The sequence below is a fragment of the Sphingobacterium chuzhouense genome (assembly GCF_014692525.1).
Classification (GTDB): Bacteria; Bacteroidota; Bacteroidia; order Sphingobacteriales; family Sphingobacteriaceae; genus Sphingobacterium; species Sphingobacterium chuzhouense.
Map to the genome: position 1 here is coordinate 749,729 of NZ_JACNYL010000001.1, position 57,671 is coordinate 807,399.

Genomic DNA, 57,671 nt, shown 5'->3' on the forward strand with positions numbered 1-57,671 from the left:
CGTAAATGTCCGGGCTGTCCACCATTTTCCAGATATAAAGTTTCCTGTATTTCCGGCGATGCTACAAAACGGGCATAATCTACCGCAATATCGATATGTTTGCTCTGCGAAGAGACCGCTAAACCCGCTCCGCCCAATGTACTTGTCATCGGTTCATCATTTGGTTCCAAAGCTACCAAATCATGGAAATGCAACAGTCTGCGTGCATATCCCTGTCTGGAATAGTTGGAATAACCATACGCAAACGGACAATAAGCAATCTCGTCATGCTGGGTCATCTCTTCAAATACCTTAAACGGATTTTTGGTATAAAAACGTTCGTCGATATGGTCGGCAAGCGACTTGAAAAGTTTCAATACCGTTACTCCCGTTTCTTCACGCACAACTTGCTCTTCGTTCTGACAAGGAGCTTCGCCCGATGAACAGCAGAACATGTAAAAACTCATTAATACATCAATGGGTAACAAAGAAAATCCAACACGTCCTTTTTGCGCCAGTGCTAAAAGGTCATCAAAAGTACGGGGAAGTGAAATACCCAGTTCTTGCAAAATATCCGGGCGACTTGCTGCTACGGGCGTCGCCGCGTCAATAGGTAGTGCCCACTGTTTTCCTTCAAAGTTATAGCTCGCATACGATTCTCCTACACTGTTTTCCCGCTGATCCGCCAAAAATGTCTCCGGTAAAAAATCATCAAAAGGAATCACCATTTTTTGTGCGGCGGCGTGACCTGTCCACGGGTGGTCGATAACCATCAGGTCATATTCTTTCGCCAAATCCGTAACCGACTTGTCCGCAAACTCTTGCAATGTACGCTTCTTCCAAACGATTTCGATTTCCGGATGTAACTCTTCATAACGCTGCGCTGTCGCCACCATCGGCACAAATCCTCTCGTATGCCCCCATGTAATCCCTTTCAGTTGGATTTTCTCTTTCTTCATGTATTAAAATTATTGTTTTTTTCTTTTTAGAACAGCAAAGACTAATTATAACCTTCGTTCTGTCTCAATTGCGGGTTATTATCTAACTCGGTGATACTAAACGGTAATCGATAATTATGCTCCCTAAACACATAGGCGTCTCCCGACGGGGTTTTCAATGTCGGCAATAGCGTATGTGCTATTTTCCAACGTTTTAAATCGTTGTACCGATGTCCTTCCAATGCTAATTCAATGCGTCGTTCATGACGGATATAATCCCGCAATTTATCTTTCGAATCGTATTTGGAACGGTCGACATCTGGTAAACTCACCCCTGCTCTTCCGCGTATTAGATTGAGCTGATTGTACACCTCACCTGTTGGTCCATCTAATTCGTTAACGGCCTCGGCATACATCAACAAAATATCGGCATAACGAAGATGTATATAGTCTTGATCCGATTGCGTTGCCGTTCCGGTTGTAAATGGTATACGACGCAAATCTACCCATTTTTTTGTATGAAATCCCGTATACGAATTATAGATTTCACCCGTTTCACCTGTGATCGGATTCCGCCATATATCACCAGGTAACCTTACGGTTGCGTAGAGTCTGGGATCTCTATCTTGATATGGATTGCCGGCATTGTATAGGTCTGATTCCTCGGGACGTTTACCATCTCGCATTTCATAGTCATCTACAAGATTTTTATAAGGCTGTATCAAGGCAAACCAACCCAGTTCGATGTCTAGTCCACCTGCTCCCGGACGAAGACGATGTACGCTATTCGGCGCCAGATATTGGGTTGCAAACATAATCTCTCGGTTCACCGAAGCTTTTGCTTGTCCATCTGTTGTAAATAGATCTCCATAGTTATCTGCTAATGAAAATACGTTATCAGCTATAATATTCCCCAACAAGGCACGAGCCTCCGGCCATTTTTGTTGTGTCATATACACACGGGCTTTGATCCCTTGTGCACTACCTTTAACCGCGTGTCCTTTATAGGCCGTCGATGGCAAATGGCTAATAGCGAAATCCAAATCTTCATGGATAAAGGCGTACACTTCTTCCTCGGAGGACTTCGCAATACGTGCATCTTCCAATTTCGACAAGAAGTTGCGGTAGACCACTACGCCACCAAAAGTTTGTACGAGATCAAAATACGCCAATGCACGTAAAAATCGAACTTCGCCTTTATATACGCTAACCGTCTGTTCGTCAAGGTTTGCCTTATCCACGTTATCTAGAAAATAATTGGCACTGGATATTAATTTATAAGGTGTGCTATACAGGTTTGCCAACGCACCTCCTAAAACTGGAGAAATCCCGCCGATGGCCATCTGTGTCAAATTTGATTGATTGGTAATCCCAGGATCTGCAAAAGCATTATCGGTCAACGCATCCATATATACCCGTTCATATCCCAAAAAATTCTCCTGCAGACGGTAATATACACCTGCTAACGCTGTTTCCACATCTTTTTGGCTCGTCCAAAAAATCTCACCAGACACACTATTTGGTGGGTTTTTATCCAGAAAATCTTTATTACAGCTTACTCCTAATAATACAAAAGAAGCAACAGTTGCTAATGTTAATATTTTAAAACCTTTCATGGTAAAGTTCATTTGAGTGAATACTTCTTTAGGTGACTAAAACCGGATATTAGCCCCAATATTAAAAATCTTGGCCTGCGGATATTGCGCAAAGTTCCCATTCGTCTGCGAACGTTCCGGATCCGCACCCTTATAATCCGTGATTGTGAAAAGATTGTCTGCCGAGAAATAAATCTGTGCACCTTTCAATTTTGCCGACTGTACCCAGTTTAATGGAAAATCGTAGGAAAGCATGATGTTTTTCAATCGTAAATAAGAAGCATCACGTAAATAATAAGTAGATCCTTTATAAGCTGCTACGCCAGGGTAGCCTGCAACATAGATGCCCGGAAGTTCATTGCTTCTATTCTCCGGCGTCCAGGCATTCCGCCACTCTGTCGTAGGAGGCGTTCCTTGCATAAAGGGATCAATACCCCAATTTTCCACCCTATTCTTTAAACCTTCAACTCCCTGGAAAAACGCGCTTAAATTGAAGTTTTTATACCCCATATTGAGCCCAAAGGAGTACATATATTTTGGATAGGCACCATCCACAACAACCCGATCGTCTGCATTCACGATTCCATCCCCGTTAATATCTTTCATTTTCAGATCCCCGGGCTTCGATTCTGGTCGTGCATCATGTATGGGCACATTGACCCCCTGAACATCACCCTCTTGAAAAATCCCATCCCATACCCAAAGGTAATGCGCATCATATGGTTGCCCCACTTCTTTTATACGCGTTCCATACTCCGGTACGCGAATATGTAATAATTCGTTGCGAGCTGTGGAAATCATACCATTTACGCTATAAGAAACCTCACCGATACGGTTGTGATGCGCTAAAACGAGCTCAATACCCTTATTACGCATTTTTCCATCATTGGTTGTCGGTTTTCCTAACCCTAAGCTTGCCGGAACGGGTTGTTCTGCCAAGATATTGTAAGCTGTTTTATTAAACCAATCAAAGTTGACTTCCAAAAGTCGATTTTTCAACGCAAAATCAAATCCTACGTTAAATATACTCGTTGATTCCCAACGCAAACTTTGGTCGCGGAAAACATTGACTACTGCTCCAGAACTCAGTTCCTCATTATCAAACGAATAATAGATGTCCTGGATATCCAGGTTATTCTGATATAAATACGTACCGATATCCTGATTACCCAAAATACCATACGATGTCCGTAATTTCAATTCAGATACCCACGGCAACGCTGATTGGACAAAGTCCTCTTTAGACGCTAACCATGCTCCCGAGAAAGAGGGGAACACGCCCCAACGATATTCGGGCGACACTTTGGACGTTCCGTCGTAACGCAGGTTGGATTCCAAGAAATATTTCTCTTTATAATTATAGCCTACACGACCAAAAAACGATTGCAAAGCCCATTCCGAAGGGTTTATCAAACCCGGTAGACGAGGGAAGTTAAAATATAGTGTCTCACCTGTAGGCAGATAACCTCTAAGATCTGTTAAATCCGGATACACGGTATTTGTCCGACGTCCACGCAGGCTTTGGATACTATAGGATACCTGTTCATAACCTGCTAAGGCTGAGAAATTATGATCATTTCCAAACTGGGTATTATAATTCAAAACAGAATAAATCGTTGGGGTTAACGCTTTACTATATTGATCGGTCACCCCTAAAACATCAGGCCCAAACGTTGAACGTATATAGTCACCGGTCTCCTCGTCGCGTTCCTGCGATAAGTAGGCATCATAAGGTACCTGATGCATTTTGTAAAACTGATCCTCATAATTCAAGGCAAATTTCGTCGTCCATACCAAATCTTTAAACGGTTTCACGTCAATAAAGGCTTGTGCATTAACATTGTAATCCTTCGTAAACTGGTTTCCCATAGCATAATACTCCTGTGGATTACGGTTTCGCCCTTCTTGTTGATACGCTCTAGAAACCACTCTTCCGCTTCCATCCGGTAAAAACGGACCATACAACGGCCCCGATGCATAAATCGCCAATGCCATATTTTCACCTGTAAACGGTGGTTCCTGCCTATCACGATAGGTCGCGTTGACAACCGTTCCCACCTTCACATAATCGGAGAGTTCATTTGTATAGTTCAACAATGCATTATAACGTTTAAAGTCATAGCCCTTAATCATCGCTTTCTGATCCAAATAACCCAAAGAAAGGTTAAATGTATTTTTCTCGCCGCCGCCACTGATCGACAGGTTATGGTTGTGTGTCGTCGCGGGATTAATATAGTAATCAACCGCATCAAAATTTGGGTATTGTTCACGGTCGGTTGCATTTCGATAGGCATCAATCCATTCCGGTTCATATCTAAACGTAATTCCGGATCGAAATGCAGCTTCGTTATACATTTCCATATACTCAACTGAATTCGTTATAAAATCTGGCAAAGCTGTGGGAGTATGCCGACCGACATTCACACGGTAGCTGACCTCTGTAGCGCCTCTCTTTCCGCTTTTCGTGGTAACCAAAATAACGCCATTCGCTGCTCTGGATCCATATATCGCCGCGGAAGACGCGTCTTTTAAGACAGTCACATTCTCAATATCATCTGGCGACAGGGTGGTCAATGAACCCGCAACGCCATCAATTAATACTAGTGGTGCAGAGCTTCCTCCAAAAGTGCCCCGTCCCCGAATTAACAAGTTTGGGTTATCTCTACCCGGCTCGCCCGAAGGTTGGGTTACCTGCAATCCCGGAATCCTACCCTGCAACATGTTAGCAGCGTTCGGTACCGGCCGTTCGTTAAGCGTCTTACCGTCTACCGTAGCCAGAGATCCCGAAACATTAGATCTACGCTGCACGCCATATCCCACCACGACGACTTCATCCAACGCCGTACCGTCCGCTTCCAATACGACAGTTAATTCTGTATCTGCCGTCACTGATACCGTCTTAGAGACATGACCGATAGCCGAGAAAACGACATTCCCCGGTTTACCTAATTGAATCGTAAATCGTCCATTTTGATCCGCGGAGGTTTCCGATTCTCCATAACGAATAGTTGCTCCCCCGATCGCTCCTCCCGAAGACGATAGTACCTGCCCACTGACTCTAATAAAGTCTTGTGCATGTTCCATCGGTACTGGTGTCTTACTGATCGCTGGAAAAGCAAAGAATAAAGCTGTTGAGCAGGTTGCGCACAAGAGCCATCTTTTTGTTGATCTTCCCATAATTAAAACTGTTTATAATTTTTTACTTCCCCTTGCTTCTCGATACTAAACGTATCGGAAAATTTGATTTATAATATTCAAATATAAATATAATATTCGTATGTAAAAATAAATCACGTCTTTCTATTCGGAAAAAATCATATTTTCGGCTTCTCTTTTTTATGCCACTTACATACCCGAAAAAAATACGTCTTAACTCTGGATTATATGTTTAAAATCAAGCTTAACTGTGAAGTTGTTTATAACTATTATTTTGGTTAGGGAGAAGCTTGTTATACTTTTTTTTATCTTTAACACCATCAGTGGTCAATCATATAGTATATGTCTGCAAATAAGTACAAAGCACCGGCTCTTGAAAAAGGGTTAGCCATCATCGAATACCTCGCACTCCAACCTACTGCGCAATCGCAATCGGAAATTGCTGTTGGCTTGGACAAAAGTCCGAACGAGATTTATCGTATGCTTGCTTCGTTAGAAAGCCGGGGATACATACAGCGCGACATCATTTCTTCGAAATATTCTCTCACACTTAAACTTTATTATCTATCCCACCGGCATTCTTTAGTAGAAAAACTGCGTTCTGCAGCATTGCAACCAATGAGGCAGACCTCTGCTGCTATAGAGCAACCTTGTCATCTTTCGGTATTGTTCAATGACAAGGTATTGGTAGTTGCCTACAGCAAAAGCCCCCGTCCAATAGCCGTGATGATTGAGGAGGGGAATTTATACAATATTTTGACTACAGCTTCAGGAAAGACATTGCTTAGCTCATTGGATGACAACAGCAGAGAACAGCTATTGAATCAAGATCTCAGCTATCAAAAATTATCCAAAGCCCAAAAAAGAGATTTCCAAAAAGAACTCATATATATCAATAAGCAGGGCTACACCGAAATGCCCAGTTCGTATGCACAAGGAATTGTTGATTTTTCTGTACCCATAGGCCACACCTCATCAGGTATTAACGCTTGTCTTACTGTCTCTAAGCTACTCACGCTAGAAGATGAAAACGAACCTTCACACGATTATATTATCCAAACACTGCTCACCTGTAAAAAGGAAGTCGAGAGCAATCTCGGACTGGCGTCTCTGTCTTAACGGATAACACCATTCATTTGTTCATACTCAAGAGAAGCGAGGATAAACGTTCCTATGGCTTTTCCTTCATTTTCAACAACCGTGACATCCTTGCCGGCAAGATAATAGTTGATTGTTCCTGTACGGGATGGATCTTTGGCGGGACCTAATCCAGCAGAAGCACAAATTTGTGCAATATCAATTTTTGAACCATCCTGCTGTTCCCGTATAAATGTTTCCAATATACCTTGATAGGCTTTTTCCGCAACAGGGAGATAAGTCGCTTTGTCCAATAACCCTAGACGAATACCTTTGAGATAGGCATAAGTAAAAATACAAGAGGCTGATGACTCCAAATAATTTGCTGCATGTCCTACGTTATAAACCTCTCCGGCAACACTGTCTCCTTTACCATCAGCAGTCGTACTGGCATCGTATTGCAGCAGCTGATACCAGAGCCCCGATCCATCATCCTGCCAACGCTTTAGTCCGGCAGCTACCTGATTAGTTATATCTACTATTTCCGGATAAGAGGAATGATCTTTCGGCATAAATTCGAGCACATCGACTAGGGCTGCAAAGTACCAGCCCATGCCACGCGCCCAAAATTCCTGACTACATCCTAGAAACGGATCTTGCTGATTCGCCCAGAAAGAATTGGAGTCTGCCGGAGTGGCTGACCATGCATGGTAGTTCAGTTGCTTTTCTGCATCATACGTTTTCTGATGGATGGTTTTAAATTGCAGGGCGATATCATCCCAGCTCGCGTTGTATTCCACAGAATCGGTTTTCCCGAATGTACTTTCCCACTGCGCGTAAACCGGCGACCCCATATACAGTCCATCAAGCCACATTTGGTTTGGGTAAATGGCTTTATGAAAGAAACCTCCTGCTCCCGGTAACCCTTCTGCAATTCTGGAATGGTTATATTTTAATGTGTTTCGGATCAAATTCACGGCATTACGATATCGATTTGCATCCTTTGTATTGCCTTTCCGCAATTCCTCTTCATACAACGTAAAGTAGATACGACCCGCCGGAAGATCATCAATATTGCTGGGACGAAGTGCGGATCCGCCTTTGCTATTGATAATCATCGTACCATCTTCATTTAGATTCAGATCGGCAAAAGCTTTTACAGATTGATAATACGCTGTTTTCTCCGGATACTGCTTCCAGGTTTCCAGTACAGCGCCGGCCACGAGTCCCGACACATAATCCCATCCTGTTGAATCCAGTTTAGACTGATGATGCCTGTTGCAGTAAAAATCACCCAAACCATGTGAATCGACCATTTTATGGGACCACAACGTGGTTTTATTATTTTGTCGTTGCCCACAAGCCGTTAAGAGGAAAGGCAGTAAAGCAAGTATTACATATTTTCTCATGTTACTATTTAATCAAATTATATACTAAAATACATTAGCTAAAAACAATATACAACCCCAGCATTACCACAAACAATATACCCCAAGCACATTTAACTTTTGTCGTCGGTTTCTCCATCTGAAAGCGGAAAGCCGTTTCATTTTCTTTTTCATAAGCGGACTTCGGAACCAATAGTGATATGATGACGCCCAATACCAATAAGGCTACAAAAATATAAAAGGATAACATAAGGTAATGCGGCCAAAACACATAGACATCTTTGGGAAAAACCCATAGATAACATACGCCTGTTCCGAGACTTAATACCGCTCCAAAAGTTAATAGCGTATTGACGGCTGCTCTGTTTGTTCGTTTCCATAAGACGGCCAAGAGGAAGATGACCGCAAGTGGCGGAGCGATAAATCCTAAAATAGACTGAAATACATCAAAGAGATTGAGCCCTTTTATTTGGTCGATAGCAACAGCCATCAGTACCGAAACGAAACAGCCCACAATAATTGTATAGCGTCCAACCTGTGTCACTTTTCGGCTGTCTGCATCGGGATTAATATGTTTCAAGTAAATATCCATCGTGTAGACGGTACTCAGCGAATTCAGTGAAGACCCGATGGTGCCCACCAATACGGCTATTAATACGACTATCACTAAACCATTTAGTCCTGTCGGAAAAAGATTCGTGACCATCGTCATGTAAGCTAATGCTGGATCATCCAGTCCCGGAAACAGGATATAACAGATAATACCGGTTAAAATAAAAAGTGGCAAAGAGAGTATTTTTAGCCAAGCGATAAAATTCACGCCCAATTGCCCTTGTTCCAGACTTTTTGCTCCCAGTACAGACTGCACCATGGCTTGGTCTGTACAGAAAAACGCGATGGCAGCAACCGGGTAACCCAACGCAATAGCATACCAAGGATAATCCGGATCGCTAGCGGGTTTAATCAGCGACCAATATCCATCCGGTGTATGATCTAATAAGGGTTGTATCCCACCGATTTCCGACAGACCTAAAAAGGTTAATAACGCGGAGACACCAATCAAGAGAATCATCTGAAAAATATTGATTTTCGCCACTGTCCGTAACCCGCCCGTATAGGCGAAAAGTCCGGCCAAGGCGACGAGCACAATAACGGATTGCCACATCGGGATACCTAAGATCTGCCGTACAAGAAAACCTCCAGCAAATAAACCCAGTGACAACCAAGATATGAGCATTTTAACAAGCGAGTACCAAGCTAAAATCGTTTGTGTGCCCGGACCATAACGCTTACCCATAAACTCGGGAAGCGTACGCACACCGGATGCGAGATATCGAGGTGCAAAGACGACGGCTAATAAGAAAAGAAACACGAATGCATACCAATCAAAGTTTACCGCCACGATTCCCGTGGTATAGCCTACGGTCGCAAATGCCAACAACATCGATGGGCCGACGTTCGTCGCCCACATATTAAAACCTATGCTGTACCAACGCAACGATTTTCCCGCCAAGAAGTGTGCCTCCCCTTCCGCTTTCTTTCGGGAAGAAAGAAGCCCTATAGCAATCAAGGCAACGAGGTACACGACCACGATCACATAATCGTATATCGTCAATTTGTCCAGTAGGTTGTTCATGTATTTTATTACAGGTTTATGCTATATGCTGTCAACAAATCTTTTGGACGTACCGGCTTACCTGTTGTCAGCGACTCATCCATCGCTTGCAATAGGGCAATCGTGCCAACACCTTCTTTCATATCGGGAAATGCCGGTGTATTTTTATGAATCGCTTTTGCGAAATGTTCTAGATAATTCTGGTACTCACCCGCATGGTGGCTTTTGCCTTCAAAGCGGAAATAGTGCTTCAATTTATGTTCCCAAGTCAACATGCGTTCTTCTCCTGTACGATCGGTGATGGCGTAACGCAAATCCATATAATCAGCCTGGCTGCAACCTTCCGTTCCGCGCAGGATACAACTCATTTCGCTATCGCGGGTAACAGGTTGCACGGGTCCGGTATAAGCACCACTTACACGTGCTACCCGGCCATCGGCAGCTTTGAATATGAAATGCATGGTATCGGCATTTTGCAAACCGCCCTTTCGACCGTTGGCACTCAACATTCCGTACCCCATCACCTCCTCGATATCAGGCAAATACCATCGGATAAAATCTACCGGGTGGCTTAGCCCGCCGTATAACCACTTAAACGATGATTGTAAAGACCAAGGCTTATCCAAGAACCATCGGTGATCGGCATGGTAGTATCCCTCAATCGTAATCAACTCTCCTATCAATCCCGCTTCAAAATCCGCACGTTGCTTTTTCATCGGTTCAAAAAAACGAGAGCTCTGCCCGACGAAAACGCGTTTCCCTGTTCGTTCCGCCAGTTGCAGCAGTTCGTTTGCATCCGCAAGATTATCGATAAAAGGTTTTGTACAGATCACATGCTTGTCGTGTTCCAACGCCTGTTTGATATGGGTTGCGTGCAAATGATCCGGTGTATAAATAGCAATCGCCTCTATGTCTGGATTTTCCAACAAATCTTCATAACGTTGTGTGTACGCGTGAAAATCAAATTCCTTTATACGTTTACGGCCAAGTTCTTCATTTAAATCACAAATCTGCACCAATTCTATGCGTTCGCTTTGCAAAGCGGCAGACATCGTACTTCTCCCTTCACCAAGACCAAGGATGCCTAATCTTAATTTTTCCATTTTTTTTATTTCTTATAAAAAACCCACGTTTCGTTTGCAGCCGTACCTTCAATTCCCTCTTGATAGGTACTCATGCGTTTATTCCATTCTTCTACTTTAGGATTATCTTTTGTTGTTAACGCATCAATCTCTGCAAAATCTTTTCCCTTCGGAAATGAAATATAAAGCAATAACTGTCTTTCATGTCGGTATAAAAGCACTTCTTGAAAACCCGCCTTACAAAAACCTACCGCCACTTCCGGCCATTCTTCAAACTGATTTTCATGGTATTGGAAGTATTCTTTTTGCTGATGTTCATCTTCCACCAATTGCGCCGTCAAAATCACAAAATCGACATCGTCCGTTTCCTCTTGTGTACTGCAATGTTGCTGGTCAAACATATAAAACAGGTCATTAAACATTTTGATGGACAGCTTAGGGTAATTCGCAATTATCGCACTCGTTAGTTTCTTTGCCAGCTCATCATCCGTCATTAACAGCAAATACTCTCCCCAGGCATATATTTGTGGCTGCGCTATCCCTTGTGTTTTCGCAAATGCAGCAAGTTCCTCTTTTGATAGTGCTTGCTGTGCGTTATGCACTTGAACAAAAACAGGTTTCGTAAACGGAACATATTCGTTAAACGTATAGCCCTCTTTAACTGGTTCTTTCCGTTTAAGCAGGTCACGAAACGATTCCTCCAAACCGGCATTAAACGCCGTTTTATCTGCTTCCGGGCCGTTATTTTCCCATACGACACCAGGGCCATTGGCATTTTTCAAAATCTTATTTTCAGGGAACCAATTGTTAGACACATCCATGTAAGCTGATCCTTCGTCGGTATATAAATAAAACCAATGGTCTGGGATATGGGCATAGGGTGAAACATATATGCTGTCTATCTCATTTTCCCTTATCTTGGTACCTGGCTGTGCGGAAAGCGTATAGATGCCTGCAACATCATACATAAATTTGCCGTAGCGCGTTATTCTGTTTCGCTCCACCGTATTGTTCTTCATGACATTGACTGTTGGTGTCCATCCCCAGCCCAAACTGATTCCCGAATAGGCAATATCACTGATATCATTATGGGAAATATCCACGCCCTGCACAAAACCTGCTCCTATGCCCACTGCTCCCCAATCTTCATTTGCCGTATGATGAATGAGATTATTACGTACTGCTACTCCACGGGTAACTTCTCGCTCATCTTTTGGGGCGTAAGGTAAATGCGCCTCTACTTGGTCATCCGAAAATTTGCCGATAAGTATGGCGTTTCCACCGATATCATAAAAGGTGTTTCCTTCCAGGCGGTCGCGAAAATTGCCGGCATAAAAGTCAAATCCGGTCGATGCCAAATGGCTAAACGTGCATCGTTGAAACTGCACATAACTTGTATTTTTGAGTACCACGGCACTGGTCGGCCGCCCTACCCACGCTTGGTTTTCCAGACCGGCTTTATCCGGTGTGCCCGGTTTGTCCAATTTGTACGCCTCGTGAAAATACATCCCTGCCTGCAACGCGACATGACCATGCGTATTCGGTCTAAACCAAGCGGCATGTTCAAAAGACAACCCTTCTACCTGTACATGGGAAACCGGATCTTCCAATGTGCCCGTTATTTCCAAAATTGTTTCCAGATAGGGAAATATAACTTCTGCATGTGTCATATCCTCTCCATCCCGTGCATAATAGTAGACCTTTCCGGCATCCTCATCCAAAAACCATTCACCGGGCTTATCCAGAAATTCTAAAGCGTTGACTAACCGAAAGGCTGAATTTCCCGATTCTTTCGAAAGCCAGGGCTTTGGCCAAGGATGTTCACTTTGTATCTTGCTCTCGGGTTGGTAAAAGGAGATTTCTATACTGTCTTTATCCACGATGGCATCTTTAACACGCAATTGTGCGACAGCCCACCACTGATGGATAAAAAATTCCATCCCTTCCGCAAAGTGAAATTTCTCAAATACATTCGGAATAACGGCCGTTTGTTTCTCAAAGTTCCAGTTTAAGATACGGGGCAGTTCCATATCCCCGTGACTTTCCGCGCGAATCGCCTTTTTATTGTTTACCCATAGTTGACGGAAGTTAACCCGTTTTCCACCTACTTTTGGGGCATCTGCAACATAAATATGTCGGGCAATAGCCGTTGGAATATCCCGGTGTTTTCCTAATTTCGACCAGCCGCGTATCGACCTTCCCCCGGAGAACACCGCTTTGCCTTCCAATGCTCGTATCCGGGTGGGACTTGCTGCTGTACCGCTATCTTCCGGACGAAGCCGAATGGTTTGTTCAGGAAAATAGGTCCCGTCTTTAATCCAAATATTGATTCCTTCAGAAATACGAGGATCGTTCAGTCGACGAAGCTCCCGCGCATGGTGTATCGCATCTTCCAAGGAGCTATAAGGGTTCTCCATCGAACCGTCTCGAAGCTTATTTCCGTCACTTTTTCCTACGTAGATGTCCGCAGCGCTTACCGAAACAGCCGCGAAGAGCATCCCTATCAACCAAACGATCTTATTACCTATCTTCATACTTTACCTTAATATCCATCATTTTGTCCAAATTCCTGCGGATTGGTGATGACGTCTAAAAATTGCTGTGGAATAGGCCTGTTCACGTGATACGGCCGCATTGTAGTAATATCCTTATTATACGCTTGTACATAGCTGTACAATTTACCCGTCCGCTTTAAATCAAACCATCTGATGTGTTCTCCACACAACTCTCTACCACGTTCTTCTAGCAAGAAATCAATATCCAGATCACTTTCTGTTATCAGCATGTCGCTTTCTTTGCCCGGTACGGCCGCTCTTTCACGTAACACATTCACCAAATCTTTTGCCAATGTTTTGTTCCCGCCACTCATTAATGTTTCTGCTTCTGCTGCGATAAGATACATTTCGGCTAAACGCATGACGATGACATCTTTAGAGCCTGCTTGCGAATTAGCTTCCGGTAAGTCCGGATCATCATGTTTCATCAATGCCGGGAAGTGCACATTAAACCGGGCATTCGTGGTAACACGGTCACCATTATACGTATCATCGATATCGACTAATGCATAAGGCAGATTCCTTTTTTCTCCGGTTACTTTTTTCTTGGTAAACAAAAGAGCTAAATCTCCACGGTTCAACGTTGTTTTCCCTGCCATACTTGCCGGTTTCTCAAAAGCAGCTAAATCATCCGCCGTCCAAGTGTAGCTATTGACATTCAAATAATACGCTTCTCTGAACCAATCGCTATACCGTCTGTCCGTTTCTTCGTCGTAAAGTTCCAGTAAATGCCTCGTTGGCATAAAACACATACTCCCCGATTTTGAATTACGGTCGGCTCCATACGGCAAATCCACGACCATACCCGCTTTTGCGGAATATTTTGCCTTGAACCAAATATGAAGACGGTTGGGATTGTTCGGTTGTGGATTTAGCGAATTGATGGTAGAATGGGTAATAAAGAACATAGCTTCTTTATTATTTTTATTATTTGCCGGACGAAACACCTCTTCTGGCGTGTCATATAAGCTCACCTGTAACTCCGCTTGGTTGTTGATCACATATTGTGCCGCCTCCGATGCCATTTTATAATATTTGTCTTTTTCGGATGCAGACGACTCGTAAGCCACTCTGGTTATTGCCAAACGGGCTTTCAGTCCATAGGCAGCTTTCTTGGTGGCACGCCCCTGATCGGTTGCCGGAATGGGTGTGACAGGCAAATTCGCTATGGCGATATCCAAATCACTCAGCATTAAATCATAAAACGCAGAAATTGGCGATCTATTCGCCGTCAGAACAGCTGTTTTGGTTTCTTCGGTACGTAAATCGATATCACCAAATTGTTCGACCAGATGCCAATAAGCATATGCTCTTAGAAACGACAACTCGCCGACACGGGCATTCTTTTCTTCTTCATTCGTAAATGATACATCGACAATGCGTTCTAAACCTGCGTTACAATAATTGACAATTTCGTATAATCTATTCCAGGTATTCCGCATTTGCCCCGTAGTAGCTACCAATTCCTCGTATTTAGTCATCTGCCTACCATAGCCTGAATTGGCAATGTTAATCCAAAGATCCGTTCCGCCTTCCGTCAACATCAAGATATCTTCGCGTCCGTAAAACTGTGAAGCAAAGTTCACATACGCCGAATTTACCAAGGCGTTGATTCCGTTTTCAGTTGAAAAAACAACATCGGCTGTAGCTCCTCCAGGATTATGTTCCTCTAAACTACATCCTGCTAAGGTGCTCGCCAACCCTATTCCTATAATATATTTATATAATGTTTTCATGATAAATTCCTCCTTATAAATCCAGATTGATACCAAACACAAACTGACGCAACAATGGACTCTTCGCCGAACCGCCCCGTTCTGCATCGTAATTTTGAACGAGTGGACTTCTAGCCCAAGAAAACAGGTTATTCCCGCTCAGATAAAGCCTTGCACCATTCAAACCCGCCCGCTCCGTAAAGGCTTTGGGCAAACGATAGCCTAGTGTAACCGTTTTCAATTTTATATAAGAGCCGTCTACCGTATTATACGTCTGGTATCCGAGGTAATTATAGAAATTGGTCAGACTTGGCCGAGGGAAATCATTCGATGGGTTTTCTTCTGTCCAATAATCCAGATAAGCCGGGTGATTTCCTTTTCCTTGCGGATCGTAAGATGCCGTAAAATCATACTCCATCATCTGACCCCACCTGGCAATTGCATATACATTGAGGTCGAAGTTTTTATAGGTGAAATTATTGTTAAAACCTAGCGTCCAACGAGGAGAAGTTGTTCCGATATACGTCACATCATTCTCGTCATCAATGATATTATCTCCATTGAGGTCGGCAAGTTTAATATCTCCAGGTACAAAAGGTTGCGTTTTGTCGGCGTCTTTAAAATACGTTGCCGCCTCTTCTGCCTCATCAAGCTGCCAGATACCAAGGCGTTTGAAGGTATAAAAAGATTTTAGCGGTCTGCCGATTAACAAACTTTCCGACTCGCGTGTCGTTGCCCCGATAATATCACGACCATCAATCAAATCCAGAATCTTTTCCTTGTTTGCACCGAAGGTGAAATCCGTGTTCCATTTGAACGCCTTATCGATGTTCCGGGTGTTCAACACCACTTCGACACCCCGGTTTTGGGAACTACCGATATTTTGATAAATCTGGAAAGGCGTATTGTTTCCGGAACCCATAGAAGTAGGTAAGGTTCTCGGTAATAAGATATCCGTTGTCTTCGTATTATATAAATCAACAACGAGGTTGATCCGGTTAGCAAATAACCGGAGGTCTGCTCCAAGATTCCAGGAAGCCGATCGTTCCCAACCTAAATCCCGATTTCCAATCAAGGTATTGTACGTATAATAAGTAAATCCCTGATCTTGAAAACCTGCATTAGAAAAGGCCGTCAGCCCTGATTGTGTGCCGTAGGGACTAATTCCCGAGTTACCTGTCTGTCCGTAACTCAAGCGAATTTTGAAATCGTCCACTTTAGGTACGGTAAACCAATTTTCATCACTGACACGCCACGCGGCTGCTACCGACGGAAACATCGCCCATTTATTACCAACGGAAAGCCGAGACGCTCCGTCCCAACGATTGGATACAGTCAACAAGTATTTACCTTGATACGAGTAATTAGCACGAAAAGCATACGACATCGTCTGGTTTTGTATATAGCTCGATCGGATTACATAAGACTCTTTTTCGTTGGCGCCAATGTTATGCCACAACTGTTCAGCAACTAGCTGACCAGTTCCTTCCATATAGGAAGAATTAAATTTTGACTGTGTCCACGAGGAAAGAGCCGTAAGTGTAACATTATGCTTCTCTACATCAAAGGTATAATTGATAATATTATCCCAAGTAAGAAATGATTTATTCGTATTCAAAATCGAGGCTTTAGAATCCGGGAACTCTCCAGCACGGTCGATAGAGCTCTCACTAGCAAAATCATTGTTTTTATTGTAGAATAGATTTACCCCTAAATTAGAACGAAACGAAAAGCCGTCGAAAGGTTTTATTTCTGCAAATCCATTGGTAATAAGGTTCGTATTTGCGATTCGATGTTGTGCCGTGTATTCATTCGCTTCGTCCGCAAGCGGGCTTACTTTTCCTTCACGCCCTACAGGCCATAACACCACGTTTCCTTCGTCGTCGTAGGGTAGACCCAGTGGCACATTGGTCGTTGCCCGCCAAAGCACATTATCCGCCCGATTGCTACCGTCGTAGTGTGTTACTTGGCTGGATGTTCCTACTTTTATAAAACTTCCGATATTCTGATCTACATTCAACCGCAGGTTAAATTTATCTAATGCGTCATTCTTAAATGAACCTAACTCCCGATAATATCCTCCAGATAATAAAGCAGTTGTATTGTCCGTTCCACCACTGATCGATAACTGATGATTCTGTACGATACCGTTTTTAAAAACTTCATCTTTCCAGTTGACCCACTGATTGTTTTGCAATGCAGTCCATTCCCCAGCGGTAAACAACGTCTGATCATCATCAGGATCATCCCACTGTCCGGCTGCTTTCGCCGCTTCCCGTCGTAGCTGGACATAGTTGTCGCCTGTCATCATTTCAGGGTATTGTGCCCATCCGTTAACCCCAACGTAGGTATTAAAGTTGATTCTCGGCGCCCCGGTTTTTCCTCGTTTCGTGGTTACGATAATAACCCCGTTTGCACCCTGAGAACCGTAAATAGCCGTTGACGAAGCATCTTTCAACACTTCAATAGATTCGATATCCTGTGGATGGATATCGCTGATATTACCGCCCTGCATACCATCGATAATAACCAAGGGATTGTTCGCGATAGCATTTCCATATTCATCTTCCGCTGTAGATAACGATCTTTTTCCGCGGATATTCATATTCACGCCCGAAGTCGCACTTCCCGAATTCCGGGTGATATCCAATCCCGGTACTTGCCCTTGGATAGCCTCTAACGGATTATGGGCGGGAGAACGGACGATATCTTCTGCTTTAACTGAGGTGACAGATCCAGTCAGATCACGCTTTCGTACCGTTCCATATCCAATAACCACCACCTCATCTAGTTGTTGGTCGTCCGGTGTTAGTGAAACGTTCACATTGTCATTAGCTTTCACTTCTAAGGCGTGATCCAAATAACCCACCGCAGTAAATAGTAAGCTGCCCGTAGAGGCAACCAAGCGGATAGAAAAGGCACCATCTTGATCGGTTAGTGTGCTTACCGTTGAATTTGTCAGCGATACAGTGACGCCTTCTAATGGCTGACCTGCCTCATCCAGCACCAGTCCCGTTACTTGATATTGGGGTTGGACAGCCGAAAAGGCTTGTTGAAAGGGCAGCAGCATGATGCTCAACAGCAACATAAGCGCTACGACGACCAGACTCTTGTCTAGTCGCCATTTTTCTGGTGTGAGACTTTGGGTTTTCATCTTGATTAGATTTTTCTTAAATGATTTTGGGTTAGCTCAAAAAACGGATTATTTTATCCGTATTTCTTTCTCCATTGTATTTGATTTGATGATTAATTTTGCTTCTTTTTCTTGATTAAGTTTTTGGGCTATCCCTACCGCCAGCCCCTTATAAGTATTACGTTTTGCACTACTCAAAGAATGAAGATCTGCCTGGTAACCGTTATCTGTACCTACTATGGCTATATTATCTTGGGGAACAAACGATAATTCGATATCGTTATCCGGTACGACCGTACCATGTTCATCGACCAGAGAAACCGTTATGTAATGCATATCTGTCAATCCATCAACGGCGTAGCGGTCGTGTTCTACATTAACTACGATATCCACCGGTTTACCGGCCGTTTTCTTTACCACTTCTTGTACGGCTGCGCCATCCTTTATTTTTACCGCTTTCAATTCACCTGCCTCAAATGGCACTGTCCAGACAGCATGCAACCGCTCATCGGTTTTTGATTGTCGCCCGAGACTACGCCCGTTCAAGAACAACTCCACTTCGTCGGCGTTGTTGTAATAACACCATACCTCCACTTGCTCGCCTTCTTTCCAATTCCAGTGCGGCAAAAGATGCAACACGTCTGTATCTGTCCATTCCGACTGGTACATATAATAAACATCTTTCGGAAGTCCTGCCAAATCTACGATACCATAATAGGAACTACGCGCCGGATACGGATAGGGTACCGGTTCTCCCAAATAGTCAAATCCGGTCCACACGAAAGTACCACCTAAGAAATCTCGTTTCTTCACTTCTATCCAAGCCCGTTCGTGACTCGTCCCCCAGTAGGCGGCCACATTATCGTAGGCGGAAACGGTAAAATCGGGATTGCCGTTGGTCACAAACTTATCTTTGCTTGATGCCGGCCACAATTGAATGGTATCGTGTACACTATCATAAACACCTCTGGTTTGCAGTGCCGATACCGTTTCGGACGCAATCAGCGGAACGCCCTTAAATTCTGTAGGTAGTTTATCATAGTCAAAAATTTTATAATTGAAACCCAGTACATCCAACACCTGGGCTTGCGCAATAAAGTTTTTATCGTAATTCGTTTCTGTCAATGCTGCCGTAACCGGACGGGTGGGATCAAGTTTCTTCACTACTTCCGTCATATTCCTCGTAAATGCTATGCCGGTACTATCAAACTGTTCACGGATTTCATTTCCGATACTCCACATAAAAACGGAAGGGTGGTTACGGTCGCGTTTTACGAAACGTACGAGGTCATTGATATAGTGCTCTTTAAAATCAATATGATAGTCAAATTTATTTTTACGTTTTGCCCACATATCATAGGCCTCATTTTGCACCAAGAATCCTAGTTCATCACAAAGATCCAGAAATTCTTCTGCCGGCGGATTATGTGCAGTACGTATCGCATTAACGCCCATATCTTTCATCACCAGCAATTGTCGTTTAGCTGCCGATTTATTGAAAGCAGCGCCCAACGCTCCTAAATCATGGTGTAAGCATACGCCTAATAGCTTAAACGGTTTCCCGTTCAGGAAAAATCCCTTTTGTTCATCGAAATCAAAATAACGAAACCCTACGGGGTATTTGAGCTCATCCACAACCTTATTGGAATTGTCCAAAACCGTAATGCTCAAATCGTACAAAGCCGGATTGCCTGGTTCCCACAAGGTAATCCCTCCTACTTCCAATTTTTCCTCAAAATGATTCTCGGAAAGTCTTACTGTTTTCTCGGCAATCGTCTTCTTATACTTATCCTGTAATTTCAACGTCAGCTGCCCAACTTTATCGTTTGTATATTTATTGAAAACGGAACGAACGTTTAGCACACTTTTTTCCGCTGACACTTCCGGTGTGGTGATAACCGTTTCTTCGCGCAACAAATGCAAAGGCGAACGTTTTTCCAATCTTACATCTCTGTAGATACCCGAACCGGTATACCAACGCGAGTTAGGCTGCAAGCTGTTATCTACACGTACAGCAACGACATTCTGCTCGTTACCATAACGTAGATACGGTGTCAGGTCGTGTTCAAAAGAAAGGTATCCGTTTATATTCTTACCTAAATATTTCCCGTTAACCCAAACTTCTGCATAACGATGAACCCCTCCAAAATGTAGCGCATAATAGCTTCCTTTATCCTTTTCCGACAATTGGAAAGTTTTTCTGTACCAGCCTGCGCCGCCCGGTAGTGCACCTCCCGCATTGCCTGCGGGGTATTCCTCGCCAAAATCAAAACCGATGCTCCAATCGTGCGGCAATACTATTTTCTTCCAATTTGCATGGGAGAAATCTGCATGTCTAGCATTCAAATCATCGTCCAACGTAAAAAACCAATCCCCATTAAAATCAATCGTCTGTCGGGGTTGCGCGATACCAGGTAAAACAGCAACAAATAAAACTAAAAAAGATACTAACTTATGAAACATGCTTACAACAGAGTTTATTATTTCAATTCAAACTTTAATTTACTTTTTCCTTTATCTTTAGACGTCGCCAATGCAATACCTCGGTTTCCCGCTTTATCGACGGCGCAATAATAATGATAAACAACACCTTTATACTTAATGACAAAAGACTTATGGGCATATTGGCTATCAAAGTCCTCCGAAGAATCGATAAGATTATCCCCCTGCCAATCCGTCCAATGGATCAAGTCTTTGGACGCCGCAAATCTATTAAACGCCCCTTCGCGGTCTTTCCAGAACGCACCGAAATAAAACATTACCCAGGTATTATTGATGCGCTGGATCATCGGGTCGCCCGTAATTCCCACCGGATGATGTACGACGGGTTCCTGTAAATAGCGTTTCCAGGTTTTCATATCGTCCGAAACGGCCATGCCTATACGTTCATACCAGCGTGTCGGTTTATTGTTTTCCAACGAATCGCCCACGGCATTGTAATACATAATAAAACGGTGCCCGGTATTTCTTTTCTTATCTTCCACCACGTAGCTTTTAAAAAGCTTGTGACGGTTCTCCCACCAACGCACATCCTCATCTTTACTCGTCAAAACGGGTTTATCCAACCGTTGCCATTCCATCGGCTTAACTGGCTTCTCGGCTGTATATGCCATACCGATTGCCAGCGGTTCCGGTTCGTATCCTACGGATGCTCCGCCAAAATAGGACATCCAATATTTTCCATCGTAGGTATGGAGCTTGTAATTCCCTCCCCATTTTATATCTATGAGCGCGTTGTAACCCGCCCGTTGTTTACTGTCCCACTTATCGCCTTCTTCTTTTGACATTTGTTTGCCCAAAACCTTCCATTCCAATAAATTTGTGCTTTCTGCCAACCAGGTTTCATAGCCCTCTCCATCAAAGACAATATAGGTCATGTACCATTTCTTACCATCGCGATACACACTTGGACAATCCATCAGATCTCCCTTTTGCTGCGGGGTCAACACCAATCCATATTTATAGGGTGTTTTGACCTCCTGATAAAGTTGCTCCATTTCGAATTCGGAAACGGCAGTCGGTTGTGCCAAGCCCATGTTCGCAACCCATACCATAAAAAACAATGCACCTATTCTCTTCATTATTTTATTACTTTTTAATATCGTATATCCCCGACCCCAGTTGAATTTCCAGCCCATCATCTGTTAAGGTATGCTCCTGTGTCTCTACTATTTTTCCGTTGATTTGATAATCGGAAGATGGTGGAAGTACTAACGTACAACGGCTGTTTACCGGAATTTCCACTTGATAACGCTCTCCATCTTGCTCAAACCGTACTAACCCGTAAGGGCTTTCAAAGGTGACAGCTCGTTGTTTTACCACATCGAGCATCTTAGGTGATATACGTAAATGTTTATAAGCTATGGATCCCTTCTCTTGTCCTAATCCGCCTAATCGTGTATGAAACCATTCCATCAAATGCCCTAACATAAAATGGTTATTGGATACGGTTGGCAATGCTGCCCAGGACTCGGTTAATGCGGTTGCTCCCTGACGTATCTGATAGCCATATCCCGGCCGGGTATCGTCGTTGTGCATCGCATAGACCAAATCATCACGCCCGGCTTGCTGCAAAGCCTGTAACAAATAACGGTGACCAATATCACCTGCTGTAAAACTTGTGTCTCTGTTTGCAATATCTTTTACAAGATTTGCCAATACCTTATCCTTATTCGTTTCATCGACTAATCCCATGTACAATGCCATCGAGAGAGCCGTTTGACTTCCGGAACCGTACATCGCATCTGTTTCGTTATAGAATTTAGCATTAAATGCTTTATAAACGCCCTGTTGGAGTGAATCAGCGTATAGCTTATATTCTTCATCTTCCAATAGCTCCGCGATCTCACCCATAATTTTCCAATTATAATAGTAGATAGCCGTAGCCGTGATACCTGGTGTTGTCAGTTGAGAAAAGCCCGGACGTTCCGGTCCGAGGTCGTACCAATCTCCCAATCCTTGATAAAGTATATTATCTTTTGCTTTTCCTTTCAGATAATTCATATACTTTTTCATCATCTCATAATTATCCGTCAGAAAGGCTTTGTTGCCATACCATTGGTAGGCATACCAAGCTAATATAATCGAACTCGAGCCCCACTCAGGTGAATCGCGAAACACATCTCCGCCCCAATCAAAATGAACATATTCAGGTGCCGTTTCAGGCACCAATCCCTCTTCGGTTTGCGACTGGCGCATATCGCCCAGCGATTTGGCAAATAAACGTTCCACATCAAAGTTATACTGCACCGAAGGCCCCATAAGATGGAGCTGTTCCAGCCAGCCTAACTTTTCCCTATGAGGACAATCGGTAAAGACACTGACCATATTGCTCTTTATCCCCCAGTTGATCAGCGTATGTATCTGATTAAACAGGGTATCTGATGACTGGAAACTTCCGATCTGACGTGCACCGTTCCGAATGTGCTCCGCAGTGATGTCTTCTACGGTTATCTGCTGATTGTTAGCGGGCATCAACCGGACTTCCGCATAGCGAAATCCGTAATAAGTAAAGCGTGGTCGCCAACTGACTTCGCCATCTTGGGCAAACACATATTGGTAGTAGTAAGGGCTTCCGGAGTGTTTTTGATTCGCACGCCCTTCCTCATTCAACAATTCTGCTGGATAAATCCGAACGGTATCCCCCTGATGACCTTTCATTTTGATATGCACAACCCCGGATGCATTCTGTCCGAAATCATAGACGTGCAGGTGCTCGTTTATCCGGTTGACAGATTGCGGTTTAAATTGCTCCATAATCCGAACAGGTTCTGTTTCCTGTACGCGTAGGGTTGGTCCGTCTGCCAACAATACAGCATCCCAAGCCGAATCGTCAAAGTCCGGCTCACTCCAATTAAGGGGTAATACATGTTCATCATAATCTTCTCCTCCATACATGCTTGAAAACGTAATGGGAGAGCGATGTACTTTCCAGCTTTCGTCGCTGTCGATCACTTCTTCGCTGCCGTCAACATACCGGTTGACCACCTTTATTTTTAGCTTCGGTAAACCAAACGCGACTTTATGTTTTTGATATCGTCCCTTAATCGGTGGTATATAATAAAATCCATTTCCCAGCATGACGCCAATGGTATTTTTTCCTTTCTGCCAATGCTCCGTTAAGTCATACACGACATAATAAGCTTCTTTATCATATTTTGTCCAACCGGGCTGTAAAACGGCATCGTCCACATGCTGACCATTCATCAGCAATTCATAATGACCAAGTCCGGAAATATAAGCGATGGAGGATACAATCTTTTTATCTAGCTCTACATTCTTTCGAAAAACAGGCAAATCATAATTTTTATCAATACGGAGCTTGCTGGAACTTAATGGCAAGGGATTCACAAGCGAATCCGGTAATACCTCTTTCGTAATCCATTGGGCCTCTCCCCAATCTGAAGTCGATAATAATCCGGTGTGAAAGCGTTGTATCTCACTCTCTGCCACATTGCCCCGGTTATCTTTTATCGCTACACGAATGTAATAGGTCGTTCCTATTTGAAGATTCTCCCCTTCATACGTGTTGTATAACGACTGTTCTGTCGCCACCCAATCAGAATCCCATAAAATAGACTGTGTCTTCGACAGATCATCCTCTGTACTCACCGTGATTCTATAACTGGTCTGCATGACGTCATGCTCCTCACTCTGAAGTTTCCAACTAAATGACGGCGTTAGCGTATTGATGCCCATCGGATTTTCCCTTCCTTCTATCAACACATTTGTCACTTGTAATTTCCTGGACGCAGAACAGCTCATTAGCCCTATCAAAATAAAGGGAATAAATAAGCAAAAAAATATGCCTTGATAAAGGTTAAGACCTTTCCGACTATATAAAATTTTCATCTAGTTGTATTATCTTATCATGGAAATCGACGAATCGAGTAAAAAACGTGATTTTCTAGTCAAGATATTAAAAAGCCTATACGCCGGCATCCTGTACTGTCCTGCTCACCTCCTACATTAATCGCCGTTTTCCATCCTTAAAAAATAATCCAAATCACCAACCTGGCCACCTTTAAAATTGATGGTTACGCCATGGATGTGTGCCTTTTTGGCGTGTATACGACAGAGTGGTGCCCCCGGTACAATCGGAGCGACCATTTCCACGGCTTCAATGCCGAATTCCCGTGCAAACAAACTTGACGTGTCACCCCCAGCGACAACCAACCGTTCCAGTACAAAAGATTGCAACACGTGATCTGCAATCTGCGCTAAAGCTTTTCCATATAACCTTGCCGTACGGGTATTGATTTCGTATCCTCCTGCTCCCTGTTGTGTCAATACATTCCGGGTTCCTTCTACCCGAGTGTCATCCGGCCCGATGCTGGTGTGCACGATAACACTTTTACCTTGCTGCATATCGTGTAATACCTTTTCTGCTATCGAAACAATATACATTTCATTTGATCCGGATAGCAGTTTCTCTCCGCTGACAGCGACTTCTGCGAATCCATTTTCCAAAGCATGTTCAATCTGCCGACCTGTTACTACCGCGCAACTTCCAGAGAGCACCAACAGCGGCGTTGCAGGTTTCAGCTGCGGCCACTCTACACGCGGCAATAGCTCGCCGGTCTTTTTCCAGGAAGCACATAATGCTTTCGACACGGCCGATGACCCGACCGAAAAAAGTGGTTGATGCTGTTTAGACAACCGTTCCAATACCTCTCCGATCTTTTCCAGATGCTGTTCTGTCATTACGTCAAATAAAACGACGGTTGTCTTTTCCTCTTTCTCGTCTACCTGCGAAACGATTTCTGCTGCGGATTGTTCCAATTGCGTCACATCCACCAAGGATATCTTTTTTCCTGTCTGCTGCGCCAAATGGCGTCGAAGATCGCTTTCTTTCGCTGGCGTAACCGGATGTTTGGACATACTGGGGTGCCTATCCAACCGAAAGACTTCTCCTTTTTGTCCGGTGCCCATACGGGCAAACAGGTTTCCGAAAGCGCAAAATCTGCCGAGGTAAGGCGCCCCAACAATCAATGGCACCACATGAGCAGAAAATGTTTCCGCTCCGATATCGATCGCTTTACCTATACTTCCTACGTCTGGCGAAGAATCAAACGTGGAGCATACCTTATAATGAACATGTCTTATTTCCATTTTGGAAAATAAATCAAACACCGCTTTCAGTTCCTTCTCGATTTCTCCCGTTGGAAGCGTTCGCGTCATGCCTGCAACACCGATGGCTTGTTTATCTTCAAAGGTTTTTAATTGATCTTTCGTGGGTATTCCTGTAAACAAAACCGTGTCCAGTCCCATTTCCTCCAATGTCTCTAATGCATCGGTAGAACCGGTAAAGTCATCTCCAAAAAAAGCTATTTTATAGGCCATAACGCTTCTTTTATCTGGTCTTTCCAAATTTCTCTACGGCCTGTTGTACAGCAGGGAATTTTCGTGTCGCTTCCGCTAATGTCAAACCTTCCACTGCCGCTTCCCAAGCCTGTTTAATCGCGCTTACACCGCTACCGATGCCACCGGGATGTGCCATGATACCGCCACCGGCAAGATATAAGTAATCCGTAGTCTGCGTTAGTTTGTACGTATCTATCGCCTGACCGCCCCATTGCCCGGAAGAAAGAACCGGCAATGCCGGTAATACGCCAGCCATTGGTGTTAAACAGGCTTTTATGGAGCTTACCACCGATTCATCCGATTCCCAGAATTTATTCCGAATACCATTGACATGCAATTGATCTACACCTGCCAGTCGCCATAATTTTTGATACGCCGAAAATGACACACCCAACAATGGATGCCGGTTAAGCATTCCCCAACCGTTGCGATGCCCGTGGATGGTCAGTTGCCCGATATCTGCGATACGCTTGACAGCGGTTAATCCCGCACTATACAAACTTACCATCGCGCAGCTTCCGCCTGCCTGCACGATCGTTTCATAGTTCCGCAACATATTGTCCATCTCATCACTGATGTTGAATGCATACATCACTTTCTTTCCGGTTTTATCCTGATGTCTGTTCAGTACTTCCATGACCGCTTGCACGCGATCGGCGAACGGAGAATTACGCGTAGATCCCATCAACTCGTCGTCTTTGATAAAATCAATACCGGCTTCTGCCAACTTTTTTACGAGATCCGCCGTATCCGCGATGGTTAAACCAACACTCGGTTTGATAATAGTTCCAATTAAAGGTGTTTTTGCCTCGTTGGAAATAAGTTCCGCCGTTCCACGAATACCGAATTTAGGACCACGAAATTGTGTTGTATAGCTGTCTGGTAATTGAATGTCCACCAGCTTAATACCCGTAAACTGCCGTAACTCGTATAAATTACCCATGAGCGTCGAGCATAGCACCGGTAGGTTTGTCCCAAAATTAGCTACAGACCAAGATACGGTGACCTTACCTCGATAATATTTTTCGAAATGCAATTGTTCTCCCGATAGCGACGGTTGCGAAACCGTCTCTAGCTCTGTAATACGTTCTACACGGGCAGCATACTGCATCTTTAATTCCTCCGTTTCGCCCGGTATGGCTACAAACGTACCCGACGACTGTTCCCCTGCCATCACGGCAGCAGCATCTGCCAGCGGATATGGTGTCTCTACATAGTAAGTCGCTTCAATTCTATCCATGCTCTTCATTTATTTTTTTATAGTTCACTCGGTCTTCCTTTACCAAATTCTTCAACCGATCTTCTTTTTCTTGTTTTCTCCTCCAATAATTCGCCAATATAGACCCCGAAATATTCATCCAAGGACTAAACACCGCCGCGGCTAAACCTACGGTACCCAACTTTCCCATGCTTCCTGCCAACCCACTTGCCATTCCACCATTCTGCAATCCAACCTCCAATGCCATTGCTCTTGCCGAGTATTCGTTCAAGCCAAACAGTTTGCTAAACCAATAACCAAAAAAGTATCCGGCTCCATTATGGATAACGGCCGCAAGAAACAATACTGCTCCTATTTCCATCAGATATTGTTGCCCGGCAGCCGTAGTTACAGCCGTGAAATACACAATCCCGAACATCGAAAAATAAGGCATGCGTTTGTCCAGCGAAGGAAGTTTTTTTGTTAAGAGATGATAGCCGAATCCCACCGGTATGGCCCCCAGCATAAAGCATAATGCTTCTATGATAATCATCCCAGTGGACGGAAATACCGTAGACAGATAATCCCAGAAATAGCCAACTGTCAGTAGTATCAATAAGATAACTATAGCGGATTTTTTGGTAGACTGATACATCGAAAGTGGTGCTGTTTTTAGATAATCATGCAACAAACCCGCTCCGATAGGCACAATCATGATTTTAATAATTTCCATCGCCATTTCCAAAAAACTGACCTCCACCATGGTACCTGCATACACTTTCATCATAAAAGGCGTCATAATGGGTGCTAATATCGTAGTAAATGCGGTTACGGTTACGGATAGTACGAGGTTGGCTTTTGCGATATAGGCCATCACATTAGAAGCTAATCCACTGGAACAACTACCGATTAAAATAACCCCGGCAGCTATTTCTGGTTCGAAATCAAAAACTCGCGTGAGCAGAAAACCCACTAACGGCATAATCGTAAACTGCGTGGCGAGTCCAATGGCGACCCCTTTTCCCGAAGCGCCAATCCGTGTAAAATCTTGCACTTTCATCTGTATCCCCATGCCGAACATCACCAGCTGGATAACGACCAGGATGAGCCATTTATTTCGCATATCGAACTCACCAATATGCAATATACGGTCGGGAAAAGTCATGCCTGCCACAACCGCAACAATAATCCACATCGTGTATTGATAGCCCTTCGTTGCTTGAAAAGCCCCCATTCCGATAGCGCCGAAAATACTCCCGGCCAGTAACGCCTGCCGGAAGTACGGAAATCCATCGACCAAAAGCCCGATACTAGCTATGACAATACCAATTCCTGCCAACCCTAAACTCCATAACCTCCATTTACTCATCGCGTCTTTGTTATTTCTTTTACGATTCGTTGCATAAAGCCGCTACATAATCTACCGCGATACCCGGACTACTAAATATCGGCACCTTCTGCTCACTTTCGGGTATCTGACTGACAACGCGAGCCATCGATGCTTGTGCCAACAGAATCACATCAACTTGTTCCGACAATTCTTGAAGCGCCTGTCTGACCATTTCGTCATGTTTATCGGCATCACCGTTCATCAGGGCTTCAAAAGCACCGTCACATAATCGGCTTACCAACGTCACTTCTTTCCCGGCTTTTTGCGCCCTGCGTAAAACAAGGTCGCTCGTCGGTTCCAAGGTCGTGGGCAATGTCGCGACCACGCCTATCCGCTTTCCTTCCGCAACCGCGCGATCAGTCATGGGCTGATCGACACGGAGAACAGGCACTCTGGCTTTTTCTGCAGCCTGTTCTACTGCCCTGCCAATCGATGAGCAGGTCACCACAATCAAGTCAGCACCGGCGTCTTCTGCTGATTTGACATAATTAATCACGCGCTGTGCTGTCTTATCTTCCAATCGTCCTTTTTCAATTACGTCTTTAATTAAACTATCGTCGACGATATTGAATACTTCCGCCTGAACTGATTTTTCCTTGAACAACTGTTGAAATACCGGCACGAGTGTAGCCGATGTATGGATAAGTCCTATCTTTTTCATATCACTATATTTTTGTTTATTGCAGAAAACGATTAACGCTTTCTAACCATTGTTTATAACTTGTCTTGACCCACTCTTTAGAGGAATCGGGATGATATATCTTTACACCTACATTTTCTTGTGGTAAAGCCTTATGTAACGGCACATTCCAAACATTTGAAGCGATCAGACGGGCACATCCCAGTGCCGACGCGTCCGGCATGGTATTGCAGAACACCGGCTTCTCCAAAATATCCGCCAGAAGTTGCACTATAAAATTGTTTTCCGACATTCCACCATTTACGAGCAATTGACACAGCGTCAGCTGATGTTCCTTTTCGGTTGCAGTAATCACATCTTTTATTTGAAAACAGACCGATTCCAGTGCCGCACGTATCAAATGGGATCGATTGCTAGCAAAGGTTAGCCCCATAATAGCGGCTTTTGCGTCTTTTTTCCAATAGGGTGTTCCCATACCGCTAAAAGCCGGTATTAGGGTAATTCCATGGTTTGACGGCACTGCACTTGCGATCTGTTCCAATTCGCGTTCGTCTCCGAATAACCCCAACTGTTCTTTCATCCAGGTTATTGTCGCGCCACAAGAAACGATGATTCCCTCCGCTGCATAAACCACACCTTGTTCGGTACTATAGTAGATAGCATCGACTGTATTTTGTCCCTTATATAGCAATTCTTGCCCGACAGCCATCATAATCGAGCTGCCTGTTCCCAAAGTCGCTTTTGCCTCCCCTCTTTGGAAACAACCTGCACCTAATGCCGCAGCTTGAGAATCTCCGACAACAGCACGTATAGGTAATGGTTCGGAGAAAAGACGCTCAAAATCAGAAGCCGCATAGTGATACGCCGAAGGGCGTACTTGAGGGAGATTTATGCCTTTCAAACCCAATTGGCTCAATAATTCCTTATCCCAATCCAATTCATAAATATTGAATAGCATCGTACGGGACGCATTCGTATGATCTGTCAAATAGCATTTTCCAGCTGTCAATCGATACAATATCCAGGTATCTACGGTACCAAAAAATACATTTCCACGTTCCAGTTCAGTCGCAATAGACGGAACATGCTCCACTAACCACATTAGTTTAGTCGCCGAAAAATAGGGGTCGATCGGCAAACCGGTTTTCTCCTTTACAGCTATTTCCTTACGGTCTTCTTTTAAGCGATCACAAATAGCCGAAGAGCGCTTACATTGCCAGGAAATGGCATTGTACAAAACCTTTCCATCGCCATCCCAAAGTACAAATGTCTCCCGTTGGTTGGTCAAACCTACCGATACAACCTGGCTTGGTAATATACCTTTTTGCTCTAAATCGTACAGGCAAGCTGCAACAGACTGCAATACGCTCTGATATATTTCTTCGGGGCTTTGCTCTATAAAATTATTTTCATAATGTATGGCAAGCTTAGCACTCCCTTTTCCTACCACACGACCAGATTCGTCAAAGGCAAGTGTCTTTGTACTGCTTGTACCTTGGTCTATCGCCAAAATATACTGTTCGTTTGCCATCTTACTTCTTGTCTTTATGTTGTGAGCGGTCAATAATGACCGCAATCAAAATCACCAATCCTTTAACCACCTGCTGCCAGAATGGCGAAACGCCCAATAACACCAAACCATTGTTCAGTACACCAATAATAACCGCGCCCAATACCGTTCCCATAATTAAACCACGCCCACCGGATAAGGATGTGCCGCCAATCACCACCGCCGCTATGGCATCCAATTCGTAGCCCGCTCCGGCATTTGGTTGCGCAGAATCCAACCGGGAAGTAACCAATATACCGCCAACTGCTGCTAACATTCCCGAAAGCATATACACCAAGGTTTTCACCCGGTTTACTTTGATGCCCGACAAACGTGCCGCACGTTCATTTCCGCCTATAGCGTAGATATAGCGACCAAATCTTGTTTTTTTCATCATAAAAACGGCCAACACGGTAACAATAGCCGCGATCCACACCGGAATCGGAACGCCTAAGAACCACCCCGTGCCTATAGTCGCAAATTCCTTTCCCAGTGAGCTGATGGGATATCCCTGCGTCCACAACATGGTTAATCCGCGTGCAATGGTTAGCATTGCTAAAGTCGCCACAAACGGTTGTACCTTGAAATACGTAATCACCCAACCATTCACCAGCCCTAAAATACCGCCCATCGCAATCCCTACTAGAATAGCGCCCAGCGGTGTAAAACCGATATAAATACCAAAAAAAGGAATTTCCGCACCCATACTGAGAAAAGATGCCGTGACGGCGCCGGCGAATGCCAAAATTGATCCGACAGACAAATCTATTCCCGCGGAGATGATGACCAGCGTCATCCCCACCGCAATACAGATATTCACCGAAATCTGGCGCATCACATTCCAGAGATTCGTCATCGTCATAAACCGATCGGAGAAAATCGCAATGATCAAGCACAATAAAAACAATGCGATCAATGGCTGCAATTGTTGCAACCGCTTCTTATATGCTATTACGGACATATTCATATACCATATTATTTATCGGGCAACGCGGCCTGTAAGATAGATTCTTCTGTCGCTTCTTCTGTTTTGAATTGTTTAGTGATCCGACCATCGCACATGACCAAAATGCGATCTGCAACGGCAAACAACTCGGGTAATTCGGATGACACCACCATAACACCCAACCCTGCGGTAGCCTGCTCCCGGATTAAATCATAGATTTCTCCTTTGGCATACACGTCTATTCCCCGGGTGGGTTCGTCCAGCATCAATACTTTAGGGTGTGTAGCCAGGTATTTCGCAAGCACCACTTTTTGTTGATTCCCTCCACTTAAACTTCCCACTTGTTGCTGATCGGTAGCGGTTTTGATACGCAGTCTTTCCACATATTGCCGGCATAATTCTTTCTCCTGTATATCCGCCAGAACACCTAGTTTCTCCAAACTTGATAGTACGGAAAGGCTGAGATTGGAACGTACATCCATGCCTAGCACCAGACCGTCGGATTTTCTATCTTCCGGCACCAATGCCAAGCCCCAACGAAGTGCTTCATTAGGTGAACTGAAAAACGATGTATTTTTACCGTCAAAAGAAAAACTTCCCGAAGCCGGTTTCCCCCGCAGCCCGAACAAGGTTTCCAACAGCTCTGTCCTTCCAGCACCCATCAACCCGAAAACACCCAATATTTCGCCTTTATATACGTCAAAAGACAGATTCTCAAGCAACATATCGTCCTTGGCAGGATGCGGCAAAGATAAGTTCTCCACGTGGAGTACACGCTCTTCCGTAACGCGCTCCTGGCAATACGTACGCTCTCCTAAAGCTCGACCAACCATCATATTCACGAGCTGTTGTTCATCAACGTCAACCATAAGCCCTTGTCGAACTAGCTGTCCATCCCGCAGTACGACGTACTCGTCGGCAAGGGTAAAGAGCTCCTTCATTTTGTGCGAGATGTAAACAATTGTTTTACCCGATGCTTTAAGGTCACGAATGATGTCATATAGCGCATTCACTTCCGATTCACTGATAGCCGATGTCGGTTCATCCATAATAACGACATCACTTTCTACTAACAGTGCCTTTGCAATCTCTATTAGCTGGCATTCGCCTACTTTAAGCTGTGATACCGGTATATCCAAGTCCAAGTCCAGTTTTAATCGGGAAAGCAATTCCTTTGCTAAAGCCTTCATTTTCGCTACATCCAAAGCACCCCATGAGGTAACCAACTCTCTTCCCAAAAATATATTCTCTACAACGCTGAGATATGGAATCAAGTTAAGCTCCTGATGGATAATGGCAATCCCTTGATCCTGTGCGTCACGCGGACCTTGAAAGCGAATAACTTCGCCTTTATATATTAATTCGCCTTCGTAATCCGCATACACACCGCTCAAGATATTCATCAACGTAGATTTGCCGGCACCGTTCTCCCCAATCAAAGCGATGACCTTTGCCGCTGGAAATTCAATACTAACATCACGGAGTGCGTGCACGCCATTAAATGTTTTTGTTATGTTCTTTAAAGAAACCACCGTATATTTAATCTATAACTTGTAATTGTATGGGTACTACCTCGAAATCTTTGCTTACCCCTATACGCTTGTTTAGTGCAAATGCACCATCAACCTGTACTTTTTTTCCCACCTGGGCTTGCTTCAAAAATTCCGGCACCACTTCATCTCTTACTTTTTTGTTGATCAGCTCCGAAATAGCATTGAATTTCGACAACTCACCGACATCCTGCAATAACAGCTTGCCGGATGCGTCCCTAATTTCATTTCCGAAAATGTAAACGGTGGAAATACGTAACGAGCACGTTTCGGCGCCCTCCCCAAAAGCCACGTTTATAAAATCTTTTTCAATTTCGCTAATCACACCTTCTCCTTTTATCAGAAAATAATACCTGCTGCCAATATTCGTTTGCTTACCGTATTGCGTCCAGCTTCTATTTTCTTCCGCCGACAATGTCTTTAGCAAGCCGCAAGGCTCAGGAGCCTGTGCTAAGGTTGTAGGTAGTGTCTGCGAAAAGTATGCTGCTACTACTTTCTCCATATCGCCATCCGCGACATCTTTCGCACGGGAATCCAACGGCACCGCATAGAAAGAATGGTACAATAAAAAGAGACCAATCAGTCCGACAATCCCGTATACCAGCATTTTGCGTTTTTTTGGCGGTATACCGTTATCACTCTTTTCCATAGCTCGAATATATATTTACATTTGCTGGTGTCACCAATTCTACATCGACTAAGGTTTTTGGAGAAAATTCCGTCTTTCCTTCAAAATATTCGCCAGAGAACGCTACCGCAGTCTCGGCTATTTTTTGCGGGAATTGCATAACGGTAGCCGAAAGTCCACCGGACTGTATCGAACGCACCGCATCTTCCGAACCATCAAAGCCAAAGACTTGGATATTTTTGTCTTTTCCGGCAGCCACTAATGCTTGATATGCACCCATGGCCATCGCATCATTTCCACAAAACACGGCATCTACATCAGGATGGGCCTGTAAAATAGACTCCAACACTTCCATTGCTTTATTTCTATCAAAATCAGCACTTTGTTGTGCCACCATCTGCATCTCCGGAAAATGATCTACCACGGAATGGAATCCTTTAGACCGATTCCAAGTGTTGTTATCACCTACCAGACCCAACAACTCCACATATCTTCCTTTTTGCCCTAGTGAACGGACAAATAAGCCTCCCAATTCTACGCAACCTGAATAACTATCCGATACAATCTGAGAAGTAGCAGCGTCGGGGTTGTTCAACTCTCTATCCATACAAAAAACCGGAATACCCGCTTCCATTGCTTTTCTTGCGTTCGCAATAGAACCATCAGAATCTGTCGCGTTGAGCAAGATCGCGTCGTATCCCAATGCTACTGCATTTTCAAAATGATCGGATTCCAATGAGGTATTGTTCTGCGAATCGAAAATACGTGCTACATAGCCTCTATTTTCCGCCTCTTCTTTAGCCGTTTCGGCGAGGAAAACAAACCATGGGTTGTTTAGTGTAGAAACGATAATCGCAATTTGCTTTGGTTTCTCCTTATTTGTCTCTTTTTGATTACATGAAACCAACAGTGATAACATCACTCCCACCCATAAATAGTTGTATATGATGCGCATAATAAAATCGGTTTATCTGTTTATAATTCGGCGCGGTAAAACACCCTTATTTATTTTCGCCGGAAATACCCAATAATTGTTTGGCGTTTTCCGCTATACCTTGTCCATTAATACCATAATGATCCAATATCTCTTGTTGTGAACCTGTCACTGTATACTCATCCGGGATACCCATTATGCGAAAGCGGCTATGAAATCCATGTTGCAATAAAAACGAGGCGCAGGCTTCTCCCATCCCTCCGTTTACACTATGCTCTTCCACGGTCAGTATAGGCGTGCCAGCAGCTGCCACTTTTGCTAATAGCTCCGTATCTAACGGCTTTACAGTATGCATACTAATAACCATGGCCTTCACATCGAGCGATTCGCTCAACAATGCTGCCGCATCTAATGCCGGATGCACCGTTTCACCCGTAGCAAAAATGGCTATATCTTCGCCCTCCTGTAATACACGACCTTTCCCAAATACAAAGGGTATATCCTCTCGCAATAACGGCATCGGTCGTTTCCCAAAACGTAAATATACCGGATGATCCGCTGCTGCCGACTGTCGAACGGCTTCCTGCGTTTCAAAATTGTCTGCCGGAGCACATACAACGATATTATGAATAGCCCGTAGCACCGCGTAGTCGTGCAAACTATGGTGTGTAGAACCCAATGCACCGTAGCTCACACCGGCACTGATACCTACTACGGTTACCGGATTATCCGAATAAGTGACATCGTTTTTTATCTGTTCCAACGATCTTGCCGTTAGAAAACAAGCAGGTGATACGGCAAACACCTGTTTCCCGGTGGACGCCAAACCCGCCGATATACCTACTAAATTCTGTTCCGCAATCCCGACCTCTACTAGTTGATTCGGAAAGCGTTGCGCAAACGGAACTAATTTACCCGACCCTCTGGAATCACTGGTCACTACCAATAAATCACGATTGGTCTCCGCCATTTCCTGTAACGTTTCTGAAAAGATTTCTAAATTCGCTTTTCCCATTTTCATATCTCTATCCATATCCGTCCTTCTATGCTAAATTAAACTGCTAAAAATGCTTCGTCCAATTCCTTTTGCGCCTGCTCATATTGTTCTTCACTGGGGACACCATGATGCCACTTCAGTACATTTTCCATGTAACTGATACCTTTTCCTTTGACGGTATGCGCAATGACCAAACTGGGTTTACCCTCTGCTAAGGGGAGCGAACGGAATGTTTCTTCCAAAAGATCGACATCGTGTCCGTCTACTTCTATTACCTCCCAGCCAAAACTTCTAAATTTATCGGCCACCGGATCCGTATTACATACATCTCGTGTAGGTGCTGAAATCTGTAGTTTATTATAGTCTATGATCGCACATAAATTATCCAAGTTATAATGAGAGGCAGTCAGCGCGGCTTCCCAATTCGAGCCTTCGGCCAATTCCCCATCGCCCATCAACGTAAAAACTTTATAGTTTTTCGCATCAAGCTTCGCGGCTATAGCCATACCTACGCTAAGTGAAAGACCATGCCCTAAAGCACCCGTATTCTGCTCTACACCCGGGACTTTTCGCGTCGGATGCCCGATAAAATGGGAACCATACTGGCAGAGCGTTTCCAATTCTGATTCGGGAAAAAAACCTTGATCTGCCAATACCACGAACAAAGCCTCCACACAATGCCCCTTGCTTTGGACATAACGATCTCTATCCGGACTATTGAAATTCGCTGGACTTACATTCATAATCTGGTTATACAGCACATTTAAGACATCCACACATGATAAACTACCTCCTGTGTGTCCTGCTTTCGCTTTATAAATATATTTCAGAATACGTTTCCTGTATTCGATAGATTTTTTTGCTAATGATTCTTCCATCACTTCACCCTTTATAATGATTATATACTTCCCAGGAGAAATAGTTTCCTAAAGCTTCCTCCAAAATCTTACTTGTCCGGGATGCATTCATGACGACATGGTGCTCGAAACCATTTCTACATACGTATTGCATGAGCCCCTGCAAGTCGGGTATCTGCGCCACGGCGCGATTACCAAATGTATTTAATTCATCATCTGTCAACTCCCCTTCGCCCAAGTAAACTTTAATTTTTCCTTGTATATCATCGGTACTGATCCTACCGTACGTCAATGGTGACGCCGGTGTCCTGCCATCAAGCGCCCCCCATGTATTTTCGACACCCAATGAGGAACCTAAAATCGGTGCGTTACTAATCTCTATATCCGGCAGGAAAGCTTTTGCCCAGTTTCCGCAATGGAACAATACGGTTTTATTCGGATCGTCAGCGTAGTTATTATTCCAATCTACCAATGCACTTGGTGATCCTGATGCCAGTTGCATGGCATACATGGTCAACGTTCCCGTTACATCCACCTCACACGCACTCGGCAGCATATTTTCACTCATCATGCTCATCGAGGTACACACATTGCAGCCGTAGTTTTGCTGCAAAGATGTCCAGCATTGCAAAGCCGTCGCATCCAGCGCATGTTCATCCACAAATTCCTGTAATACCAAATCCAATTTTGCCATCTGCACCAATGCATCACCCGGAGCCAGCCCGCGCTTGGCATAGTTTAACATGACATTCATACGTTCTTTTACAATCGTATCATCATTTTTTATACGGTTGGCCCTTCCCAAGATTTCGGAGAGATCCACCGTTACGACCGTGATACCATGCCGCTGTAATATTTTTTCGCTGTAACGTACGGTATTAAAGCCTCCCGGTCGTGCACCTACAGCACCTATGCGCATTCCTTTCACACCGCCTACGACACGACACACCGCCGCAAAATCTTTAATTTCCTGTATAAAAGCATCATCATCCGGCCGGATGACATGCTGATCGGTTAAACTATATTTGATTCCGTATTGGTATAAATTGTTGCAAACAGATATTTTGCCACACCAGGCATCCCGCCGACGGGCAACATCCAGTTTATCCAAGTCGTCCGGATAGGCCTGCACCAGTACGGGTACATCTAATCCGGCTAATCGGATAGTCTCTGCGACACCTCTCTCGTCTCCAAAATTGGGCAGCACCACCAATATCCCCATAATCTCCTCCCGGTGCGCTTTAAAAAGATTTGCACACTTTTGGGCGTCAGCAAAAGTCTCCACGCCACCCAATTTGGTATCGGACTCCTCTAACATTCTGTATCCCAGTCCCAGCTCATCTAATGCTCTTTTTATTTCATTCCGCGCGGTGCCTACCAAATGATCTGGAAAAAAATCCCTATTCCCAAAAATAACACCTAATACTCCTGTATTCATTATTTCTCTCTATAATTATTTACATCTGTTTTACAATAGCGTTCCTCAATCCGCTATAATAATCTCGATTTCATGATCTCGAAATACGTTTTTATGTACTTCCTCAATTTCCGCATCTGTCACCAAGAAGTCAATAAGAGACATTGCTCCTAGGCTCGCAAAGGACGTTTTCCCAATTTTAGAAGAATCAGCTACCAAATAGGTTACTTCTGCAGCATCTACCATCGCTTTCTTCACCACGATATCGCTAATGCTTGGATAGGTAAGCCCTGCTTTCAACGACACCCCTGCCGTTGCCAAAAAAAGCTTCTGCACATTTATTCCCTTAAAAAAGTCGGCAGCTTTCTGTCCGGTAAGCGATAAGGTCGGCGGTTTAAATTCCCCCCCCGTCATAATAACTTCGATTCCCGGTTCTGCACCTAATAGCAGCGCTATATTTAGGGCATTGGTAATAACGGTCAAGTTCTTAATCCCTTTTAATTTGCGGGCGATCTCGGTGGTAGTTGAACCCGAATCCAGGATGATGGTATCGCCATTTTCGATAAGCTCAACACATTTTAAGGCGATCCGTTCTTTCTTTTCTATATTGTCATCTTGATGTGCGAGTGAAAAATTGCGCACCTGATCTTCTATATTACGCAAATAGGCTCCTCCATGATCACGGGAGATGAGCCCTTCTTTTTCCAGTTTTTCTAGATCTTGACGGATGGTTGCTTCGGTTACTTTAAAAAGGTTCGCTAAGTCTATAACTTTAGCAGCACCATCTTCTTTCAATAAGCCTACTATTTTTTCTCTTCGTTGTATTGGTAGCATAACTATTTAGCAATTTGACGCTTTATAATCCTTAAATATCGAAAATAAAACGAAATAAACAAAGAAAAAAGAAAAAATACGAAAATCAATATGGCGTTATCCGAACCATTTCTTCTTTAAAACCGGTCACATGCACACTATCAACTGCACATTCCTCGCAGTGCACTTCGCTGTTTTTAATCACGAAGTTTTCTGCATCGTTGATCACGAGATAATGCTTTCCCGTCGCCAGCAAGTTTGAAATCTCTACATTCTTTAATCTGGATTCGGGAATACCCTCTACGTTGATACAATGTGTTGATGATTCAATCAGCACATTGTTGATATTCACATCAGAAAACGCCGGTGTCAATGCATTGCCCTCCACGGCAAAATCCCGGCTTGCCTGCTCTCCTACGTGCGTCGCACTTCCCAACATATCCCAACGCAAAGCGGAATGCACGACGTTCATCCGGATATTTTCAAACGCAATATCGTGTCCACCGCCTCCGCGCGGACGACGGGTTTTAAAGCGTATGCCTACATCCGTTCCGTCGAAAGCACAATCATGCACATATAGATTTTTTATCTTACCTGCTGTTTCACTGCCCAAGGTAATACCGCCATGGCCTGTCCCTGCCAAGCAATACCGTACCACAATATTCTCGGAAGGTTTATTCACACGCAGCCCATCGTATCCCCTACCCCCTTTTATTGCAATACAATCATCGCCCGTATACAGGCTGCAATATTCCACCAATACATTTTTAGAGGATTCGATATCAATTCCGTCACCGCGTTGTATACCTTCAGAATACACTTTGATTCCACGGATGATCACATCTTCACAATAAGTCGGCACGACGTTCCAAAAAGCGGATCGCTCTAAAGTAAGTCCTTCTATAAAAACTTTCTTGCAATTTATCGGTGCTATCATCGCTGGTGGAAAAATAAAAGATGTGGTTTTTCCATCATAGATACGATCCTTAACGGGTGTATTGCTATCGACGATTTTTTCTATAACCTCGTGGGTCATGATTTGTTTACGTACGGAACCCTCTCCTGGCCCTCTCAATTTACCCTCGCCCGTAATCGCTATATTCTCCGCATCGCGGGCATAAACACACGCGCCCAGTGAATATAATTCTATGCCTTCGTTCCGTGTAAACACGACAGGCAAGAAATCGGCGATTTCATTTTTAAATGTAAGTACCGCACCCTCTTCCAGATGCAGGTTAATATTGGATTTGAGTTCAATTCTCCCAGAGACATATTCACCCTTCGTCAACAAAAGTGTTCCCCCTCCTGCCGTCGCCAATCGATCTATCGCTTCTTGGATATTGGATTCTCCTGCAAATAGAGAATCTGTACGTTGGGGGAACGTCGGACGTTTAAAATCATATTCAAAATAAGGCGACTGAATCGGCGCAATAGTGTCGGGCATTACATCTGCTCCTACTTCGCTATACGCTGGCACACGCCTTTCCAGCTCTTCTTTCCATGTCGTCGATGTACAGGCATAGCATAACATGCCGATTAGACTAATCCATAATGCTCTCATCAAATTATCGCTTTTGTAGGTTGTAAGATCCAGAAAGCACTTTATCCTTGAAAAATAGATTTTACGTATCTGGTGTTTGCTCCGAAATTCTCTTTCACCATGCGTGGTGATAGGTTGGCGTCTCTGGAACGCTCGATAACCAACCAGCCTTTCCAACCCATTCTATCCAGTTCTTCTTTAACTTTTGGCATATCCAAGCGGGTATTGTTCTCCAGCCAAACACCGTCTTCATCCGTACAGTGGATCTGGCAGATACGTTTTTTACCCAAGATGCGCATTTCTTCCATCAAATCCCGTCCTTCCTTTAACGGTTCAGAAAAATTAAAGTAAACCTGTATGTTTTTAGAACCTATTTCTTTTAACAATTCGACTTCACCCCGAGCATCCAATGCTGTCTCAATGCCTACGACAACCCCGGCTTTCTTTGCCATTTTTCCGACTTCCTTCAAACGTTCTACAATAGCAGGACGCAATTCCGGATTCTTCACTAAATCTCCCTGCACACCTAAAGGCAAAAATGCTACCTTGGCACCCAATAGTTGACAGGTCTTTAAACAGTCGCCCACCATTTGCTGGTATGTCGGTCGTGTCGCAAAAGATTGTGCATAAAATCCTGTCATTGCCACCGACGCTACTTGGATATTGTATTGCTTTAATTCGTTGATATAATTTGTACGAAATGCTTCATCGAAAAATTTGTTATCAAACGTATCACGATCGCCTAGACCTCCCATATCCACTTCAAGCCCGTCAGCACCAATTTCACTGGTCAATTTAACGGCACCCAGTTTCTGTCTTTTCAAAATCATCAAATCGATGACAGCGACTTTATAGCGCTGTTCTTTCCGAGCGAACGCCCAGGTTGATTTTGGCAACATCAAGGCTGCTGTGCCTAGAACAGATGCTGCTATAAATTCTCTTCTGTTTAATGCTTTCATATCTCAATCTTCGAACAGTTTTTCTAAATTTTCATAACCCTGTATTGCGTTGGACGGTAGGTTCTCGCCATTTGGTCCAAAAGCATACAATGCTTTTTCTTCTTCGATCACGCATCCGGATTCATCATAGTCACCCGCCGGATTTTTAATCCCTTTCGTGTTTAAACCAAAATGTTTAGTCATAAAATCATATACGGGCTTCCGTTTGGAATAACCAAAATCATGACCATCCTCCGGAAGATGGACATTTTCTACGTATTCGGGTTTCCCATAATAACCGTATATTTTTTGTAGATAAGGAAAATCATGTTGCGGCATGTGCGCTGTCCAATCCTTGCCATCGGAAATAACCAGCTGCGGTCGGGGTGCCGCCATGGCGGCTAGTTCAACATTATTTGTTCCACTCGCACTGGCGTGTATCGGCATCCCACTCTCACAAGGACATCCTCCATAAAAATAGGACGACAGTGAGACAACCGGGATGCTTATCGTGATGCGGTCATCTAGTGCCGTCATAAGTACGGTCTGGCTTCCACCACCTGATCCTCCGCAGATACCGACACGCTGGGTGTCGATCGTTTTATCTTGCAACATCCAATCTAATATCCGGATAGCGCCCAGTGTTTGTACGGTGAGCGCCAAGCTTCTACGATGGTCTTTCGGATCAAATTGCAAGGTGGACTCTCCCCATCCAAAAAGGTCGTAACTTACCGCAACAGCACCCATTTGCGCGGTCATGGCACAACGGATCTGCGCATCCTTCCGAAAACGATGCCCTGCCCAATGGCCGTCTGGACTCAACATCAACGGCACTTTACCTTTTAATTTCAATGGTCTGTAAATAGAACCGTTGACATACAAACCGGGCATAATCTCCAAAGCAAAGTTTTCTACCGTATAATTTTTAAACTTCCGTTTTTTAGTTACCAGCGGTACCGATTGCGGCATGGGGGGCATCGGCGACAATTTCAACGCTTTGTATAAATCTGGACGAATCTGCTGTTTCCGCTGTTCCCAGCTGTGTTTATCGTGATATTGCGAGGCTAACTCATCCAAATAATCCCAACCGTCCTGTGGTTCCCATCGGTAATACTCGTATTCCTTCAGCTTATATTTACCTTCTCCCTCTTTGTTTACTTTGAGATCCAACGGTGCCAGCACATTTCGAAGGGTTTCATCTACATCGGTACGAAAGCGCCAAGCCGCATAACGCAACCATTTTCCCTCCACTTGGTTTTCATCATATTTTATGCGGATGTTATATCGTTCTTCCAAGATGCCAAGTACATCCTTTAACGGCATCTGGTATCTATCATCGGAATTCTGTGCTTTGCTGAAATGGATAAAGCAACATAAACAAACCCCTATAATTACTGAAATTCTAATCATGACTCTATTCCCCTTTCCCGGTCAAGTCTACGGTTCCTTTTCCATCCCTTATAGTATAAATTGGAGTCTAATTCGGGTTTTGGAAAGAATAAACTAGCCAGATAGCCGACACCAATAACGACTAAATGGCTATATACGCCCAACATCATTTTATTATGTGTAAAATTATATTTCCCTAAATCCAACAGAAGAAAAGTATTACCTCTAAATTCAATCTCGGTACTGGTTAAAAACGCATAAGCAGTAAACAGGACACACACGATGATAGCAATATTTATCCCTTGCCGATTTGCACGTTCGGTGAAAATTCCCAAAAGAAAAATACCGACGATACCTCCCGAGAATATCGCATATAGCGTAAAGATGATCCCCAGAATACTTTCGCTTCCCAACTCCACATAAATAAAACCAATAATCATCGAGATAACACCTGCAATAGCCACCATCCAACGACTAGCGCGCAAGTATTCGTTGTCTACTTTTTCCGGACGGAGTTTTTTATAATAATCTTCAATTCCTACAGCTGCCAGCGAGTTGAGGTCGGCGCTGAGGCTACAAATAGCTGCGGAAATCATCGCTGCCAGAATAAACCCTACGACGCCTACCGGCAACTGTGTCATGATAAAATAAGGAAACACACTATTGGGACCAATATCATCCGGCAGTGGTTGTTGGGTATAATATACGAAAAGGGCTGTACCAATAAACATAAACAGTGACCAGACAGGCACGGTTAATAAAATCCCCATTAACGAGGCACGGATTGCCGATTTATCGGAACGTGCGGTTAAATAGCGCTGGATAACCGTTTGGTCTGTCCCGTACTTCTGAACAGCATAAAACGCCCCGTTGATGGCCATCACTATAAAGGTCAGTCGCGTAAAATCCAGATCATAAGGCCCAAAACCCGTACGTCCATTTTCTGAAGCAACCCGCCATACTTCCGGAAAACCACCGTTTACAGAGAAGATAATAACGAGCAAACATAAAATTCCGCTGGCGAAGAGCATAAATCCCTGAAATACATCCAGCCAGATGACCGCCTCAATACCACCGAGCAAGTTAACGATAACAATGATGCTTCCCACAACGAGTATAATCCAATATGTGTTGATGTTCGTCATGCTCGATAATGCTACTGCAAGCAGATACAATACCGTTCCCATACCCGAAAACTGGCGCAGTACAAAGGCAATGGAACTATAATACCGCGCAAAATTACCGAACCGCTTTTCAAAGTACTCGTAGGTACTCAATCCAATCACCTTTCGGTACAACGGCACAATAAACCATACGGTACCGAGCAGCACAATAGGCACCATCAGTCCTTGAACCAACAGTATCCAATTGTTAGCATACCCTTCGGCAGGATATCCTAAAAAAGTAACACTACTAATCAAGGTTGCCAATAGTGACATTCCTATAGCCCAGGAAGGGACACGCCCTTTGGCCGAAAAATAGGCTTCGGTAGACTTCTGATTTTTTGCATATCGAAGTCCAAAGTATAACGTAATTAATAAAACGGCGATAATTATTCCGTAATCAAATATGCTTAACATAAGGTTTATCTATCATTACTCGATGTACATCGATTGGGTTAAAACACCCATAATTTTTCTGTCCAAGGATAACTCCCCGGTTTCAATGTCACCACCAATGTTGTTTCCGGCACATGATTTCGAATCACGCCTTGCCTATATTCCCATACAGGCAGGAGTGTATCGATACCCAATACCTCTAATATTGCCCGAGCTGTTGCACCTCCCTCAATGATCAGCTCACACAATACGTATTTCTGATAAAATATGGCTAGCACCTGTGCGATATGCTCCCGCACCACCTGTGCATTATAAGACACCGTGGAAGCTACCGCCAGTATCACTTCGCCATATCTATCCATTTTGCGACGGATATCTTCCGCCACTTCTTCTTCTTTACCAATATCCGACCAATATACCACTTTATCCGCGTCAACTGCTGCGATACGTTTGATACTATTTTCGTGATTGGAACCACACACATACAAAACCGGTGTCTGTAGCAGCGGCTCTGCATCTTCTTTTACAAGCCTTTTTTTTGTTCGTTGACGCAACAACGCTTCAAAAAAAGCGGCTGCTCCCGCGTAGATTCCAAATGGTGTCACGGTAGAAGCCCACTTATTCAAACCTTCTTCATCTTTAACCGCGGCGACAATATAAGGTGATGTTGTTGGTGACGGTTCTTCTACATCTTCTGTCAACTTCCAAGAATCGGCTTTAAGCGTTTCTAATACGCTACTTTTCACTATCGGAAACTCGGGATCACGAGCAAAATCCGTTTCTGCAATCGGCTTACCGCCTATGCAATACAAGCCATGCTGAATAACCCGACCTAAAGCAGGGTTAACAGGGCAAAAAACGACATTGTCTTTTTGGAATAACACGCGGTAAAAGGAAATTTCTGCCGCAATATGTCCACGAAGAGCGGAATCAAATTTCAGATATATCCAATCCCATTCCAGTGTTGGATTCACCGAAAATACCGCTTTCAAATGCGCAAGTGCTTCCGCTATTTTTAAAGAACGGGTATTGGTATTCAGAATCCGGACATCTGTCGTTATTGGCGCTTCCAACGAATGCACGATCTCCACCGATAATCCGTAACGCAGGGCTATCCCGCCTATTTCGGCAGCACCTGTCAAGTCATCCGCAATTACCAATATCGATGCCATACTTTTTTATTTATTCCGCGCCAACTGTACTGCCGATTCAATAGCTAATATCATCGCATCTGGACTTGCTACGCCTTTTCCGGCGATTTCGAAAGCTGTTCCGTGGTCAACTGATGTACGGATAATCGGCAAGCCCATCGTAATATTTACCCCTTTCACACTATCCATTTGTTTTTTCTCTGCATTCCATTTAAAACCTGTTAGCTTAAATGGAATATGTCCTTGGTCATGATACATCGCCACGATACCACCATAGTAACCTGTAGCTGCTTTCGAAAAAAGCGTATCCGCAGGTACAGGTCCCTCTACATCATATCCTCTTTTACGTGCTTCTTCTACTGCCGGAACAATCTCTTCATCATCTTCGGTACCAAATAGTCCCGAATCTCCAGCATGTGGATTAAGTCCTGCTATGCCTATCTTGAGGTTGTTTTCTCCGAGGCTGACTAACCCTTGGTGCAGCAACTCCGTCACTTCTACAATACGGTCCTTCTTCACCAGATCACAAGCTTGCCGCAGTGACACATGGGTAGACACATGGATGACCTTCATGTTTTCTTCTACGAGAAGCATTGCATATTTCTTTGTTTGCGTATAATGGGCATAGATCTCCGTATGACCTGCAAAATGATGTCCAGCTTCGTTGACGGACTTCTTATTTATCGGCCCTGTTACCGTAGCGTCTAATTCTCCTTTGAGTGCCAAATCGATCACTTTGGTGACCGCTTCGAATGATGCGTTTCCCGCTTCTGCGGATATTTCTCCAAACGTTATTTTAGATAAATCCGTATTTTTCAAATCCAGCACGTCCGCTTCTCCTGCAGTAAATCGAGCTTCCGAAACTTGTTCAACAGCATGAATAGCGATAGGTAGCTGCAGCCGCGATATGATCTGCTGAAAAACAACAGCATCTCCCACCAAGATGGGTCTACAGATATCCTGCACACGGGCATCCAACAAAGCTTTCAATGCGATTTCGGGACCGATACTCGCCGGATCCCCCATCGTAATACCAACAATCGGTTTATACATGGCTAACTAAATTCAGTTTAATGTTATCTTTCCCTATCAAAGCGTGAAATGCTTCGATAATATTCGTTTCTTCCTTCGCTCCCAGCGTATATAAAGGCGGCATCATAAAGGACTCACATAACCCCAATTGCTTCATCAATATCTTTAATGCCCATAGGGATTCACCCAACGATTTATTGGATTGATACAACGCTCCCAGATCATCGGATTGCTTTTGCAAAGCATAAGCACTTTCCAGATCACCTCTTTCCACGGCCAGGCACATATCCCGGTAAATTGCAGGAGCAAAATTAGCTGAACTCGGCACAATCCCGTCACTACCGTTTATCAAGGAGTGGGCGCATGCGCCTGCCCAACCCATATAATGTTTAAAATCTGCGCGATCTCTCCATAACTCCAGCGACTGGTCCAATCGATCCATATTACGTTCGGAGTCTTTTACGGCGACGATTTTCGGATGATGACTAAGCCCGTCCAATAGTTTAAGAGGGATAGACATGTGCGTGGTCGCCGGTATGTTGTATACAATCAGATCAGGTGTTATTGCTTCAGCTAAATCTAGATAGTACTTTTCTATCTGGACATCTGACAGCTTGTAATAAGTCGGTAAAGTCGCCGCCACTTCAGAAACGCCTAAATCATACGCCAATTTGGCAAATGAAATAGAATCCTCCATGATATTGGAAGAAATCCCGACATATAGTTTTTCACCTTCCGGTCTATTGACAACAGCAGCTCTTAAGTATTCCTCTTTAAAAGCGTTGGACAAGGATGCGGATTCGCCCGTTGTCCCTAATATAAAGGGTGTTGCACCATTGGTGTATAAATATGAAAATATACGGGATACGGCATCTTGGTCCAAGCTCAAATCTTGTTTCAGTGGTGCAACCACCGGTACAATAGTCTCTTTTTTTGTTCTAACTTCTTTCATTTTAGTAGGCAGCATTAAATATGGTTATGGCATCTTGCAACGTAATTTCTCTGGGGTTGTTGACTAACAACCTTGTAATTTTCATAGCATCCTCCGCCATTTGGGGAATAGCTTCTTTGGGTATTTCGACATCGCGTAAACGAGCGGGAATACCACAAGCATTAATCAGCGCCCTTATTTTCTCTATTCCGCCACGGGCTGTTTCCTCGTCGGTAGCTAAGCGGTCGCACCCTAGAGCAATAGCTACTTCTGCATATTTTTTTGGTGATGCTACATAATTATATTCCATCACATAAGGCAATAACAATGCATTGGAAAGCCCGTGTGCCAAGTGGAACATGCTTCCCAACGGGTAAGACAGGGCGTGTACGGCCGCTGTATTCACTGGTCCTAGACAGAAACCGCCCAACATACTTCCCATCGCCACCTGATACCTTGCTTCTTCATTCTTCCCGTTATGAACCGCTTCTTCCAAGTTTGCCGCAATTAAGCGCATACCTTCATAAGCATACATATCAATAAAAGGTTGCGAAAATTTATTGGTGTAAGCTTCCAGGCAATGTGTCAACGCATCCAGACCAGTGGCCGCAGTAATCGCAGGGGGTACACCGACCGTAAGTAAGGGGTCCACATAGACCTTATCCGGAACTAAATAAGGACTGATGATACCCTTTTTCTGATTTTCGTCATCCACCAGGATAGCGTTAGGAGACACCTCACTTCCTGTTCCCGATGTTGTCGGGACGCAGATAAGTGCCTTATTTCGTCCTTTTAGCACCCCGTTTCCTACAATGTCCTCCAACGATTGTGTATTATCCAGCTGCGCCGCAACCAATTTCGCTACATCCAACACGCTTCCGCCTCCAATACCGATGACTGCGTCTGCCGGGAAAGGCACAAGCGTTTGTAAAAGTTGTTTCACATCCGAAAACGACGGTTCCTGTTCGATACTGGTATCGACAACCACCTCTATATTATTTCTTTCCAGTGTTGCCGTAAAATCAGCTAACTGATCCAGCAATGGTTTAATCGTCATGATGATGACGGTTTTATATCCCCGTTCCACAACATCTTCGGTTAGCTGCTGCAACACACCATTTCCAAAAACCAATTTCCCTGGAAAGCTAACCTTTAACACCCTATCTATTGACATATTCTTTTTTCGATAATCTATTTACTCTTCTTCTGCTTTATAAGTTTCCAGCGTAGGGAGCTCATATCCCTTTACTTGGGGCCAGACACCGTTCTTTATTGCTCTTTTCTTTAACTTTTTGGGATTCACCACGACGTGCTTCATCTTTTCCCTCCGCCAGGTATAAGCAAAATGCAATAGGCCATCGCTTGTCTGTATAACCGCTGGATAGGAATATTGACTGATAGGTGAATCTTCCAGAATCAATACCGCGTCCCATTTCTTTCCGTCTTTCGAGATGGAAACATTTAATGGCGTGCGTGGTCCTTTCGGATTCTCCGGCGGTGGCAATACGTGATTGTATACCAACACATGCGTCCCATTTTTCATCGTGACCGCATCGGTACCCGAATTATTATTCGGCAGCGTTGTCTTGCGCAATGGTGTCCAGGTTTCCCCATAGTCATTCGACCATGATTCAACCAACGCCCAATTACGGCTTCTCGCTAAAATTTGTAATTTACCATTCCCATGATCCAATACACTGGGTTGAATCGCATTGATGTCATCTTCTCCTCTTCCAATCGGACCTACTTTACGCCAGGTTTTTCCAAAATCGGGTGTGATTTCAAAATGAATATTCCAACCATTGCCTTCCGTGCTCGTCGGGCAAATCAAATTACCATTACTCAACAAAACAGGCTTATTCTTGATAGGTCCCAAAAAACCTTCGGGAAGCTTCTCTGCTGCCGACCAAGTTTTTCCACCATCTGTAGAGCGCTTTAACATCCCCCACCATTCGGAAGGTTTTGGCCCTACCTTATAAAACAACAATAAGTCGCCATTGGGTATTTGATACAATACCGGATTCCAAGTAGGCAATCTGCTACCGTCTTCCTGCACACCGTCAGCAGCCGATTGCGGTGCTGTCCACTGTTCATTTTCATATCGGCAGATATAGATTTCTACATCGGGATGGCGTTCATGTGTACCACCAAAAAAAGTGTAGACTAAATTCCCGTTTGTGGTTTCCACGATACTGGCCGAATGGCAAGAGGGGAAAGCAGCTTTATCGTAGATAAACTCGTCCTTTACAATGCCTTTTCTCCATTTATGCAAGGCGTTTTTTTCCTGTGCCCATGCACCCGACAGGAATGCGAGGCAGAGGATAAAAGTTTTTATGGCTATGTGTTTCTTGTTCATGGTAACGTTGATAAAAATTGATATTTACCGGACCCCAATTCGATTATTACGCGTCCGTTTTCTTCTCCTATGATCTTTATGTCCGAATGATCAGCAATTTGCTTTCCTTGTTCGGTAATAAACCGTACCCCTTTGGCCGGGATATAAACATGTGCCGTGGTATTGGCCGGAATAGCTATCTGCCAGGCAAACCTATCTCTTTTTCGCTTCCACGACGAGGTAATCATCCCCTGTATACTTTTATGGTTTGCTTCCACATCATCCAAGCCGTTAATGAGCTCCGGCTTCATAATAATCCTTTGGAATCCGTTCGCTGCTGATTTAATTCCTGCCAGATTCTCGTAATACCACACCAATAAGTCGCCGAGCATCATGACATGGTTTTGGGAATTCATGCGCGGATGGGCTGTATCGCCATTCCACAATTCCCATATCGTCGTCGCCCCATTCTCCAGCATATAGCCCCATGAGGGATAAGTAGTATTCGTTGCCAACTTGTACGCCAAGTCAGCACGTCCCATATCGGTCAGCGTCCGCATAATCCACTGTGTCCCCACTAATCCCGTACTTAAATGACCGTTATTCTCTTTTTCGATAATCTCCACAATCCTATCCGCTAGCTTCTCTTTCTGACCTTCTTCGACCAAACCGAAATACATCGCCAGTAAATTTTCCGTCAATGTATTGTTGCCATAGTAACCTGATGGATTATAGAATCTTTTGTTAAAGTCCTTCTTCATGTTGGCCGCGGATTCCTCAAATCCGGCACGATCCTGGCTATTTCCTGTATGTTCAGAAAAACGAGCGATCATCTGCAACAAATGATAGTAATAAGCTGTGGATATAAGGGGATTCGGACGTTTAACATCCGCACTCTTACCACGTCCTTCCTCGATAGTCGCGGGTGGCGCACACCAATCGCCATAGCTGTCCTTGGTGATGATACCTTCGCTATCCCTGTAAAGCGCCTCCATATACCGCATCCATTTCTTCATGGCTGGATAGTGCTTTTCCAATATCCGCACATCGCCTGTCTGTTGGTATAACATATCCGCCACAATTAAATACGTGCCGGGCCAGGTCATGTTATCACTGTAATACCGCCAGAACGCTGGTGCGACATCGGGGATTGCGCCATCCTCTTTCTGGGACAGGCGAATGTCCTCCAACCATTTGCTGTAGAAATTTGCGTTATCAAACAAAAAGTTTTCGCCATAGGCGCTACCCGGACGGTCGCCCAACCAAGCTTGACGCTCATTACGTTGCGGACAATCTACGGGGATACTTTTGTAGTTCGAGGCGATTCCCCACCAAGCATTCTTATGAATCTGATTCAATAACGCATTGGACGAGGTAAATGACCCAACGGTTTCCATTTCATCATATACTAAGCGTCCGATAAATTTATCCAGCTCCACTTCTCCGGGATAACCTTCTACTTCAACATACCGAAAACCATGATACGTAAAACGCGGTTCCCATTCTTCTATATCACCACCTTTTAAAATATATACATCTGTCGCCTTTGCAGCGCGTAGATTGTCTCGAAAAAGTGTACCATCTTCATTTAGCGATTCCGCAAAACGCAGTGTTACTTCTGTTCCACCTGGACCCTGCACACGCATTTTCACCCAACCCGAAAAATTCTGTCCGAAGTCGATAATATACTTACCCTCTTTCGGTGTGATGGAAACCGGTTTAAGGTCTTGCATCACTTTCATGTTGTTGTTGATCTGTGCTTCGTAGTTCCCTCCCGGCTCTTGTACATACTCGGCTCTTTCCCATGTGGCATCATCGTATCCCACCTTCGCCCAATCTTTCAATTCCTTACGGGCATCATATATTTCCCCGTCGTATTCGTTATTGGATATGATGGGGCCGTCTGTCGTCCCTTTCCACGTATCGTCCGTATGAATGGTTTGTCGGGAGCCATCCGTATAGGTGATGCGGATCTGCATCTGCATTTTGGGAAAACCGAAGTTCTTCACCTTGTACGGTTTTTCCTGCCGTATGGCGTAATAACGTCCATTACCTAAGATCACACCCAACGTGTGTTTTTCTCCATTTAGTAATTCGGTGACATCGAACACATTGTATTTTACATTTTTGGTATAATCGGTTAAGCCGGGAGCCAACACTTGATCGCCCACTTTATGGCCATCGATATACAACTCGTACAAACCGAGACCCATGATATACGCAGTTGCTTCCTGCACTTCTTTTGTGATGGAAATCTCCTTTCGGAAATAGCGCGCACTGAGATAGCCGGCCTCTTTATCGTCGCTATCAAAGTAACCATCAAACCCAATCCAACGTCTATTCCAATCCTTGTAATAGAGCAGACCTACCCGCCACGAGGCGGGTACGGACCAATCGGATGCACCTTTATTGGTATATACTTTTACTTTCCAGAAGACCTCCGTATCACTTTTTAAAGCTTTTCCATCATAGAATACGGCGATTGAATTATCGGATTCCGTTTTACCCGAATCCCATAGGTCTCCTATATTTTGTGCCAGCTTTTCCGGTGATGACGCCACGAGGATATGATACGCGGTTTGCACCACATTGCGGGCATCCGCCTGTATTTGCCAACTCAACCTTGGGTTCATTTTATCAATACCCAACGGATTGGTTAGCAATTCACATCGCAGAGCGTCCGCACTTGGCTGTGCAAAAGCTGTTACGCTTAAAAACAACCAAACGATCAATCCTGTTATCTTCACCTTACTTTTCATTGTTCTTTATTGTTGCACCGAAAAATCAAAATACAGCACCATGTGCAGTGCACGGATTGGTTCTTTCTCAAAATCATAATACACGTGCTTCATACCCATTGGCCCCGTCGTTTCCGGTTTTTGTGTCTTTGTACCGATTGCGGAAATGCCATTCATAAACGAAATATCACCATCCGGGAAGGTCGGCTCCATATTTTTCCAGTCGGTGTCCTGTTGTTCTCTCGGCGTAAACAACCGCAAGAATACATCTTCCCTATCGGTGAACACATAGAACGACTGCTCGTCCGTTATAAATTTCGTCCAATACATATTGCTGTGATATCCCTTAAATTCCGGATATTCAAAAGGAATTTCGCCTGTTGCCGCATCGTTATAATCTTTCTTCCATACGCCAAATTGATTTCCTTTCATCCGGTTTTTCCACACGCGGTAAGGTCCCATGCCCATGTATTCCACACCCTTCATTTTATCTTCCGGGAAAGAAAAGTTGACGCCGACAAATTTGGTGAAGTATTCCTGTGGGAAGTATTGCACATGCATTTTCACCTGTCCCGATGGGTAGATCTCCCACGTCAACGTATTATAACTTTCTTTTTTATCGAATGTAGAAGCAATGACAACTTTATCCTCTTCCTGCTTGAGTGTAAAATTCTTGAAGTTGGTGACGGCTTCCTGTATCGTCGGACCATTGTTAAAAGGGATAACACCTTTTGCATTTTTCACTTCTTCCAATAAGCCGTTTTCTTTGTTAATGCGTACCGTAATGCCATTTGCAAAAACCACATAACTCGAAGCTGTTTCTTCCACGTTTACTGCTTCCCCCGTTGTTCGCAGAAGATGCTCTGCCACTTGGTTCGGGCGACTGATCGGAAAACTCCATGTATAAATTTCCAGATCATTTACATCCCTCGCCGTGATATACAATACATCATAGTCTTGCCAATCTGTTGGAAAGTCAACTTTTAAAATACCTCGGTGATAGGGTTCGATATCAGGCGCATGGATTGTCCCGGTTGTACTCCCCTTGTCTTCCCCATACTGTCCTAGCTTCTTTAGCTCATAACTGAACGAACATTGGTTAATATTCGTGAAGGTATACCGGTTTTCGATATGAAATGCGCCATCAAAGTCCACCGTCATCTCCCTCTTTTCGAAGAAAATAGGGCTCCATACTTCTTTAATCGTATAGAAACTCCCCTCTTTCTCATAGTAAGGTCCCACAATCCCATCAGCACCGTGATTGCCATCCGTATCGATGATATTATCCTTGTCCGTTCTCATCAGACCTTGATCTTGAAAATCCCAAAGGAAGCCACCGGCAGATAGTGGATTTGCCCACATGGCTTTCCAATAATCCTCGATTCCCGCACCGTGACCACCGTCCCACATACCGTGTAAAAATTCGGTTGGCATTACAATATTATGTCCGTGATCATACGTACCGATACCGTAATTATATTCCCGGTAATGGGTTGTTTCAAAACCACCATATACTGCCCAAGGATAAATTAATGGGCGTTTTTGCATATCGTAAGCAAAAAAGATACTATCTAGCTCTGGGTTATGTCCGCCTTCGTTGCCGTTCGCCCAGAAAATAATCGACGGATGATTTTCCGAAACCACCATCATTTCTTTCAGCAGCTTTGTGCCCGTCGGTGTATCGTAGTAGCCATGCCATCCGCCAAGCTCGTTCATCACATACAGCCCTAACGAATCACACACTTCCAGAAAATGATTATCGGGTGGATAATGTGCCATCCGAACGGCGTTCATATTCATTTCTTTTATCAGCTTCACATCGTGAATACTGATTTCCTTACTTGTTGTACGTCCTGATTCCGGGTGAAAAGAATGGCGGTTTACGCCTTTAAATTTGATTTTTACTCCGTTGATATAGACCCCATCACGTTCTTTCACCTCCACCGTTCTGAAACCAAATTTCTGTACCTTTTCATGTACTTTTTTTCCTTTTCTCCAAAGCGAAATATGTGCGTGATAAAGGTTGGGGAATTCAGAGGACCATAGATTGGGATCTGAAAACTGACCTTTCAGTTCAGTTTTGTCACTTTGGAAAGCTGCTGATAGTGATTCGCCATAGGGTTGTCCAGCAGCATCGGTTAATTGTATTTGAATTTCGTCTGCATCACCACTTTGTTCTACGATGCTGCGAAACTGGCCGTCTGCTTTGGCATCAATCGAAACACGGTGAATATGGCTTTGTGGTAGTGCTTCCAGATATACAGGGCGGTAAATACCTCCAAATATCCAATAATCCGCTTCCCGCTCCGCCGCGTTCACCGATTTATTCTCTGAATGCTTCGCTACTGTCACTTCCAATAGGTTTTTCCCTTTGTAGTTTAATAGCTTTGAAATATCGTATTTAAAGACGTAGAAAGATCCTTGATGAATCTCTCCGGCAGACTTTCCGTTTATCTTGACTTCCGCGTCCGTCATTACCCCTTCAAAAACCAGATTGACCACCTGCCCTTTCCAGGCTTTATCCACCGTAAACGTATATTTATATTGTCCTTTTTCTTTTCCTTTCTTTTCTTCTTTATCAAATCCGTAGTTGTATTTGCCAAAGCCGTGTAATTCCCAATTGGAAGGAACGGGGATTTTTGACCATTTCCCGGCATTCATGCCATCCGTGACGGAAAAATCCCATAGTACGCCATCATCTTTCCCTTTCCCCGATAGATATTTCACCTGGGTAGTTTGGGCACTTAAAAAAGTTATTCCCAGCAAGCAAAGGCATAGCATCAATACATATCTACAAACCATCTTCATATTTTCCTTTATCCGTTAATTCAATTTATCTGCTTGAAATAGCGAGATCGCATACGCAGCTTCTTTATCTACGCCATCCGCATCTTCCACATCAAAATCTTGATCTGTTGGTGTATCGGCATCCGGATACCGGCGCACATCCCCTGTTCGGAAAGATACCCGGCTAATTTCACTTACCGGCTGGAAAAACAACCTTGTTCCTTTTTCCGTTCCATTGATGCTGACTTGATACGATCGTGTGTGCACATCTACCGTTAACACGATATCATAGGCTTTTCCTGCTTCATAGGATTGTACTCCAGACATCCGGTAACCGGCTTTATTCTTAATCTGCCCGTCGGCATCGAAAACAAGACGTGCTGCTGCCTGCCCTAAATCATTGACCAATTCAATTTGCAGATTACCGTGGTCAGCTTGCTGTGGTGTAACCGTGAAAGCGATTTTCACCTTCTCCGATGCCTCAATTACCCGTTCTGCTTTCGCATAATCAAACTTATCTTTATCCCTTAACATCAGGGCATTGTTTTCCAACTTGACCGACGCCCATAGTGGGCTATAAATATTCCATTTATTAAATGTCTCGGTTGCATTACCGGAAAAGTCATCGTGAACATTTCCTGCTACTGTCGATGTAATCGGAACGGGCACTTTTGCTACCCACATATCTTCCTTATTCACACTGTACGTCACCCACATATTATTGTCGGGTGGTACGCCGTTTCCTTCCTGTATGCCTCTCGGGTATTGTGGGCCATAAGATTTATAGTTACCTCCATAGCGCATCGTGGTGATTTCACCGTTGATCAATAGCAAATCGGTATACGTTAAGCCATCATTACTTGTAGATACCGCTAAAGGCCAACGAAACTCCGATGGGTTGTAAACGGTGGCAAAGCGATTGTCGGATGTCCGCTGGCCCCATATTTTAGCGTTGCTGTTCACAAAACCCGGTGCGCGCAAGGGATTGTATGCCCAGGTTTTGCCTTTATCTTTACTTACGGACGTCAAGGCGTGCTTCCACATGCCCACGACATCCCCGTTGTCCAATGTATAGTAAGCGAACGCCTTCAATGGACGTTGGAAAGGTATCAATGGATCATTGCGATCCGCTTCCTCGACCCATTGCTGCATCATCAGTGGTTGTTCCATCAGTTCTTTACAAGCAGCAACAAAGGCCTTGTCTTTACTTTGGGTATAGAATGGGAACTTGGCCAGCTTCTGATCAAATGAAGCATTGAAGCGGATAAAGTAAATCGGACCAAATGAACCGTCTTTTTTAATTTCCCGGACGACACGTCCGATACCATTACCATCGTTCGGATCATCTTTTGCATCCAATGCAACGCCGTAGTATCCGATGGTCAACAGTTTACCGTTTTTAGCCGTGTAAAAGCCCATCCGTTGATGCATAATCGCGTATAAATCCTTACCGGCTTTATCGGTCCTGCCCGGTTTGCTGAAACCTTCCGGCACTAGATAAGGGGGAAATAGCTCTATGGGGTCTGACCACGTATAACCATCTTTAGAAGTTTGAAGCGATGTTTTTCCCTCGGCAATGTGCTCGCCTACTGGATTACTCAGAAATTGTAGATAATAGGTGCCGTTCCAATAGGCCAAAAACGGCTGGTGGTTATAGGTAAAATTCAATCCGCCCGCACGTTCCGGAAAAGCTCTATTCGCGCGAAAGGTCTGTACATTGTGTGTACCGACAGCAGGTTTTAGTTGCCCGTGGTGATAGTCTACATTGGACAAAGTTTTACCTACATACGTCATCGTATCCTGCGCCGTGACGTAACAGGAAGCACATAATAACGTTATACCTAATATCATTGATCTCATTTCTTTATTTTTTTTCCTTTAACAACCCTTTCAAATCCTTTTTGGAAGCTTTGAAAATCGTTCCGTGTTTGTGTCCTTCCGGAACACGGATTTTATCGTTTATTTTTTTGAACGTTTTAAAATCCTCGGTCGACACGGCTTCATAGCTTTTGCTGCCATACGAATCAAAATAGATCAACCATTCATCGTCGACTTTGACTACACTAGGTCCTTCTGTTTTAAAATCAGAATACGGCTCGGAGACATTTTCGTAAGGCCCTAACGGATTATCCGCAAAAGCAACTTTCAAATTACGATTTGGTCGCGTATTGTCTTTTAATACCAATACATAATCGTCTTTGTCTTTTTTTACAATCACCGCATCGATGATGCTGAAACCGGGATCTGCAAACAGTT

The 57,671-nt window shown here is 44.1% G+C and carries 39 protein-coding genes (2 of these 39 running past the window's edge); 1 reads left to right on the plus strand and 38 read right to left on the minus strand.

From position 1 onward, the window contains the following. The 3 genes in view from H8B21_RS02945 to H8B21_RS02955 are tightly spaced (at most 41 nt apart) and all read right to left on the minus strand, a layout consistent with a single transcriptional unit that may run on beyond the window. Positions 1-938 carry the 5' portion of an ABC transporter substrate-binding protein gene (locus H8B21_RS02945; RefSeq protein ID WP_190312276.1) on the minus strand. The gene continues 235 nt to the left of window position 1, outside the view, so 938 of the gene's 1,173 nt are visible here — the first part of the coding sequence; its start codon is at positions 936-938; its stop codon lies beyond the left edge, outside the window. A 41-nt stretch (positions 939-979) separates the two neighbouring features. Next, on the minus strand, positions 980-2,533 hold the full coding sequence (locus H8B21_RS02950) for a RagB/SusD family nutrient uptake outer membrane protein (RefSeq protein ID WP_190312277.1): 1,554 nt from the start codon (positions 2,531-2,533) through the stop codon (positions 980-982). Positions 2,534-2,569: 36 nt separating this feature from the next. Then, positions 2,570-5,689, minus strand: coding sequence for a SusC/RagA family TonB-linked outer membrane protein (locus H8B21_RS02955; protein ID WP_190312278.1), 3,120 nt, complete (start codon positions 5,687-5,689; stop codon positions 2,570-2,572). A gap of 321 nt (positions 5,690-6,010) precedes the next feature. Between H8B21_RS02955 and H8B21_RS02960 the strand changes: the two genes are divergently transcribed. After that, positions 6,011-6,787, plus strand: coding sequence for an IclR family transcriptional regulator (locus tag H8B21_RS02960; protein WP_190312279.1), 777 nt, complete (start codon positions 6,011-6,013; stop codon positions 6,785-6,787). Here the strand turns inward: H8B21_RS02960 and H8B21_RS02965 are convergent. From H8B21_RS02965 to H8B21_RS03135, 35 genes are all read right to left on the minus strand, one after another. Continuing rightward, the gene (locus H8B21_RS02965) at positions 6,784-8,154 is read right to left on the minus strand and encodes a glycoside hydrolase family 88/105 protein (protein ID WP_190312280.1); all 1,371 of its coding nucleotides are present in this window, start codon (positions 8,152-8,154) and stop codon (positions 6,784-6,786) included. The genes H8B21_RS02960 and H8B21_RS02965 overlap by 4 nt on opposite strands. Before the next feature lie 34 nt (positions 8,155-8,188). After that, a complete protein-coding gene (locus H8B21_RS02970) occupies positions 8,189-9,769 on the minus strand; it encodes a sodium:solute symporter family transporter (RefSeq protein ID WP_190312281.1) in 1,581 nt (526 codons plus the stop codon). Between the two features lie 8 nt (positions 9,770-9,777). Further along, positions 9,778-10,851 carry a Gfo/Idh/MocA family protein gene (locus tag H8B21_RS02975; RefSeq protein ID WP_190312282.1) on the minus strand — a complete coding sequence of 358 codons (1,074 nt, stop codon included), beginning with the start codon at positions 10,849-10,851 and terminating at the stop codon, positions 9,778-9,780. 5 nt (positions 10,852-10,856) lie between these two features. After that, positions 10,857-13,364 carry an L-rhamnose mutarotase gene (locus H8B21_RS02980; protein WP_190312283.1) on the minus strand — a complete coding sequence of 836 codons (2,508 nt, stop codon included), beginning with the start codon at positions 13,362-13,364 and terminating at the stop codon, positions 10,857-10,859. An 8-nt stretch (positions 13,365-13,372) separates the two neighbouring features. Next, a complete protein-coding gene (locus tag H8B21_RS02985) occupies positions 13,373-15,121 on the minus strand; it encodes a RagB/SusD family nutrient uptake outer membrane protein (protein ID WP_190312284.1) in 1,749 nt (582 codons plus the stop codon). Positions 15,122-15,134: 13 nt separating this feature from the next. Further along, positions 15,135-18,254 carry a SusC/RagA family TonB-linked outer membrane protein gene (locus H8B21_RS02990; RefSeq protein WP_190312285.1) on the minus strand — a complete coding sequence of 1,040 codons (3,120 nt, stop codon included), beginning with the start codon at positions 18,252-18,254 and terminating at the stop codon, positions 15,135-15,137. A gap of 48 nt (positions 18,255-18,302) precedes the next feature. Beyond that, entirely contained in the window at positions 18,303-20,696 is a 2,394-nt protein-coding gene (locus H8B21_RS02995) for a glycoside hydrolase family 2 TIM barrel-domain containing protein (protein WP_190312286.1), read from the minus strand. A 17-nt stretch (positions 20,697-20,713) separates the two neighbouring features. Next, positions 20,714-21,814, minus strand: coding sequence for a glycoside hydrolase family 130 protein (locus H8B21_RS03000; protein ID WP_190312287.1), 1,101 nt, complete (start codon positions 21,812-21,814; stop codon positions 20,714-20,716). Positions 21,815-21,821: 7 nt separating this feature from the next. Next, positions 21,822-24,497, minus strand: coding sequence for an alpha-L-rhamnosidase (locus H8B21_RS03005; RefSeq protein ID WP_190312288.1), 2,676 nt, complete (start codon positions 24,495-24,497; stop codon positions 21,822-21,824). 204 nt (positions 24,498-24,701) lie between these two features. Then, positions 24,702-26,075 (minus strand): four-carbon acid sugar kinase family protein, encoded by a 1,374-nt coding sequence (locus H8B21_RS03010; RefSeq protein WP_190312289.1) that lies wholly within the window; start codon positions 26,073-26,075, stop codon positions 24,702-24,704. Positions 26,076-26,085: 10 nt separating this feature from the next. Next, positions 26,086-27,336, minus strand: a complete 1,251-nt coding sequence (locus H8B21_RS03015) for a ribulose-bisphosphate carboxylase large subunit family protein (RefSeq protein WP_190312290.1) — start codon at positions 27,334-27,336, stop codon at positions 26,086-26,088. Continuing rightward, positions 27,329-28,663 (minus strand): bile acid:sodium symporter family protein, encoded by a 1,335-nt coding sequence (locus H8B21_RS03020; RefSeq protein ID WP_190312291.1) that lies wholly within the window; start codon positions 28,661-28,663, stop codon positions 27,329-27,331. Before H8B21_RS03020 ends, H8B21_RS03015 begins: the two co-directional genes overlap by 8 nt. A gap of 19 nt (positions 28,664-28,682) precedes the next feature. Then, positions 28,683-29,345, minus strand: a complete 663-nt coding sequence (locus H8B21_RS03025; RefSeq protein ID WP_190312292.1) for an aspartate/glutamate racemase family protein — start codon at positions 29,343-29,345, stop codon at positions 28,683-28,685. A gap of 16 nt (positions 29,346-29,361) precedes the next feature. Further along, positions 29,362-30,855: an FGGY family carbohydrate kinase gene (locus H8B21_RS03030; RefSeq protein WP_190312293.1), complete on the minus strand. Its 1,494-nt coding sequence runs from the start codon at positions 30,853-30,855 to the stop codon at positions 29,362-29,364. 1 nt (position 30,856) lies between these two features. Further along, positions 30,857-31,840, minus strand: coding sequence for an ABC transporter permease (locus H8B21_RS03035; protein WP_223814803.1), 984 nt, complete (start codon positions 31,838-31,840; stop codon positions 30,857-30,859). A gap of 8 nt (positions 31,841-31,848) precedes the next feature. Beyond that, positions 31,849-33,312 carry a sugar ABC transporter ATP-binding protein gene (locus H8B21_RS20790; RefSeq protein ID WP_317170363.1) on the minus strand — a complete coding sequence of 488 codons (1,464 nt, stop codon included), beginning with the start codon at positions 33,310-33,312 and terminating at the stop codon, positions 31,849-31,851. A 46-nt stretch (positions 33,313-33,358) separates the two neighbouring features. Beyond that, positions 33,359-34,018 carry a DUF2291 family protein gene (locus tag H8B21_RS03045; RefSeq protein ID WP_190312295.1) on the minus strand — a complete coding sequence of 220 codons (660 nt, stop codon included), beginning with the start codon at positions 34,016-34,018 and terminating at the stop codon, positions 33,359-33,361. Next, entirely contained in the window at positions 34,005-34,952 is a 948-nt protein-coding gene (locus tag H8B21_RS03050) for a D-ribose ABC transporter substrate-binding protein (protein WP_190312296.1), read from the minus strand. Before H8B21_RS03050 ends, H8B21_RS03045 begins: the two co-directional genes overlap by 14 nt. Positions 34,953-34,998: 46 nt before the next feature. Continuing rightward, positions 34,999-35,964 carry a transketolase family protein gene (locus tag H8B21_RS03055; RefSeq protein ID WP_190312297.1) on the minus strand — a complete coding sequence of 322 codons (966 nt, stop codon included), beginning with the start codon at positions 35,962-35,964 and terminating at the stop codon, positions 34,999-35,001. 20 nt (positions 35,965-35,984) lie between these two features. Beyond that, positions 35,985-36,806 (minus strand): transketolase, encoded by an 822-nt coding sequence (locus H8B21_RS03060; RefSeq protein WP_190312298.1) that lies wholly within the window; start codon positions 36,804-36,806, stop codon positions 35,985-35,987. Between the two features lie 4 nt (positions 36,807-36,810). Beyond that, positions 36,811-38,223 (minus strand): L-fucose/L-arabinose isomerase family protein, encoded by a 1,413-nt coding sequence (locus H8B21_RS03065; RefSeq protein WP_190312299.1) that lies wholly within the window; start codon positions 38,221-38,223, stop codon positions 36,811-36,813. Positions 38,224-38,268: 45 nt separating this feature from the next. After that, positions 38,269-39,036, minus strand: a complete 768-nt coding sequence (locus H8B21_RS03070; RefSeq protein ID WP_190312300.1) for a DeoR/GlpR family DNA-binding transcription regulator — start codon at positions 39,034-39,036, stop codon at positions 38,269-38,271. Positions 39,037-39,121: 85 nt separating this feature from the next. Continuing rightward, positions 39,122-40,576 carry a glycoside hydrolase family 28 protein gene (locus H8B21_RS03075; protein WP_190312301.1) on the minus strand — a complete coding sequence of 485 codons (1,455 nt, stop codon included), beginning with the start codon at positions 40,574-40,576 and terminating at the stop codon, positions 39,122-39,124. A gap of 41 nt (positions 40,577-40,617) precedes the next feature. After that, positions 40,618-41,514 (minus strand): sugar phosphate isomerase/epimerase family protein, encoded by an 897-nt coding sequence (locus tag H8B21_RS03080; protein WP_190312302.1) that lies wholly within the window; start codon positions 41,512-41,514, stop codon positions 40,618-40,620. A 3-nt stretch (positions 41,515-41,517) separates the two neighbouring features. Then, complete coding sequence (locus tag H8B21_RS03085; RefSeq protein ID WP_190312303.1) at positions 41,518-42,903, minus strand: glucuronyl esterase domain-containing protein; 1,386 nt, start codon at positions 42,901-42,903, stop codon at positions 41,518-41,520. Continuing rightward, complete coding sequence (locus H8B21_RS03090; protein WP_190312304.1) at positions 42,900-44,462, minus strand: sodium:solute symporter; 1,563 nt, start codon at positions 44,460-44,462, stop codon at positions 42,900-42,902. The genes H8B21_RS03085 and H8B21_RS03090 overlap by 4 nt, the downstream gene beginning before the upstream one ends. Before the next feature lie 38 nt (positions 44,463-44,500). After that, positions 44,501-45,613 (minus strand): four-carbon acid sugar kinase family protein, encoded by a 1,113-nt coding sequence (locus tag H8B21_RS03095; protein ID WP_190312305.1) that lies wholly within the window; start codon positions 45,611-45,613, stop codon positions 44,501-44,503. Between the two features lie 6 nt (positions 45,614-45,619). Beyond that, entirely contained in the window at positions 45,620-46,645 is a 1,026-nt protein-coding gene (gene pdxA, locus H8B21_RS03100) for a 4-hydroxythreonine-4-phosphate dehydrogenase PdxA (RefSeq protein WP_190312306.1), read from the minus strand. Further along, positions 46,638-47,576, minus strand: a complete 939-nt coding sequence (locus H8B21_RS03105; RefSeq protein ID WP_190312307.1) for a dihydrodipicolinate synthase family protein — start codon at positions 47,574-47,576, stop codon at positions 46,638-46,640. The genes pdxA and H8B21_RS03105 overlap by 8 nt, the downstream gene beginning before the upstream one ends. Position 47,577: 1 nt before the next feature. Then, positions 47,578-48,729 (minus strand): iron-containing alcohol dehydrogenase, encoded by a 1,152-nt coding sequence (locus H8B21_RS03110; RefSeq protein ID WP_190312308.1) that lies wholly within the window; start codon positions 48,727-48,729, stop codon positions 47,578-47,580. Positions 48,730-48,750: 21 nt separating this feature from the next. Next, positions 48,751-49,911, minus strand: a complete 1,161-nt coding sequence (locus H8B21_RS03115; protein WP_190312309.1) for a sialidase family protein — start codon at positions 49,909-49,911, stop codon at positions 48,751-48,753. Next, positions 49,908-52,649, minus strand: coding sequence for an alpha-L-rhamnosidase (locus tag H8B21_RS03120; protein ID WP_190312310.1), 2,742 nt, complete (start codon positions 52,647-52,649; stop codon positions 49,908-49,910). The genes H8B21_RS03115 and H8B21_RS03120 overlap by 4 nt, the downstream gene beginning before the upstream one ends. 6 nt (positions 52,650-52,655) lie before the next feature. Further along, positions 52,656-55,436 carry a glycoside hydrolase family 2 protein gene (locus H8B21_RS03125; RefSeq protein WP_190312311.1) on the minus strand — a complete coding sequence of 927 codons (2,781 nt, stop codon included), beginning with the start codon at positions 55,434-55,436 and terminating at the stop codon, positions 52,656-52,658. 15 nt (positions 55,437-55,451) lie between these two features. Beyond that, entirely contained in the window at positions 55,452-57,266 is a 1,815-nt protein-coding gene (locus tag H8B21_RS03130; protein WP_223814804.1) for an exo-alpha-sialidase, read from the minus strand. Positions 57,267-57,279: 13 nt separating this feature from the next. Next, positions 57,280-57,671: the 3' end of a glycoside hydrolase family 43 protein gene (locus tag H8B21_RS03135; protein WP_190312313.1), read on the minus strand. It continues 529 nt past the right edge of the window; only the last 392 of its 921 coding nucleotides appear in the window; the start codon falls outside the window, past its right edge — the gene reads right to left on this strand; it ends in the stop codon at positions 57,280-57,282.

What these genes read in the sequence shown, in the direction of transcription:
- H8B21_RS03130 (WP_223814804.1), bottom strand. Translation starts at nt 57,266, where the DNA reads ATGATATTAGGTATAACGTTATTATGTGCTTCCTGTTACGTCACGGCG.
- H8B21_RS03070 (WP_190312300.1), bottom strand. Translation starts at nt 39,036, where the DNA reads ATGCTACCAATACAACGAAGAGAAAAAATAGTAGGCTTATTGAAAGAA.
- H8B21_RS03045 (WP_190312295.1), bottom strand. Translation starts at nt 34,018, where the DNA reads ATGGAAAAGAGTGATAACGGTATACCGCCAAAAAAACGCAAAATGCTG.
- H8B21_RS03010 (WP_190312289.1), bottom strand. Translation starts at nt 26,075, where the DNA reads ATGGCCTATAAAATAGCTTTTTTTGGAGATGACTTTACCGGTTCTACC.
- H8B21_RS02980 (WP_190312283.1), bottom strand. Translation starts at nt 13,364, where the DNA reads ATGAAGATAGGTAATAAGATCGTTTGGTTGATAGGGATGCTCTTCGCG.
- H8B21_RS03115 (WP_190312309.1), bottom strand. Translation starts at nt 49,911, where the DNA reads ATGAACAAGAAACACATAGCCATAAAAACTTTTATCCTCTGCCTCGCA.
- H8B21_RS03055 (WP_190312297.1), bottom strand. Translation starts at nt 35,964, where the DNA reads ATGGATAGAGATATGAAAATGGGAAAAGCGAATTTAGAAATCTTTTCA.
- H8B21_RS03120 (WP_190312310.1), bottom strand. Translation starts at nt 52,649, where the DNA reads ATGAAAAGTAAGGTGAAGATAACAGGATTGATCGTTTGGTTGTTTTTA.
- H8B21_RS03090 (WP_190312304.1), bottom strand. Translation starts at nt 44,462, where the DNA reads ATGTTAAGCATATTTGATTACGGAATAATTATCGCCGTTTTATTAATT.
- H8B21_RS03095 (WP_190312305.1), bottom strand. Translation starts at nt 45,613, where the DNA reads ATGGCATCGATATTGGTAATTGCGGATGACTTGACAGGTGCTGCCGAA.
- H8B21_RS03035 (WP_223814803.1), bottom strand. Translation starts at nt 31,840, where the DNA reads ATGAATATGTCCGTAATAGCATATAAGAAGCGGTTGCAACAATTGCAG.
- H8B21_RS02965 (WP_190312280.1), bottom strand. Translation starts at nt 8,154, where the DNA reads ATGAGAAAATATGTAATACTTGCTTTACTGCCTTTCCTCTTAACGGCT.
- H8B21_RS02950 (WP_190312277.1), bottom strand. Translation starts at nt 2,533, where the DNA reads ATGAAAGGTTTTAAAATATTAACATTAGCAACTGTTGCTTCTTTTGTA.
- H8B21_RS03025 (WP_190312292.1), bottom strand. Translation starts at nt 29,345, where the DNA reads ATGAAAAAGATAGGACTTATCCATACATCGGCTACACTCGTGCCGGTA.
- H8B21_RS03015 (WP_190312290.1), bottom strand. Translation starts at nt 27,336, where the DNA reads ATGGATAGAATTGAAGCGACTTACTATGTAGAGACACCATATCCGCTG.
- H8B21_RS03060 (WP_190312298.1), bottom strand. Translation starts at nt 36,806, where the DNA reads ATGGAAGAATCATTAGCAAAAAAATCTATCGAATACAGGAAACGTATT.
- H8B21_RS03030 (WP_190312293.1), bottom strand. Translation starts at nt 30,855, where the DNA reads ATGGCAAACGAACAGTATATTTTGGCGATAGACCAAGGTACAAGCAGT.
- H8B21_RS03020 (WP_190312291.1), bottom strand. Translation starts at nt 28,663, where the DNA reads ATGAGTAAATGGAGGTTATGGAGTTTAGGGTTGGCAGGAATTGGTATT.
- H8B21_RS03065 (WP_190312299.1), bottom strand. Translation starts at nt 38,223, where the DNA reads ATGAATACAGGAGTATTAGGTGTTATTTTTGGGAATAGGGATTTTTTT.
- H8B21_RS02995 (WP_190312286.1), bottom strand. Translation starts at nt 20,696, where the DNA reads ATGTTTCATAAGTTAGTATCTTTTTTAGTTTTATTTGTTGCTGTTTTA.
- H8B21_RS02990 (WP_190312285.1), bottom strand. Translation starts at nt 18,254, where the DNA reads ATGAAAACCCAAAGTCTCACACCAGAAAAATGGCGACTAGACAAGAGT.
- H8B21_RS03005 (WP_190312288.1), bottom strand. Translation starts at nt 24,497, where the DNA reads ATGAGCTGTTCTGCGTCCAGGAAATTACAAGTGACAAATGTGTTGATA.
- H8B21_RS03000 (WP_190312287.1), bottom strand. Translation starts at nt 21,814, where the DNA reads ATGAAGAGAATAGGTGCATTGTTTTTTATGGTATGGGTTGCGAACATG.
- H8B21_RS02970 (WP_190312281.1), bottom strand. Translation starts at nt 9,769, where the DNA reads ATGAACAACCTACTGGACAAATTGACGATATACGATTATGTGATCGTG.
- H8B21_RS03085 (WP_190312303.1), bottom strand. Translation starts at nt 42,903, where the DNA reads ATGATTAGAATTTCAGTAATTATAGGGGTTTGTTTATGTTGCTTTATC.
- H8B21_RS03080 (WP_190312302.1), bottom strand. Translation starts at nt 41,514, where the DNA reads ATGAAAGCATTAAACAGAAGAGAATTTATAGCAGCATCTGTTCTAGGC.
- H8B21_RS03125 (WP_190312311.1), bottom strand. Translation starts at nt 55,436, where the DNA reads ATGAAGATGGTTTGTAGATATGTATTGATGCTATGCCTTTGCTTGCTG.
- H8B21_RS02985 (WP_190312284.1), bottom strand. Translation starts at nt 15,121, where the DNA reads ATGAAAACATTATATAAATATATTATAGGAATAGGGTTGGCGAGCACC.
- pdxA (WP_190312306.1), bottom strand. Translation starts at nt 46,645, where the DNA reads ATGTATAAACCGATTGTTGGTATTACGATGGGGGATCCGGCGAGTATC.
- H8B21_RS02955 (WP_190312278.1), bottom strand. Translation starts at nt 5,689, where the DNA reads ATGGGAAGATCAACAAAAAGATGGCTCTTGTGCGCAACCTGCTCAACA.
- H8B21_RS03050 (WP_190312296.1), bottom strand. Translation starts at nt 34,952, where the DNA reads ATGCGCATCATATACAACTATTTATGGGTGGGAGTGATGTTATCACTG.
- H8B21_RS03105 (WP_190312307.1), bottom strand. Translation starts at nt 47,576, where the DNA reads ATGAAAGAAGTTAGAACAAAAAAAGAGACTATTGTACCGGTGGTTGCA.
- H8B21_RS02960 (WP_190312279.1), top strand. Translation starts at nt 6,011, where the DNA reads ATGTCTGCAAATAAGTACAAAGCACCGGCTCTTGAAAAAGGGTTAGCC.
- H8B21_RS02975 (WP_190312282.1), bottom strand. Translation starts at nt 10,851, where the DNA reads ATGGAAAAATTAAGATTAGGCATCCTTGGTCTTGGTGAAGGGAGAAGT.
- H8B21_RS03110 (WP_190312308.1), bottom strand. Translation starts at nt 48,729, where the DNA reads ATGTCAATAGATAGGGTGTTAAAGGTTAGCTTTCCAGGGAAATTGGTT.
- H8B21_RS03075 (WP_190312301.1), bottom strand. Translation starts at nt 40,576, where the DNA reads ATGAGAGCATTATGGATTAGTCTAATCGGCATGTTATGCTATGCCTGT.